The sequence below is a fragment of the Streptomyces sp. ISL-96 genome (genome assembly GCF_018614035.1).
Classification (GTDB): domain Bacteria; phylum Actinomycetota; class Actinomycetes; order Streptomycetales; family Streptomycetaceae; genus Streptomyces.
Genome location: NZ_JAGGPA010000054.1, coordinates 1 through 44,127 on the forward strand (window position 1 = coordinate 1; position 44,127 = coordinate 44,127).

The window sequence follows — 44,127 nt, forward strand, 5'->3', positions numbered from 1 at the left end:
GGGGCTCGGCAAGCCGAGCCGGTTCTCTCCGCTTCGCTCCAAGAACCAGAAAAACGGCCCGCGTTGCGGGCCGACAACGAAGTGCTACCCGAGCCGCGTTGCGGCTCGGGGCTCGGCAAGCCGAGCCGGTTCTCTCCGCTTCGCTCCAAGAACCAGAAAAACGGCCCGCGTTGCGAGCCTGTCTGGCTGGAAAGGGGTCTCGGCTTCGTTCTTGTTGCGGCATGCTACTGCTCATGACTACACCTACCTCGGAGACAATCCGCTTGCGGCTTACAGAATTCGTGGTTGACCCGAACGATCCGGATGTCATGCGACGGGTGCTGGAGGTCCGGGTGGACGTACTGACTTTCACAGACGGGGAGTTGCAGTTGTGGCGCGACGGGACCGAGCTTCACAGCTTCCCCTTGGCCTCGGTGGCAGCAGTGGAGCTTGGCAGTGGCAAAGTTCCTGCCGCGGGCAAGACTTACTCGGTTGAAGAGATTCGGAAACAGCACGGCAATGCCTACCAGCGGTGGACGCCGGAGGATGAGCAACTGCTGTTGGAGCTTCATGTCGGCGGCGAGGGGGTCGAAACCCTTGCGCAACGTTTTGATCGTCAGCCTGGTGCCATCCGTGCTCGGCTGGTGAAGTTGGGCGCTGTCGTTGATGAAGCGCCGGCGAAGCAGGCAGATCGTCCGCCGTTCTGATGGCTTTGAAGGTGCGTCGGCTCCGCTGCTTCCTTCGGGCAAAAGTTTTAGGGAATCCCGATTCGGGACTTCTGCCCGTGCCACAGGCTTGAGTCGATCGCCCTAAGGTCTCCGTGCGGTGCCCGTGCCCAGCTATCAGCTACTCGTGTGCTGTGGGGTGGTTTCGGCACACTCGGTGGCTGCCTGCCGGTCGGCGGGCAGCGGGCCGCGGGCCGTCGATGTTCGCTAGGAGCTGCTCGCGACCGTCGTTGCCTACCTGGCCGAACCGGCCGGCTGGGATCTGGATGTGCTCAGCAGACTGTGCTACGTCGCCGCTTTCTACGAGGAGATCTTCCGCTCCGGTGAGATCCGCCGGCACAGCCTGCTGTCAGCCCAGCAACCCCATGGCGGAGCGTGGAACCGCGCTCAGTCGGCGGGCAGCACCCGCAGGCGGCCATCGGCCGACCGCCTGGTGTCGATGTACAGCCGAGCTTTTACCCCTGTCTCAGCCGGTGCCCGGTGACCGCCGACGCGGGCCTTTCTGCGCCTTTCCTGCTGCCCTCTGTTCGGGCCCGTTCAGGCGAGGACAGCCGGGGTTGGGTTCTCGTCACACCAATCGCCGTCGAACAGGGCGGCGACCAGCCGGTCGTGCCCCTCCCCCAGTTGTCCGGCGCGCTTCTTGGTCCGCGTCTTGGCCAGCCATGCGCCGATGCGGACGGTCTCGCCGTCAACCGTGATCTCTTCGCGTGCGGCCGGTGCTCGCTGCTCGCGGTGGAGGAAGAGTTCGAGGAGCTGGACCATGTCCTCGAAGCTGCGGCGGGTGCGGGTGGGTGCGGTCAGCGGGTTGGTGTCGGGGGTGAGGTGGAGGCGGGCGAGGAGCTGTTGCTGGGTGGGGTGGAGGGTGCTGTAGCGGGTGAGCTGACGCCGTAGCCAGCTGCCGATCTTCACCGCGCCGAGCACCGTGTCGTGGGTGAGTTTGGCGGGGTCGTGGCCGGCGGCGAGGTGGGCGCGTAGGAGGTGGTACTTGCGGTGCCAGTCCGCGCCGTGCGGCAGCTGCCAGTGGGGGTCGATCGCCGTGAGGTCGGCGGCGCGGACGGGGTCGAGCTGGTTCTTCGTGGCGAGGTGGCGTTGTTCGGCGAGCCAGGCGCCGAGGGGGGTGGTGGCGGGGGCTGCGAGGTGGCCGTGGGCCTGGTGGTAATCGGCGGCGGCGGTCAGCCGGGCGCGCCAGGCGGCGTCGTGCTTGTCCCAGATCATGCCGAGGGCGTCGAGTTCGGCGGTGAAGTCGGGGTCGAGGCGGGCGGCGTTGTGGGCGTCGCGCATGGTGGTGATGAAGCGGCCGAGTTCGAATCCGACCGGGTCGGTGTAGTCGGCGGGCACGTCGAGGTGGCCGTATTCGACGTGGAAGGCCTGGGCGGAGGTGAGGCCTTCGCGGCGGGTTCGGGTGAGGGGGCCGCGGGGGTTGAAGGCGATCAGATCCATCGCGCGGGCGATGCGTTCGGGGTGGACGGTGAAGTCGAAGTGCCAGCGCTTCATCACCAGCGCGCTCGTCTCGCGCGGCAGCCGGTTCGCCTTGTTCGGCAACCGCTCCACGATGCGGTGATCGTGGCTGGCCAGGGCGGTGGTGATCGCCCAGACCGGCTCGTACGCGGTGCCGAGGATGTCTTCAGGGTCCGCGCCGGCGGGGACGTAGGCGGGGACGACGAGGCTGGCGGTCTTGCCACTCACGTCGGTCCTCAGGGCGCGGCCGAGGGCCTGGACGCAGCGGACGATGCTGCGGGTGGGGTCGGCGAAGACGATCGCGTCCACGCTCGGGATGTCCACGCCTTCCGAGATGAGCTTGGCGTTGGTCATGATCGCGCACTGGGCGGCGGCGAAGGCGGCGAAGATGCCGGCACGCTGGTCGGGGGTGTGCTCGCCGTGGACGAAGAACAACTCGGGTTCCACGGCGGGCACCAGGTCGGGGGCGGTGCGGCGCAGCAGGCGCAGGGTGTGGCCGAGCTCGCGGGTGAACCTCTTTGCGTCCTCGACGAGGTGGAAGTACACCAGCACCCGCCGCAGGCCGTGCTGGGCCATGGCTTTGAGGACCGCCAGATGCAAGGCCGTGGTGCGCAGCGCGCCATCGGGCGCCGAGTGGTCGGCATCGCCGCTGGTGCTGGCGGTGCTGGTGGGGGCGGTGAGGTTGAGTTGGGTGCGCAGGTCGTCGTCGCTGATGGTGGGGACCACGATGCGGTAGTCCGCGGCGCGGCCGTCGGCGATGGCGGTCGCGAGGGGGTAGTCGTGGACGACGGGGCCGTAGACGGCGTGGTTTGACATCGAGTTGGTGAACGCGTCCGCGTCTGTTTCGGGGGCGCCGCGGCGGCGGCGGGGGCGGATCAGGCTGGCGGACTCCGACAGCTCGGGTGCGGCGAAGCTGCGTGGGGTCGCGGTCATGAACAGGCGGCGATCTGCGCGGATGGCCGCCTGGTCGTTGATGAGCGTCCACTTCTTCTCCGCCCGCCCCGCGATCCGGTGCGCCTCATCCATCACGGCCAGGTCGAACGCCGGCACCGTCCGGCCAGCGTGCTGGGCATCGCGGATCTTGCTGAGGGAGTCGTAGGTGCAGATCACGGTCAGAAACGGGATCTCGCCCGGCCTCTCCCCCACCACCGACAGCAGGGCGGCCAGGGCCTCGGGGCTGCTGGTCGAGCCGACCTGTGCGGCCGCGAGCGCCTGGTGGCCGGCGGTGTCCATCGAGGAAACGATGATCATGTGACGCAGGTAGCCGTCCCGCCGCCACGCCAGAGCGGTCTGCGCGGCCAGGTCCAGGGTCGGCACCACCACCAGCGTCATCCGGGCCTGGAGTGAGTGTGCGATTCGGATCGCGACCAGAGTCTTACCCGTGCCTGTCGCGGAGATGTACTGCGCCCGGGTACCGGGGCGGCGCAGATGACGCACCACCGCATCCCTCCCCCGCACCTGATCAGGAAACAAAGGCCACGCGGGCACATGGGACACAGAGACATCGGCAGCGGCGGTACTCACCGGCCCATCATCACCCACCACCCAGGACCGCTGCGGCCATATGCGGCAGGGCCACCCTCGCCCAGGACACGGGGCGTGTGCCCGGCTCTGCCGGAGGAGCAGTCAGAACGCTCTACGCCCCCGGCACCCTTCTTGCGGGGGCATCAGGCGTGACAGGGTCGAACACGAGGGCGCCGCAACCTGACGGGGAGCGTCGGACTCGTCAACCAGCGCCGCTAACTCCGCCAGACGCATCAAGCCCCCACCGGTGGGGCACATCGACGATGCCCTCACCCGCGCCGAACACGCAACCGCGACCCGCCCGCTGCCCGCCACCACCTACGGCCAGATCAGCGCCCGCTGAAGCGAGCCGAGATAGCCGCCAGCAGGAGCGAACTCGCTCGCCGAGTCGGAGCGCAGATCGGCGTCTCCGGGTGCACCGTGGAGCCTACCGCGAGCAGCAGGAGGCGCTGCGGGAACTGGGCATGCTTTTCGGGTGGGACCTGCGGTTCAGCTTGCCGATGCCACGCGAAGGGCGCGACTGAGCAGGATGGGGTTGCCCAGGTGGCGGCGTAGTTGTCTCTCCAGTCCGGCGACCGGCACCAGGTTCTGCGGGGCCCGGGTGTCTTTGTACTCGATGCTGGCGTACCGCGGCAGGAGTGCCTGGGAGAGGTTGGCCAGCTCGATCGCCGCGGCCGCAGGGATGTCGGCGGCGCATTCCAGCCGCACAATGCCGGCCCATGGGGCACCGGGGGTGCACGGGAGCCGCAGGTACCAGGCGTGGCGGTCCCAGGATGTGCCCATCAAGAACACCGGGCTGCGTTCGCCGGGGACCAGGGTGGCGATCATGGCGTGCAGGTCGGGTGGCAGGTAGGCGGTGCGGTGGGACTTGATGAATCCCAGTGCGCGCGGTAGGTGAGTGCGGCCGCGCAGGGGGCCGTCCACGACCAGGAGGTCCGAGTCTTTGGGGATGCCGTGGCCGGTCAGGGCGGTGCGGGCATGGGTGGCGACGAGGACTTCGAGTTCGGTGAGTTGGCGTTGCAGCGCCGTCGAGAGCAGCACGGCGAGGTTCTGTTCTTGGTCGTCGGGGGTGATGGTGGCCTTGTAGGTTCCGGCGGGGGTGGGCACGTCGGCGGCGTTGGTGGCGGTGGTGAACAGGCCACGCCGGTAGTCGATGGTCAGCAGATGTGCGCCGCGGTCGGGGCAGCAGCACACGGTGCCTGCCGCGTAGGAGGCGCACAGCGCCATCTGGGCGTCCCGGACTGCGTTGCGGGGGCTGGTGGCCGGTTCGGCGGCGGGGGGTTGTTCGATCCAGATGCGGGCCTCGACGCGACGGACGCCGTCGACGAACAGGACCGCACCTGGGGCAGATACCTGGGAGGGTGAGACGGGCTTCCAGTCGGCCGGGGCAAGTTCGATGTGGGGAGTGACCTTGGCGGTGGAGTCAGCGATGCCGTTCTCGGCGTTCTCGACGCTGGAACCGTAGGTGGGGTCCCAGCCGTCGACGTGGAACCGCATGCGGGAAGCCTGTGCTGCGCTGGTCATGTGCCCTGCCGGGTGACGGTGGAGGTGCGGGTATCGCGCTGGACGTGAAACTGGACCGGGATTTGTTCGGCGAGTGCAGTGACGTGGGTGATCACTCCGACCATCCGCTCTCCCAGAGAGAGGTTTTGCAGGGTGTCGGCGACGGTCTGGAGCGACTCGGCGTCGAGAGTGCCGAACCCTTCGTCGAGGAAGATGGACTCCAGTTTCGTAGCGCCGCCCAGGCCGGCCAGCTGGTCGGAGAGGGCCAGTGCGAGAGCCAGGCTGGCCTGGAATGTTTCGCCGCCGGACAGGGTACGCACCGAGCGCGAGGAATCGGCATCGAAGTGATCGATGACGTAGAACTCGCCCTTTTGGTGGCTGAGGTCGAAGCGGTCGCCCGACAGCTGGCGTAGTGACTGGGAGGCGCCGGCGACCAGAGTGTCGAGGGCTGAGTTGGCGAGCCACTGAGGGAACTTGGTAGAACGCATCAGCCGGGCCAGCTCGGCGGCCACCTTTTGCCGGGTGCGGGCGGCGTCGATCTTTTCTCGCATTGAGGCGGCATCGGCGAGGCTGCGTTGGATCAGTTCCACCTGGCCTCGGGCGCGTTCGGCTGCGACCGCCACCACTCGCGGAGCCTGCGCGGCACGCCCCGGACCGTCTCCGAGGTCGTGCGGATCCAGGCCTTTATCGCGCAGGAGAGCCTCCAGGCGGCCCAGGAGCTGGTCAGCTTCGTCGTGGGCGGTCTGGGCGTCGGAATCTGCACGCACGGTGGCGGCCTGCCGGTCGCTGACCCCACGGTTGGCCCAGCCGGTCAGGGTGGCCCAGGCGGCGGCGAGGTCGTCGGTGTCGAGGCTCGGTGGGGTGAGTGCCGCCACCGCGTCCCGGGTGGCTGTCAATGCGGATCGGGCACTCGTGGTGCGCTCTTGCCACTGTTCCTGCTCGGCCGCCGCTGTCTTGGCTTTTTCGCGTGTGCGGCGGGACTCGGTGGTGGCTGTCTTCACGGCCTCTTCGAGGCGGGTGCATTCCTCGAAGAGGGTCGGCAGCTTGTCTTCGGGCGGCGCCTGTCCCAGGAGTGTGTCCAGTTCGTTCAGGCGGTCGGTCAGGGTGGTCTGTTCGAGGTCGGCGGTTGCGGCGTCCCGAACGGCTGCGGTGTGGGCAGCCTGGGCGGCGTCCTGCGCGCGGTCGGCTGCATCCAGGGCATTGGTCGCGTCCGAGTGGGCCTTTTGGGCGTCGGTTGTTTCGGCTGCGGTGGCTGTGAGGTCGCGGTCTGCGGTGGCGGTCTGGTTGCGGGCCCAGGTCTCCAGATCGGTCCAGGCCGCGGTCAGGTCGTCGGTGTCGAGGGCCGGCGGATCGAGAGCGGCCACTGTGCCCAGTGTCGAGTGCAGGGTGCTGCGGGCCCGGTCGAGTTCTCGCTGCAGTGCGGCGGCCGCCGACGCGGCGGACTCGTGCGCGGTTTCGGCCTTCTGTACTGCGTCACGCGCCTGCTGCTCATTGGCAATCAACTGATCGCGAGATGTGGTGAGCTCGTCGAGGTGGGCGCGGTCGGCGTCGCAGTCGCGGTCGGTGCCGGCGGGGCGGTCGGGCAGCAGCGTGCTCAGCCTCTTGTCGTGCAGGGTGCGCTGCGTGGTCAGTCCGTCCATGGCCCGCTGTTTGTCGGCGAACGTGGCCTTGGCGTCCTCGTATCGGGTCAGCAGGTCACGGTGTTCGTCTGCGGCAACGGCACGCGCCGCCTTGGCTGCGTGGAGAGCGGGGTCGGACAGCGGTGGCGGGAGGGTGGTGACGTTCTGCTCGCAGACCAGGCAGGCGTGGCCCACCTGAAGCTGGGGGCGCAGCTGCGCGGCACCGGCAAGGGCTTGGGCTTTCTCGAGCGTGGCTGTGGCCGCGTCCAGGCGCACTTGTGCTGCAGTCACCGACTCTTCAGCTCGGCTGGTCACCTCGGCACAGTCGTCCAGCTCGCGGGTGGCGTCCGTGAGCAAGGCGATGACGTCGAGGAGTTCGTCGAGTGTGTGGTGCGCGTCTGTGAGCCGGCTGCCGTCGCCGGCGGCGGTAAGCGCGCGGGAAGCCTGTTCGTGCCGGTCCCTGGCCTCGGCCAGCTCCCCGGCGGCGGTTTCGGCGTCGCTGGAGCGAGCTGCTGCGCGGCTGGTCAGGTCGGTGACGCCGTCGGGGGTGCGGACGGCGGCCAGCAGTTGTTGGCGACGCTGTAGTTTTTCGTGCGTTTGCCGGATTTGATCGCGGCGCTCACGGGTTTCCTCGGTACTGCGCCGGGCCTTGGAGACGGCGTTCGCCGCTGCCTTGCGCCGGTCTTCGCATTGCACAAGCTCGTCTTGGGCGCGCTGGGCCTCGGTGATCACGCCGTCGCGGCGCGCGGCCAGGTCTGCCTTCTCGGTGTACCGGGCGCGGGTGAAGGTCAGGTCGGTGCGCTGGGGGCCGGACTGAGCCTCTTTGGTGGCGTCGGAGAGGGTCTGAGCGGCTGCGTCGGCGGCGTCACGGGTCTGCCGGGCCTCTATCTGTGCCTGTGTGGCATGGCGTTGCATCTCTTCGATGCCATCGGGGGTGCGGATGGAGGTCAGCAGATCGGTCTCGCTGCGCAGCTTGTCGGCTCGAGCGTCGGCATCGTGGGCGCGGGTGTGTGCCTCGGTGACACGGGGCACGAGTTGGTCGACGGTGGCGGCCAGATGTTCGAGCGTCTCGGCACGCGCCTGTGCGGTGGCCTCGGCTTCTGGAGTGGCGTCGGCGTGGCGGCTCAGCTGGTCGTTGAGGACCTCGATCTCTCTGGCTGCTTGGTCTGCTTGGGCGCCGGCGCGTTTGCCGATGCCTTCGTATTGGGCGGCGCCGAGGAGTTTGAGCAGGATTTGCTGGCGGTCGCGGGCGCTGGCGGACAGGAACCGGGCGAAGTCGCCCTGGGGCAGGACGACGCACTGGCAGAAGTCGTCGAAGGACAGGCCGAGCAACTGCTCGATGGCGGGATTTAGTTCTTTGATCTCCCCGGCCAGTACTTCCGGCTGTGGTCCGTCTGACTCGACGGCGACTGCGGTGGGGTCGGTGAACTGCACCAGGCTGACGGCCTTCTGCTGGATCTGCTGGCCGGTGCGGCGGACCTCGCGGGCGACCTGGTAGCGCTGTGATCCGACGTCGAAGGTGAGTGAGACCGTGCAGCGGTTGCTCGTGGGGGCGAGTGCGTAGGAGATGGCGTTGCTGCGTCCCCACCGGTAGGCGGAGCCGTACAGGGCGAACGTCAGCGCGTCGAGGATGGTGGACTTGCCTGAACCGGTGGGGCCGACGAGGGCGAAGTAGTCGGTGTCGGTGAAGTCGACCACGGTGGGGGCGCGGAAGCCGGCGAAGCCGTTGAGCTCCAGACGAACGGGACGCATTCGAGGATTCCTTTGGGCGGGTGCAGCCTGGGGCTTCAGTATGTGGTCGAGCGAGTGAGGTCGTCGTGCAGCTGGTTGAACAAATCCGTGACTCGGTCGTCGCTGACACCGACGCTGTGGCAGTAGTCGGCAAACAGCTGCGCAGGCGTCTTGACCGGCTGGTCGACGCCGATCCCTGCCGTGGCGCCGGTGCTTGCATGATCGGGGTGGAGGAGGATCTGAAGTGTGTTGGGAAGGGCTTCGTACAGGTCGTCGCGTATGCCAGCGTAGGCGGGCTGGGTGACGACGAGTCTCAGGTAGTCCTCGCCGTAGCCGGCGGGGTCGGCGGTCAGTTGGGCGACGGTTCCCTCGACGGTGCGCAGTCGGCGGCCGGTCGTGATGGGGATGTCGGTGATCTCTGCGGGGGTGCCGGGGGTTGCCTCGACGAGGCAGACGACGTGGGTGTTGTTCTGCTCGCCGAAGTCGATGGCGTAGGGGGAGCCGCTGTAGTGCACCGGGCAGGCGGCGGGGATCTGTTGTCGGCGGTGCAAGTGCCCCAGGGCCACGTAGTGGGCCTCGACGGGGAAGATAGCGGCGGGCACGTGGTATTCCATGATCGACTGGGCGGGTCGCTCACCGCCGCCGAAGGCGCCGCCGGTGCAGGTCAGGTGGGCCATGATGATGTTGACGGCGTCCGGGGTAAACGCCCCGGTCAGATTGGCGAGGACATCGCGGACGAGTTGGTCGTAAGCGCCGACGTTCTGCGACGGGGTGTTGGCGATGATCTCCGCGGCCCGGACGGCGTAGCGCTGGGAGAGGAACGGCAGGACGGCGACGTTGACGGCCTCGTTGGTGGACTTGGCGCGGAAGGTGTGCACGCCGCCCTTGGTGGCCGGTCTGGCCTGTCCGTAGAGGTGGATGCCGGCGACGTCCATCAGCGGCCGGTAGGCCTCGAATGTGGCGCCGTGGTCGTGGTTGCCGGCGATGACGACGACTTCGATGTTCTGCTTGGCCAGGTGCAGCAGGGTCCGCACGATCAGCTTCTGGGCGTCCGCGGTCGGCGCGGCGTTTTCGTAGATATCTCCGGCTATGAGGACGGCGTCGACCTCGTTGTCGATCGCGATCTGGGTGATCTCTCGCAGGACGCGTGTCTGCTCCTCGAGCCGGTTGCGGCCCTTGAGGGTTTTACCGACGTGCCAGTCGGAGGTGTGAAGGAACTTCACGGCGTGGGTCCTTTACGGGTGGCTGAGGCAGAGCAGCGTGGCGCGTTGGCGCGCCGAGGAGGGAGGTGGCGGACGTCAGTAAGGCGGCTCGTCGATGGCGCCGTCGTCGATGGCGTCGGGCCACGAATCGCTCTCGGCCTGGGGCAGCCTGCTGAACGGGTCCGGTCGCACCGTGCTGCCGATGCCCTGGCCGGCTGCGCGGGTGGTGTAGGTGGGGTCGGCGACCTCGGAGAGCCGGGTGGCCCAGGCGGGGAAGGGGAATTCGACGGCCAGCGGTACCGGGATCTCCGGTTGGGAGATGAACATGGTGCCGGGCCTGGCGAGCGTGGCGCGCTGACGCTGAGAGGCGGGCAGGAAGCCGTACTCGGGGCGGCCAGCCTCGGCCGCGTCGAGCCGGCCGACGATTTTGATCGAGGAGTTCGACACGATGCGCCGCTCCACCTCAGAGGCGGTCTGCTGGGCGCCGATGAGGATGATGCCGAGCGAGCGGCCGCGTTCGGCGATGTCCAGCAGTACGTCCTTGATCGGGGAGGATCCCTCGCGGGGCGCGTACTTGTTGAGCTCGTCGACCATCGTGAACAGCAGCCCGCCCGGGCCGGCTTGCTCCTTGCGGTCGGTCTCTGCGGCCAGCACGACACCGACGACGAACCGCTGGGCCCGCTCCGGCAGGTTATGCAGGTCCACCACGGTGACCTGCTGCTGCGAAGTGTCGATGGAGTGCGCAACCGGGCGGTCGGTGACCGTGCTCAGGTCGCCGCGCAGCAAGGGCCCGAGCGGCCTCTGGGACGACCGCAGCCGTCGCACGAACGCATTCACCGTGCCCAGGCCGATGGCCGGGCCCGCCCAGTCCGCGCGGGTGACGTCGTCGGTGACCTTGTCGCAGATGAAGTCGACCAGGTCCGGCCAGGTGCGGAGGGTGTTCCCGTCGATGGTGACCGCGCCGTCGTTCCCGGCGGCCTGGGCCTCGCGGCGCAGCCGGCTGGTGACCTGGTGCACGACGATCGTGTACTGGTTCTTCTCGTCCTCGACGTCCGCGAACACGTAGGGCAGCAGCTCGCGTTCGCAGAACTCATGCAGGGTCCACCAGAAGGCGGTGACGCCGCTGGTCCTGCCGGTGACGTGGGGGCGGCCGGTAGTGTCGCCGGGCAGTGGCGGGGCGTAAAAGCCAGCCGAGGCGAAGGGGCGGGCGGGCAGGCCGAGTTGGGCGTACGCGGCTCGCAGAGTGTCGTCGAGGCGGGCGTTGGGCTGGTCGACGAACAGCAGGTCCTCGCCCTTGACCGAGAAGATCAGGGCCTTGGCGTTGACCGCGCGGGCGCCCAGGGCGCCCGAGGTGAACAGCGAGTGCAGCAAAAACAGCGCGAAGCTGGTCTTGGTTGCCACCCCTGAGATGCCCGAGATCGATACGTGGGCGCCGCGGGTGCCGTCAAGGAATTCGAGGTTGAGATAGATCGGTTCGCCGTCACGGCCGATGCCGGCGGGGACGCGCGCGTCCATCCGGTCGAAGTACAGGGCGGCGTCCCGGGCAGTGCCTGCGGCCCGGATGGCGACTTCGCCGGGGCGTGGCGGGACGTAGCACTCGGGGTCGACACGAGTGGTCGTGACCTCGGCGATCTCCTGCACGTTCGCCGGCAAGATTCCGTCGGCGATGAGGAACACGTCTGAGCCAAACGCGGCACCTTCGTGGCGGGCAACCACCTCGGTGACCACACCGGAGGTGACGATCGTGCCGCGGCCGGGGATTTCTCGCCGGGTGCTGACCACGTCGTCGAGTTGCAGATAGGCATCCGGGGAAAGCGCAACATGGAACTTCAAGGGAGTGGAGTCCTCGGTACCTGCGACCTTCCCCACCTCCTGTTCGTCCTCGCTGCTGGTGAGGAGGCCGCCCGCGGACGGCTGCCGGCCGGTCGCGGGTGCGGAACTGCGGCCGAATACAGCGCTGTCAGCGCCGCGGGGCTCGGAGTCGGTGTCGGTCATCGGCCGTTCCCTGTATCGGTCTTGCGGTGTCGGACGCTGCCCGCTGGCGGTGAACACCGATCGGGGCGCCGAAACATCGGACGGTAACTACGAGTACAGACCGTAACTAACGGGATGCCTGCTGCGAGGGGTTTTGTCGATAGCAGAGAGAAATCAGGGCAGGCCTGAGGGCTGTGCACAGTGCAAGGGCCGGAGACACTCGCGTCGGCGGACGGCTTCCGCTAGCCGCCCCGGGCTGGCACTTTGTCAAAAGGCGATCATTTTCGGTCCATGGTGATCAATCGCCGGGAAGTAGAGTCTTCCCGCCCTAATCTGACCGTCGGTACCTTCCTGGCCCCTGCGGCCCGGAGCCAGAGGGGGGACGGGAATGGAGGAGGGCTACTTCGGGGGCGAAGACGGCTCCGAAGACGAGTCAGACGAGCGGCGCGATCTCTTCAGGTATGTGACGGTCGACAATGTCCATAATGCGGCCGAATACCTCGCCATCATGGACCAGTTCACGCAGACACTGCTGACCGATCTGTCCGCCGCGGAGGTCAGCGAGGCACTGGCGAAACGCGGTATCACCCTGTCCCCGGAGGATGCGGAGGCCCGCTGCGCCAGCCTGGTCCGCTGGAAGAACCTCATGCCCTCCGCACGCGACCCCCGTGTCCCCACAGTCGCCGCGCTGCGCCACACCCGGGCCCGTTTCCAGGTCACCCGGCTCGGCGGCACGGTCCACCGGCAGGTCACCAAAGTCCTGAAGATGCGCGACGGCGCGCGGGAGGTGGCCCGCGAACTGCTCGGCAGCATGGCAGCGTTGCTGTCGAAGATCTTCCGCCAGGCACGCCATCCCCGCACCATCGACGCCGAGGCCCTGGCGGCCGATGTCACGACCGTCTTCACCAACCAGGCGTACTTCGCCGACAGCATCCGCGACTTCTACGCCTACCTGTCGTCCGTGCTGGTCCGCTACGACCTGGCCGGTGAGGAGTACGCGTCGTTCAAGGGCCTGCTGCTGGAGTACGTCCACCTCATCGACACCGACGTCTCCCGGCACTCCCCCGCGGTCCTGAAATGCCTGGATGACCTCCAGCCGGTCCTGGACCACGTCCTGAACGCCCTGGACAGCCTGCCGGGCCTGGCTTCCGCGGACGGCGCCCCCGTCGAGCGGCTGCCTGGACGGCAGCACAACGACTGGGCGGAACTGCAGGCCTGGTACAGCGGCGGCGAGGGCGGCTTGTCCGGCCCGGCTCAGCTGCGGGCCGCAGCCGAGTCCGCTCTGGGGCAGCTGCTCACCAACGCACGGCGCATGCTCACCCCCGGCGGCACCGGAGGAGCCAGGCGCAGCGACCTGATGCACCTGGCCGGCCTGTTCGCGCAGGCCAGTGTCGAAGAGGCCCACCGCGGCTTCTCGGCCGCCTTCGGCGCCTACCCCGCGCGTCATGTGAGTTTCGGGCCCGAGGAGGCCGACCCCCGCGACACCCCTTCGACGTCGTGGTGGGACGCCGGCCCGGTGGATGTCCCGGTCTCCTTGCGGGAGCGCGGCGACCGCACCGCGCGCGGACGCACCGCGCGGGTGCCCGACCCGGGCATGGACATCACCCGTCTGCAGGAAGAGGCCGCGCAGGAACTCGCGGCCCGCCAGACGGCCGGGGCCGAACTCGCCGCTGCCGGTGTGCTGGACGGAGCGCACCTCACTCCGGCGGCCCGTGATCTGCTGCTGGAACTGGTGTCCATGGCGCTGGCCAAGGAACTCAGCCCGTCACAAGCCGTGCGCGTGGAGGACATCGATCTCCATGTCGCCGTGGACGTCGCGGAGTCGGACACCGACACCGTGATCAGATCGGACGACGGCGACACGACCTTCTTGCGTCTGGCTCTCAAAGCCTCGGCCGCCGACGAGGCCCGCCCCGGTGATGCAGCGGGTGAGAGTGCGGCAGACGAACTCACCGTCGGCGCAGGCGAGGACCGGCAGCCGCCCTCGGCGGCAGGAGGCGTCCGGTGAGTGTGGACAACAGGCCGGCCGGCTCCACCGCTCAGCACGAGGCGGCGGAGCGGCGTCTGGCAGCCCGTACCCTGCTGGCCCGCCCGGTGCTGACGTCGCACCGGCAGCCGGACGAGCTGGCCGTGGTCCGCAGGCATTCCGCCGCGCTGCGCTCCGCCTTCGCCAAGCTCCTGGGGTATCACCTCATCGTCGAGACCTCCTTTGCCCGGCTGGTGAAGACGCCTCCGAGCCCGGACGGTCCGCTGCGGCCCGTCCAGCGGGGAGACAGCCCGCCCTTCACCCCGCAGACCTATGCGCTGTTCTCGCTGGCCTGTGCCGCGTTGCTCACGCCCGGTACCGGTGAGTGGCTGCTGATCTCCTCGCTGGTCGAGCAGGTACGGGCCGATGCCGCCTCGGCCGGTGTCGAACTGCGCGACACGCCCTCGGAAAACCGCCGCCTGGTCCAGGCCGTCGGGCTTCTTATCGACTGGGGTGTGCTGACCGAGACCGACGGATCGCTGTCCGCCTGGAGTGAACGGCGCGAGGAGGGGGTGCTGCAGATCCACCGCCCCCTGCTGCCGCACGTGCTGCCCCGCCCGTTGCGCAATGTGGCCTCCCTGGCCGACCTGGCGGATCAGCTGCCGAGCGGAGCGTCCGAGCCCCGGCGCAGTCTGCGGCGCCGTCTGGTAGAGAACCCGCTGGTGAAGCGGGAAGAGCTCCCGGAGGACGAGCGTGATGTCCTCTCCCGGGAACGCTCGGAGCTGACGCGCCTTCTGGAGGAGCACTTCGGGCTGACGCTGGAGGTCAGAGCGGAGGGGGCTTTGGCCTACGACACCGAAGGAACCCTCAGCGATGTGGTCTATCCGGGCCCGGGTACCGTGCGCCAGGCAGCGCTGCTGCTGACCGATGCACTGACCGATCTGGCCCGGCCGGCGGCGGGTCACCACGTCCCGGGGACTGCGGCAGATGTGCCGGGCCTGCTGACGCCGTGGGACACGGTCCGCGGTGAACTGGATGGCCTGGCCTCGCGCTACGCCAAGGCCTGGGCCGGTGCCTACATCGCCGATCCGGCCCGCCTGCAGAAGGAGGTCGTGGCCCTGCTGGAATCCATGTCGCTGGCCCGCAGCCTGCCCGAAGGACTGGTGCTGCATCCGGCAGCGGCCCGCTACCGGCCCGAACCTCAAGCCCAGCCGACGCGCGCCGCCCGGCGGTTGGCCGATACACCGCCCGACGCTGCCGGCGCGCCGCCGTCCGACGTGCTGTTCACCGAGTCCTTCCTCAGGGAGGCATTATGAGTGCCCTCGCCTTTCCCGGCCCGCGCACACCCGACAGCCCCGCGGGCGGGCAAGCGCCTGCCCGCGCGGCCCATCCCTACCGGTGGCGGCTGAACCGGGCGGGAATCGTCAACGTCTGGTTCTACTTCGACCAGCGCTTCGATCTGTCGGGCGGCCGCCTGGTGCTGCGGGGATCGAACGGGTCCGGCAAGTCCCGGGCCCTGGAGATGCTGCTGCCGTTCGTCCTGGACGCCGACCGGCGCCGCATGGATGCCACCGGTTCCGGCAAAGTCCGGCTGGAGGACCTGATGCGGGCTGGCGGCGACGGCCAGGCCAACCGGCTCGGGTACGTGTGGCTGGAGCTCACCCGTGACGTGGAGGACGCCGACGGCGAGCAGCGCACAGAGTTCCTGACCGCAGGCGCCCTGATCCGCTTCTCGCACAGCGCCGCGGAGGCGAAGGCCTGGTACTTCCTCACCCCCCTGCGGGTCGACGAGGACCTGGTCCTGCTCGACACCAGCCGGGTCCCGCAGTCGAAAGAAGGCCTGGCCGCCGTCATCGGAGCGGACCGTCTGACCTCATCTCCCGACGTCCACCGCGACCGGGTACGCACGGCCGTCTTCGGGCTCCACGGCGACCAGGGACGCGAGCGGTATACGGGACTGCTACAGCTGCTGCACACGCTGCGCTCGCCCGACGTGGGCAACCGCATCGACGAAGGCCGCCTGCCCCAGATCCTTTCCGACGCCCTGCCCCCGCTGTCCGACAAAGCCATCGCCACAGCGGGTGAGGAACTCGACGGGCTGGAAGAGACCCGGGCCGCGCTGGCCCGGCTGGAAACCGCCTACGGTCACGTCGCCGACTTCCTCAGGGTCTACACCCGTTACGCCACGGGCGTCTGCATCGCCGCCGGTGACCGCACCCAGTCTGCGGCCGTCCTGGCCCGGGACACCGACACGAGAGCCGCACAGCGGGAGAAGACACACCTCCAGCTCGTCCGCGACCATGCCGACGCCGTAGCCGAGGTCCGCGAACTAGACGGCTATCGCGACGAGTTGGAAGCAACCGTCGCCGGAATCCGGCAGTCCAGCGAGTACCGGGCCGCCCGCGAACTCAGCGAACGTCTCAGCACCCTGCAGGCTTTGGAAGCCGCCGCCCGCAACGCCATGGCCACCGCCGAGGGTGCCCGTGACGAAGAACAGCGCACCGCCGACGCGTGCAACGAAGCGGCCCAGGACGCCAAGAGCGCGGCAGAGGAGGCGGCCCGGATCGTCCAGCAGGTCGGTGAACTCCTGGCGGGGGCAGGTCTCAACACTCCGCTTCCCGCTGCCCCGCACGTCGAGGTGCGGGAGCCGGAGCCCGTGGTGGAGCCGGTGCGCACCACAGCGGATGCCGACCCGGAGCCCGTCAGCCGCCCGGCGGCACTGCGCCTCGTCCCCGCCCTGGACGACATCGCCGCGACCATCGACGCGCTGCTCGGGGCGATCCCCGCGCTGCGCGCGGCTGCGGCCACCCGGGCCCAGCAGGCAGCCGTACGGGCCGGCGAGGCCCGAGAACTGGTTTCCGCTCTCGAGAAAGTACGGCGCGCACAGGACCGGGCCGAAGACGCCACCGAAGACGCCGTCGAGGCTGAAGGCAAAGCAGAGCAGGCGGAAGCCAGACGCGATGAAGCGGCAGTGAAGCTGGCCGTGGACTGGCGGACCTGGACGGCATCTGCGCGCTCGCAGCGCCTGCTGGGCGACGTCGACTGGCACGGCACGGCCGTCGCCGCTCTCCTGGACGATGTCGAAGCCCTCGCTGGTGACGTGCCGGCCGGCCCGGACGCCGACCGTGAACTGGCCCGCCTGGACGCCCTCGCCCATCAGGTGGCCGCGCCTGCCCGGGCCCTGCACGCACAGCAGACGGCCGCATTGGCCGCACAGGCACAGCAGGACAATGCCCAACGTGAGCAGTTGCTGGCCGAAGCCGGGGAACTGCGCCGGGAGCGCGATGTGCCGCCGCCGATGCCGGACTGGCTGGACAGCCCGGCTGTCGGCGCACCGGCGCTGTGGCAGCTGCTGGAGTTCCGTCCCGAGGTCGACGCGGGGGTGCGGACCGGCGTGGAGGGCGCCCTGCTGGCCTCGGGGCTGCTGTACGGCGTTCTCACACAGGATGGCGACGTGGTCGCCGAAAGCGGCCAGCTGCTGCTGGGGGCCGGCGGTCCCCCGGCGCTGCGCTCACTGCGCACGCTGCTGGTCCCGGCCGGGAGCGACAGCAGGGAGGTGGCGCGCGTCAACGCCGTCCTGGATCAGATCGCCCTGAGTCCGGGGCACCCCACCTGGGTGGTGCCCGACGGCTCGTGGGGCAACGGTCCTCTGAGAGGACGTCACCTGCCCGCAAGCGCCCGCTACATCGGCGCCAGGGCGCGGGCGGCCGTCCGCGCGGCCCGTCTCGCCGAGATTGACGTCCTGCTCGAACAGTTGCAGCAGGCGGCACAGGAGCGCAGCGAGCAGCAGGACACCCTGGAGGCCGGGCTGCGGGACCTGGAGAGCCACCTGGTGGAGGCTCCGCGCTCCGTGCAGCTCGCGACGCTGCGCCTGCAGGCCGCCTCAGCCCGCACGGACGCCGTCGCCGCCCGCCGGCAAGCAGGCGCGCTCGCGGAGGAGGCCCAGCGGATGCAGCGGGCCTGGACGGCCCGCCAGCACAGCCACCGCGAGGTCTGTACGGCCCTGGGAATGCCCGACGACGCAGAGGGTCTACGGACCACGCAGGCCTGTGCGGAGCGGTCGCAGACCATGTGCCGGGATGTGGACCGCTCCGGCGAAGCAGTCAAGAAGCATCTCGCCCGCCGGCAGCTTCTGCTGGCACGCCTGCGCACCGTCCGCGACCGGCGCAGTGAGGCGGAGGGGCACGCCGAGTCGGCAGGCTTGGACTGGTCGCGGGAGGCCTCGGGGCTGGCCGCATTGCGCGAGAGCCTCGGCTCCAGCCCGCAGGAGGTGCACGACCGTCTTGAGGCAGCCGAACGGGAGCTGAAGCAGACCAAGGCGGTCCTGCAGCGCACCAACAGCCAGGTACTCGACCTGACCGGCCAGGTGGCCGCGGCCAAGGAGAAGGCGCAGGGCGCCCGGGAGAAAGCGCAAGAGGCACGGGCGGCCCTCGTCCAGCAAGCCAAAGCGCTGCACCGGCGCCTGAGCCATCCGGCTCTGGCCGTGGCTCTGGTGCCGGGCACGGTTGGTCCTGCGGTACTGCTATCGGCGAGCCCCGGTGCGGACGACGTCCTGGCGGCGGTGCGCGAGGTGAGGGCAGCGGTGCAGCGGCCGGACAGCACCGCCGATGCCACCGCGCTGGTACGTGCCCAGTCGGTACTGGAACGCAACACCGCGGGCGCCTACGACGTGACCGTCACGATCGAGGACGACCTGCATGTCGTAGAACTGACAGATGCCGGCGGACGGCGCCACATCGCCGATGCCGCAGCCGAACTGCGGGAACGACGCGACCGCGGACGCAGCGCACTGACCCAGCGTGAGCGCACGGCCTTTCACAACTTCGTCCTGGGCGGGATGGCCGAAGAGCTCCGCAACCGCATCCTCGAGGCCGAAAGCCTGATCAAGGCGATGAACACCTCGCTTCAGCCCATCACCACAAGCCACGGCATCGGCGTCAAGATCCGCTGGCGCCTGGCCGATTCGGCCAACGAGCACATCACCCGGGTCAAAGAGCTGATGAAACGCGACGTCCATGTGCTGCGCGAAGCGGAGTCCGAAGAACTCATCAGCCGGCTCAAGGCACTCGTGGACACCGCCTACAGCGACGACCCCCAGGCCGGATACGCCACCCACCTGCACACGGCTCTCGACTACCGGGCCTGGCACGTCGTAGACGCCTTCATCACCGGTCCCGAACCCGGCCAGGAACGCAAGATCAGCCGCCGGGCCAAGCTCTCGCAGGGCGAGACCCGCTTCGTGTCCTACGTGACCCTGTTCGCCGCCGCCGACGCCTACCTCAGCAGCCTGCCCGACACCGGCCGCGCCCTGCGGCTGATCCTCCTGGACGACGCATTCGCCAAAGTCGACCACCGCACCATCGGCGAACTGATGGCGCTTCTGGTCCGCCTGGACCTCGACTTCGTCATGACCGGCCACGCCCTGTGGGGATTCTTCGCCGAGGTTCCCGCCCTGGACACCTACGAAGTGCGGCGCGCCGAAGGCACCGCGGCCGTGACCACCCACGTCCACTGGGACGGCCGCAACCGCCACCTGCACGCCGCATCATGACCGCTCATCCCCTCCCCCAGCTCCCCGCCCCCGTCCGCAGCTACCTCGACGACCCCAGCCTCACCGCGCTGTGGGCGGCGGCCCGCAAACGACTGGAGCGCAACCGCCTGGCCCCCACCGGCACCGTGCAGGCCCAGCTCGACACCGAAGGCGCCAAGCGGCTCGGAGGACTGCTCGGCACCCGGCTCGAGCCCGGTCTGCGCCGCATCCAACTGGGCGCCCTGGACGTGGCCTTGAGGGCATCGGCCGCCCAATGCGGCCTCGTCAGTGTCGTGGCGGAGCTGACCGGCCGGCCCCTACAGGACCGGATGTCGGCCAAAGAGGCACAGCAGACAGCGTGGACGGCGTTCTGGCAGCAGCTGGACGGCGACATCACCGGTGCAGGCCTGGCCCACGCGGGCTGGATCGCCGACTGGCTCGGGGAGTTGAGGAGCACCGGCATCCTCACCCGGGCCGGCATCGAAGCGGCCGCTACCGCCCTCAGCAGCGCCGTACGCACTATCGCCGCACTCACGAATACACCCCTTTACTCCCCGGTCGGAACCGGAGCAGAGGCTGTGAAGCAGTGGGAGCTGAGCGAGCTCGCCGCGCACACGACCGGCGACGCCCACGGGCTCGACGAGGGCCGCCTCACCAGTATCCTGGTCCTCAAGGCCATTGCCGCAGCCTGCACACTGCCGTCGCCCGACTCGGCCGCAAACCGCCGGCTGCTGTGGGAGCGGGTGGGCGTCAGCACAGACTCCCTGTCCGGGACCGTCATGGTGTGGAAGCTGGACCCGCCCGGAACCCATCCCTGGGCGATGATGATGCGCACGCGCAACGATCTGTCGCTGGTGACGCACCTGACCCTTCAAGAGCTGCGCACTGTCCCCGATGTCGCGCTGACAGTGCCGGGGGCAACCGTGTATGTCTGCGAGAACCCGCAAGTGCTTCAGGCAGCCGCGCGGTATGGCCTGCCCGGCGTCCTGGTGTGCGGCAGCGGCAACCCGTCTGCGGCGGGGTGGGAACTACTGCGGCGGCTCGTCGCCAGCAGAGCAGACGTCGCCTACCACGGCGACTTCGACTGGCCCGGCGTCGCCATCGCTGAACGGGTGATCCGGCTGGGCGCTCGCCCCTGGCGCATGCACAGCACGGACTACCTCGACGCACTGGCAGAACTGCCCGCCGACCGACTTACCCCACTGACGGGGGCCTCTGCGCCCTCGCCCTGGGATCCGCAGCTTGAGACCATGATGGCTCAACGAGGCCTCGCTGTTCACGAAGAAGCACAGCTGGGCCGACTTCTACACGACGTGCGTCACGCTACATCCAGGTGACGCCCACCTGCGGCCGACTTGACGATTCGGGTGGCCGGGTCGTGAGGTGCACAGTGGTGACGGACTGCTGGGTCATGGTGCTTCGCAGCAGGCCGGGAGAGCATGCTCGGCAGTCGCTGGTCGGGGTGTCCCCGTAGCGCGACGTGGCCGCGCGGACGCGGTCGGAGCGGCTATGAGAGTCACTGTGGTTTACCGCCGCGCCAGTGACCCTCACTTCTGTCCCCGCTTGACCGTGGGTCCCCATCAGCCCCTCCAGGAGAGCCGCACGGCTGCAGCAAGCATGACGCGGCGGCCGCACCAGCAGCAATCCGATTCAAGGCAGCCGGGCAGTCCCCTGTCCTCAGACAGCCGATCCGGTACGGCGCCGGGGTCGAACAGATGGGGCAGCGGGGATGTCAGTCCTCAATGCGATGATGCGTACGTGACGGGACGGGCGAGGATTGTGGTGTGGCTGCTGGCGGTGCTGTGCGGCCTGGCGGCGGTAGTGCTGGGCGTCGTCGCGGCCGTGGCCGATATCGACACGGCTGGTCAGGTGGCAAGCGTGGCTGGTTCGGTCGCAGGTCTGGTCGGGGTTGCGCTGAGTTGCTACACGCTTCTGCGGCCGTCTGCGGTCGGCGGCCATGGAGCGGCGGCGACAGCGGCGGGAGCGCGATCCGTCGCGGCTGGCGGCAGCATCGGACGAGTGGTTACCGGTGATCGCGTCGCTCTCACCGCACCCGCTGCGGCACCTCCGGCAGCAGCAGGGATGTCCGGTTCGGCGCAGGCGATGGGTGAGCGAGGCGTCGCGGCGGCCGGCGGGGTCGGCGAGGCCTTCACCGGAGACGACGCGCGCGCATGAATCCGTGGCAGAGGAAGCCCAAACCAGCTCCCGAATCGCACAACTCGCCTGCTGACCGGCAGTCCTTGAGGCCGGATGCCGACGTGGCGGCGTCCGGCCTGCGCTCTGTTGCGGCCGCCGGGAGCATAGGTGCAGTCACCACAGGCGACTACAGCCCTCTGACGGTCAGCGTGTACCCGCCCGCGCCGGCGCCGACCGCGCTGGCCTCCCTTCCCGCTGCACCCTCGATGCTCAGCGGCCGGGACACTGAGGTGGATCAGGTTCTGTCGGTCCTGCGGCCGCACAGCGGGGCACCGCAGCAGGACGTGGATCGCTCAGGGGTTGGGCCGATCGCTGCCTCGGCTGCGGATGATGTCGTACCGCCCGTGCTGGTGACCTCAGTCGCCGGGCTTGCCGGTGTGGGCAAGACGGCACTCGCCCTGGCCTGCGGGCATGCCGCCGCCGAGGCCGGCTGGTTCACCGGCAGCCTCTTCGTCGACCTGCATGGATACGACGAGAGCCCGGTGCAGCCAGGACAGGCTCTGGAGGCGCTCCTGCGGGCCCTCGGCGTCGACCCGACTGGCATTCCTGCAGCGGCTGAGGAACGGGCAACGTTGTACCGGTCCGCGCTGGAAGACCGGGCCGACCAGGGACAACGTCTGCTCATCGTGGCCGACAATGCCGCCAGTGCCGACCAGGTCCGTCTCCTACTCCCCGGCAGCCGCCGGCACCAAGTCCTGATCACTTCCCGGCACACCCTGCCGACACTTAACGCGCGGCTCGTGGATCTTGCCGTGCTCAGCCCCGAGGCGGCGGTGGCACTCCTGCGGCATGCCCTGCAGAGAGCCAACCCTGCCGACCGACGCGTCCTGGGTGCCGCAGACGGTGTCGAGGAACTGGCCGGCCTGTGCGGGTACCTGCCGCTGGCCCTGCACATCAGCGCCGCTCTGCTGATCCTGGAACCCGACCAGGCCATCGCCGAACTCGCGGCCGAGCTGGCCACGGCCCGGTCACGACTGAGCCTCCTGGACGACGGAGAACGGGCTGTCCGTGCCTCCTTCGATCTCTCCTACCGTCGGCTTCCTCCGGATCATGCCGAACTCTTTCGTCTCCTCGCGCTCAATCCCGGTCCCGACATCGGCCTTGAAGCAGTGGCAGTGCTGGCGGCCCGCCCGCTGTCGGCCGTCCGCACCATGCTCCGCGCTCTCGTCCAGGCGCACCTGCTCGATTGTGTGAACAGGCGCTGGTCGATGCACGACCTCGTCCGCGACTACGCCACCGAATTCGTGCACGACACCCAGCAGGCTGCAGCAACTGGTGCCGGAGGAGAAGGCACGCCGGGTGCGGTAGGGGCCCACGCTCAGGCACGCAGCCGACTGCTTGAGCACTACACCACAACTGCCCTCGCGGCGAGCGCACACCTCACCTTGGGGGCACACTCATCTGCGCCAGGCGAATTCGCCGATCAAGACGAGGCGCTGGCCTGGCTGGACAGCGAGCGTGTCAACCTCACCGCGTCCGTGGCCGCCGCAGCCGCCATCGGGCACCAGGACATCGCTCTCCGACTCCCGGTGATCCTTTACGACTACCTCATCTGGCACGGGTACTTCGACGACTTGATCGCCGTGACGACGATCGCGTGCAGCATTGCCCACCAAGCGGGAGCGCTCGCCGCCGAGGCAGGAGCGTGGAACAACCTCGGCATCGCCCTGGCCGAGGCCTCACGCTACGAGGAGGCTGTCCCCGCTCACAGGCGGGCCGCCGACCTCTTCGCCTCAATCGACAACCACAATGAACGCGGCAAGGCACTCAACGGGCTCGGTTCGGCCCTGCGCGATTGGGGGAAACCCGCCGACGCACTGCAGATCCACCAGGAAGCCCTGACGATCCAACGGGCTTGTGAAGACCTGCAGGAACAGGCCGCGGTACTGAACAACCTGTCCCTTGACCACCAGGAGCTGGGGAACGTCGCAGCGGCGTGCGCCGCAGCAGAAGAGGCCGCCTCACTGTTCCAGCAACTCGGCGACACCACCAACGAAGCGAAAGCGCTCTGCACGGCAGCATTCGCACTCCAGGCATCGGGACAGTCTAACGAAGCACAGGCCGTCTGCGAGCGGGCCATCGAAGCCGCCAGCTGCGCCGTGGGCAATCCCCACGACGAAGCGGCAATCCTGATGACCTGCGCCGAGTTGCTGACCGCCCTCACGCCACAGCAGCGGATTGCTTATCTACTGCAGGCCCAAGCAGCGTGCCAACGCGCCAACGCCCACGATCTGTACGCGCACACGCTGGGCGCCATCGGCCGGACATGGATCACCGCGGGCGACAGGAACCAGGCCACCGCTCATCTCACTCGTGCAGCACGCATGTTTGAAGACCTTGGTCTTACCAGCGAAGCGGACGACGTTCGGGAGCTGCTCTCACTGCTCCGCTCTTGACCCGGCCGGACACCACGGCCGCCGGATTCCGTGCCCGCCGCCGCCACATGGTCGGCGAGGTTAGGGTGGCTGCTGCGGTGGCCCGAGGTGGGCACCGCGTGAACAAGGCGCGCTGGAGGTGAGCATGGGGCTGCGCCCAACACACCTCGGCTACGCCTACCAGGACCTACTCACCGCGCTGCGCCTGGTGGACCTTGCGGTGGGACGCGCGGCATCGGTGCTGGTTGATACGAAGCTGTTCACCGGGGACCGGTTCGACGACATCACCTGCGAGTGGGGCAAGGGCAGCCGCGAGCGGCTGCAGATCAAGCACACGGACCACGACCGCGCGTTGTCGCTGGAGAGTTTCACGAAGGACAACCGAGGCCTGCGTCTGGATCTGCTCTTCTCCTCCATGGACCACGACCTCGCCTCGCATCCCGGTACCTCGCACCGCCTCGTGGTGCGCGACACGGAGCCGGAGGATCCCGAGCTGGCCCGGGTGCTGCGCCCAGTCCAGGCGAGTGCCGATCCTGGGCCTGCGCTGCACGGCCTGAGCAGCCAGCGGTTCCGGTTCGACGCCGCTGCGCTGCGAGCGCACGCTCCGTGGAAGGAGATGCTCGCCGGGATCAGGGATGACCTGCTCGGCCGCGCCTGCGCCTCCCTGGTCGTCGACACGAATCTTCCGGCGTGCTCGCTCAACATCCGTGAGCCCGGACCGGCCGAAGCGGCCTTGCTGCACCGCGTCACCGAAGAACTTGGTGCCGGGCGGCCGCCGAACCGGCACCGCACGCCTGAGGAGGTGGCGCTGGCTCTGATCGAGACGGCCAAAACGGCGCGTAGCCGGGCGGGGACGGTGAGGGTCGAGGATCTGCTTCCGCGTCTGAGCCTGGAAGTCGATTTCGGAGCGGTCCATCGACGGCGACGACGGGTGGGTCGATCAGGTCCGGTCCCAGGCCGCCGACTGGTTGTCCCGGCGGGGCTTCTTCACCGACCCCCGCGCCTTCCGGCACCTGCCCGAACTGCTGGCCGCCCTGGGCCGCGACGACGAACTGGCCCTGCTGATCGGGCCCGATTTCCTCTCCCGCGCGATTGCCGGACTGCAGTCCCCGCAGGCCGTCGTCCACACCCTGACCGTTGCCGCACGGCGGGCGGCGGTCCGCAACGACTGGCCCACGCTGGTGCGCTGCATCGAACTGAGCCGGGCGCGGGCGAACTACGAGGACGAAGGCCTGCCGGGTTCCCTGGTGCCGTATGCGGATGTGCTGGTGGAGCTGGTGGAGCTGGTGGGAGCCGACCACTTGGCGGCAAGCCTGATGTATGAGGGTGTGCCCACGATGCCGGCTCGGTGGGGCCTGCAACTGTGTGCGGCGGTCGACCGGGCCGGCCATGGCGCCCCGTGGGAGGCATACCTGACGGTCTGGGACGACGTACGCGACGACGAACGGGTCCACTACGGTTCCGGGAGCGACGAGTCGGTGGCCTTGGCGGAGCTGCGCGGACGGATCCGGTTGCCGGCCCGGGCCAGCGATGACGTCGAGCCCGAGCAGGCCCCGCGCACGCTCGGTCAGCGGGTGGCTCGGTTCCTCGACCAGGAGGCTCTGGCATCGCCCGAACGGGCCCTCGATGTGCTGCTGGACTGTCTCGGGTTCATGCCGCTGTTGGACAGTGCCGAGTACATCGAGCGGCCCGACCGGCGCGCTGCCCTTCTGCTGCATCTTGCCGATGCCCGCGACAGTGCAGACGGCACGCTGCCGTCGGCGCGCATGCTGGCCACGGCGGCGTGGGCCAGCGGGCCGTGCGACCCGCGGCGCCTGCTGCGCCATGGTCTGGCGGTGGCGGACCTGGCCGAGGAAGTCTTCTCCCCGGACATCACCACTGTTCTCACCGAGGCGACGCGCGAGGTGCTGACCGACCGTGCCGGCAGTCTGTCGGGCCCGGTGAGCAAATGGCTGGCGCTGCTGGCCGTGGCCCACGCGGCCGACTCTCAAGCGCCCGCCCGGCTGCTCCCGCAGCTGGGGGGTGAGGGTTTCTACCGTGCCTGGCTGCGCTTCACCATTGCCACCCTCGGCCTGCGCCAGGACGTTAAGGCAGGCAAGCTCCCGGCAGCGACCGCCTCCGCCACCGCCCGCGTGGCGCTCGAGCAACTGGCCCAGCACACGACCCCCTTCACCGGCCGTCCCAACGCCAGTGACCTGGTCGACATTTACCAGCTCGTGCGTCAGGTCCTGCACGACGCCGTCGCCCTGCTGTACAGCGACGACGTCGCGCTGGGCATTGCGGCCCTGCAAGCCGTCAGCGGGGGCACCACTACCTCCCTGATGGGCATGGCCGGAACCGGCCCCCTGATCACCACCGACCTGCTGTCCTTGCTCGCTGCGAGCGTCGGCCAGGCCGGGGCCGACCTAGCGCGCGAACTGATGCGAACCCTGCGCACGGCGCACGCCGGGTACCGTGCGCTGTATCCGGAGAGCGCCGACTTCGAACTCGAGATGGCCCGCGTGAGTCTGGCCTGCGGCGACCCGCAGGAAGCGCAGCAGTGCTGGGACCGCGCCGCCCGCTACATGGGCGCCTACGGCAGCCACAAGGACATCACCATCGAGGAACTGCTGGATCCGCTGCCCCAGCTCATGCAGGCCGATCCCGTCCAGGCGCGGGTGCGGCTGGCACGCGCACAACCGCTGGTGTATCTCGTCGCGCACGGCACCGACGGGCGGGGCACCGGAGGATTTCCCAGCCACTGGTGGCAGTTGCTGGCCCGTCTGGACCCGTGGGCTGCCGCACAGTTGGGCGCCCAGGTGCTGCTGACGGAGCCCGGGCTGCCCGACCACCGGGTGGCTACCGCTCACCAGCAACTGCTGGCGACCCAGGCGAACACGGCAGACCCCGTCATTCTCGCCGCGCTGCGCATCGCGGCAGGAGGCGCCGACCACAACATCAAGGGGGACATCGCCCTGCTCGGCAGGCTCGCCGACCTGCCGGCCGACGACGCGGCCCGCTCAGTGCGCCTGCTTCCGGTGCTCGCCAACGCCATCACTTCCACCTACGACGACCAGACGCTGACCGCCGCACCGCACGCAGCCGGGAACGAGCCCGCCACAGCGCTCACCGCCGCAGCACACCGCTGCGGCGGTGAGGGCGGCCCGCACTGGGCCCCCCGGCCCGTGCCGACCAAGACCTCCCGCGACTGGTCGAGCCGCAGGCGCCCCACCACAGGCGCGTATCTGCATGCCCAGCAGCGCCCCATACTGCCCCCGGGCGCTGCCGGCGTGCTGGCCGCGGTCCGCGACCGCAGCAGCAAGGCATACGACGACCCGCCGGGTCCCCGGTGGTCAAGAGACGCCCTGGCCAACGCGGTCGGATGGCGGCTGCTGGAGATCCTTCACGTCCAGGGAGCCGACGCTGTCACCCAGCTACTGCACCGGATCCCGGAGGAGATGAACCTTTCCAATCCCCTGGAGCTCCTCGCCGATATCGCCACCGGCCTCCGCCTGCGCCATGACACCGACCCCGGCGTCTTCGGCCCGCTCGCCGCAACAGCCGGCATGCTCGCCTACACCAAGACACGAGGCGGCGGCGGATGGCGCGTCTTCGCCGGCAGCGACCGACTGGATCTGTGGCAGCAGGCACACGCAGCCGACACCACCACCGCAGCCCGCGTCCTCGCAGACCAGGTGGCCCAAGCCGTCGCCAACCCGACCCACAACCGCACCACCGGCATCAGCCAGGCCCTGGTCTCGGCCTTTGCGATCCAGTCCCCGGATACCTCCCAGCCCTCCCCCGCCAGCGCGCTGGCCTGCTGGGACGCGGCGTACGACGTCGTCGCCTACCGCCTGCCTGGCGACGCCGGCCTCGGCCACGGCGCCTACCACCCACAGCCGGAGCCGGCCACACAACACGACATCGACACCGCGCTGTGCCGGCTCGCCCTGGCCACCGTCGCCCTGCCTGAACGCGGCGACAAGCGCCGCGCCTTGATCGCAACCACGGCTCTCCTGGCCAGCCGCCCCGCCCAGGCCCAAGCCGCATTCGCGCACGTCCTCGACTTCGACCTGGGCGCCGGCCCGCTGACCTGGCTTCTGACCGTCCTGCACAGCCACCTGCCCGAGGGCCCCCTCGATGCCAGCCTCCGCGAGCAGCTCGAGGCCCTGTGCGGCAGCGGCCTGCTGTCTGTGCGCGCCGAAGCCGCCGCAGTCCTCACCCGCGCCGGATGCCAGCGACCCTCCCCTCCGGCGACCGCCGCCCATCCGACACTCGCACGCGCCATATCCGCCGCGCTCTCCAGCACCGAGGACAGCGCATGAACAATCCTCGGGAGTTCGCGGCCGACCTCGTCGACCAGTATCTGGGCGCCCGCCTCGACGCCGCCGCCAGTCCGGCAGGGCTCCGTGCAACTGTCGTCGACCTTGTTACCGAGGCCTTGACCGCTAAGCACGTCGAGACGTTGATGAGTGCCCAGTTGGACCTGCTAGCCCACCCCAGCCGGACTCAGTACCCCGACGCCTACCTCGCCGCCGAAGACGCCGCCGAAGACGCCCTGCAACAGGCCGCCGCCGGCCTGCGAGTCGCCTTCGCCCAAGCCGGGCACCTCAGCCCCGCCCACACTTTTGAACGCAATGCGGCCGCACGACTGCGCGACGACCCCCGCGCAGCCTTGCGTGCCGAACTCGCCCGTGTTCCCCGCCCCCTCACACGCCCCGATGCGCTGGCATGGTCACTCGATCCCGCACCCTGGTTCAGTAACAGCCGCCAGGAGCAACTTCCCTGGCCGCCTTCCGGCTTGGCATCGGTCGCGGGCCTGCGGGCCCTGCCGGGAGGCGCCACTGTCCTTTCTCACGTTACGGACGGGCCTCACGCAGGCTGGGTACAGATCGGCCTGATCGAGCAGCACCACACCCCCGCGCGCCGCCACCCGGACCAGCCCCCCCGCCAAGTACGCATCGCGCTCGGGCTGGAGGCCGTCAACGACGAGCCGCCACCCGGCACGCTTCCCCTCGCCCAGGCTCCCTGGCAGCTGTGGACGCGCCCGCTCCGGCGCCTAGCACCAGGACTGACCCAGGCCGAGACGGCAGCCGAGCACATCCGAACCAAGAACCAGGCCCTCGTGGCGCTCACCGACGCCGGCACCACCCTCATGGTCGACGCACCCCAACGCGACAGCGGCCTTGGCCTGCCCCTCTACGTACTGGCACCCGCCGCCAGCGTCGTGGCAGCCCTCGGACTCGAACCCACCGACGGTATCTGCGGGTTCAGCCTCAGCGACCCGGCAGGAGAAGCACTAATCTGCCGCCAGTGGCACGGCCACCTCGTCCACGACGGAAACTACGCGCCTCTCCTGCCCGCGATCGCAGGAGCAGATCTCCTCATCCGTCCAGACCTGTTCACACGGCTACGCGACACGATCGGCCCCTCCCGCTGCCGAACCGGCATCAGCGTCCGCCACATGCCAGCAACCCACGACGACGCCCCCGACAGCGGAGACTGAGAACACCTCCCCGAGAGGGCTCAGATCAACCCGGTCAGCCATCGCGAGCCACATCCGGCAGTACCCCGCCCCACTTCTCAAGATCAACTGCATCGCGGTCGCAACTTACGCCCAAGCCAAGAGCTTGTGCGTCTAGTTACGACATCCTCTTCCTACTCACAACATCGCAGCTCACAGGCCCTCCAACTGCCCCTGCGCATCACGCCTTTGATGAAATACAGCAAACCACTGCTGATCAGATGTCATACCAGCCAAGATCACAAAAACTCTCTTCATACTTCAAGCACTGCAGTTCAACGCCATGCCGCTGTCATAACTAGGGCCTATTGCGAAAGTGGATCTTGCACGTGAAATGATCATGCGTTGTGGCACGTGGAGACCTGACGGACGAACAGTGGGCCCGCCTGGAGCCTCTGTTGCCCAGCGGCAAGAAGCCCGGACGCCCGCCGATATGGACCCGGCGGCAGCTGGTCAACGGGATACGGTGGCGGACCCGGACCGGGACGCCGTGGCGCGATGTACCCGAACGGTATGGGCCGTGGGACCGGGTCTACGACCTGTTCCGGCGCTGGCAGCGGGACGGGACCTGGAAGCGCATCTTCACCGAATTGCAGGCCCAGGCGGACGCAAAGGACCTGATCACCTGGGATGTGAGTGTCGACTCCACTGTCTGCCGAGCCCACCAGCACGCCGCCGGAGCGGCGAAAAGGGGGATCTCCAGAAGGAGCCGCCCGGCGGCATCGACACCGAGCCGGCCGACCACGGACTCGGACGCTCGCGCGGCGGGCTGACCACCAAGCTCCACCTCGCGGTCGAGCAGGGACAGAAGCCCATGTCCCTCGTGATCACTGCCGGTCAGCGCGGGGACTCACCCCAGTTCGAACCGGTCCTGGAGAACATCCGGGTGCCTCGCCTCGGCCTGGGGCGCCCACGCAAGCGCCCGGACAGAGTCCGTGCCGACAAGGCGTACGGCTCCCGGAAGTCCCGCGCCTACCTGCGCAGACGCGGGATCCGATGCACGATTCCGGAGAAGAAGGACCAGATCCGCAACCGCAAGAAACTCGGCTCACGCGGCGGTCGTCCACCGGCGTTCGACAAAATCGACTACCGCGAGCGCCACGCAGTGGAATGCGGGATCAATCGCCTCAAGCGCCACCGGGCCGTGGGTGAGGTCGACTCCGGGCGCCCTGCTGGTGTTTCCACCAGTGGGTTTCCCCGAGCCGCCTCCCGAACCCGGCGTGCCCGTCTCCGGGCACCGGGCTCTCCACAAGCCCCGATTGGGATATTCCGATTCTCATGCCGTAGTGGGCCACGGGCTCGGGATCACTGTTCCTCGGTATCGGTATCTGGTCGTGCTTACCTTCGCCGGATTGAACAGTTCTCCGTCCTCCGTGACGGGCCACCAGCCGCCGTCGCAATAGCGTCGGCGAAGCTGCTTCCATGTGATCCCGGGGTGCTTGCGCCGAATCCACCGAATGACCCTCATCCACGCGAAGTGGCTGAGATAGCAGAAAGCGACGTTCGACACCCCCGGACGGAAGTACGCGCACCATCCACGCAGCACCGAATTCAACTGGTGCAGTAGGGACGTCAGCGGCAGGCCAACATTCTGCCTTCCGGTCAGATCCTTCACCTTGGCCGTTGCCGAACGAACAGACTTCCGCGCCGGATAGGTGTAGATGTACTGCCGGTCAATGCCCCGTTTCCGGTGACGCTGGACGCGCCATCCGAGAAAGTCGAAGCCTTCGTCAATGTGGGTGATCCTCGTCTTCTCGACCGAGAGGCGAAGGCCCATCGGTGTCAACGCCTCTGCGACTTCCCTTCGCAGTTCCTCGGCGTGACCACGGTTGCCGGAGACGAGCACGAGGAAGTCGTCCGCGTACCGGACCAGCCGGTAGTTGGGAAGTCCTCGACGCTGCCTCTTGCGCCGTTCCCCGGAGGTACTGCTCGGTCCTCCGGGTGCCTGGGCGATGTGTTCGTCCAGAGCCGAGAGTGCGATGTTGGCCAGCAGGGGCGAGAGAATCCCACCCTGCGGGGTTCCGGTGCGTGTGTCCGTGAGGGCTCCGTCCCGGGACATAATCCCGGATTTGAGGAATGCCTTCACCAGGAGCAAGACCCGCTTGTCCCCGATCCGATTTCGCACCCGGCCCATCAGGGCCGTGTGCGAAATCTCGTCAAAGCACGCCGTGATGTCGCCTTCCACCACCCATTCGTAAGAATGGCTAGCGAAATAGCGCGTCTCGGCGATCGCGTCATGAGCCCGGCGGTTCGGGCGGAATCCGTACGAATACGGAAGGAAATCCGCTTCGAACACCGGCTCCAGCACCAGCTTCAAGGATGCCTGGACCACCCGGTCCGCCACGGTCGGAATCCCGAGACGACGGAGCTTGCCGTTCGCCTTCGGGATCATCCGCTCACGCACCGGGACCGGCTGAAAGCTGCGATCTCTCAGTTGAGTTCGCAGCCCGTCAAGGAAAGCCTCGACTCCTTGCCCGGCCTCGATGGAGCGTGCGGTTTTCCCGTCCACTCCGGCCGTGCGGGCACCCTTGTTTCCCCGGACCCGATCCCACGCCACCAACATAAAGGCGGGGTCGGCCACGAGATTGAACAGATCGTCGAACCTGCGATGAGAATCATCGTTTGCCCAACGGTGCAGCTTGGTCTGAATCTCCAGTACCCGGCGTTCGGCCTTCATCAAGGCCCATTCCAGCTCGTCGGTATTCACCGGCGACGACCTCCTGGCATTCCAGTTTCCTTACTGCTGACTTGCTGGCCCCGCAGGGTAGGCCGCCGGCGAGGTATCCGCGGATGCGGACCCTTTTCCGACGGCCCCCCACCGAACCGGGCATGCGACTTATCACCGCACCCGGCTCTCCAGTGCCACATTCCTCGAAGCCTGCCCCGTTGAGGATCCGTTATGGATTCCTTCGTGGCAGTTACGGCAGACGATCAGGGTCTTGCGACGGCGTGACGCCATCTGCCGTGCCCAATGGGGCTGTTCAGCCCCATCTCGGGAGTTGAGGTCTTTCAGACGTCGAACGTGGTGCGCTTCGACATCTGTCCGCGACTGGCAGAGTTCACAGCGGCCGGACATGAGCCGGTCGATGAGTTCCGCCGGGCGCTTTCTCCAAATCTCCGGGAGATTGTCTTTGAGAACTACCCTCGTGGTCCTGCGGGCAAGCGAAATCCCTCCCCATCGGGCAACCAGTGACTTCTTCCCGTTGCCTCGCCCGACCGTGACTTGCAGACCTCTGCGAGGACCTGCTGGCGTCTGCCAAGTGGCTCGGTAGCGGTTCCAGACCTTGTTGACGCTGATCTTGTTCTTATGGCCCAGCGTCTTGGTCATCGACCGTTCCATGACCCACCTCAGCAGGCCGAGGCGGTGCCGGTTGTAAGCCAGCTGGTAGTACTCCGCGATACCCCGAAACTCCGCCTGATACCGCGTCACAATACGGAAGTCCGAATCATGAGCGCGTGTCAGCATGGCGGCCGGTTTACCGCGTCGCATGTAGGTCTTACGCTTGTCGCGCACGACGTCCATAGGCACCTTCAGTCCGATCTGCCCATTGATCGAGCGATGACCTTTCCGATCGTGCTTGGCGTCGTTGTGGTGGACCACGATTTCGTAGCCGAGGAAGCGGGCGGCCTGTGACCGCCCATGGGTGATCAAGGTTTTCTTTTCGGAGAGCTCCAGCTTCAAACGGTTCCGCAGGAACTTTCCGATCATTCCCTTGATGTACTCGGCTTCCCGTCGCGTTCCAGAGAATCCCAACAGCCAATCGTCCGCGTAGCGGACGTAATGCAGCCGCCGGAAGGCTGGATCATCGGGGTCATGAGAGGGGAGCTTTTGCAACTGACGACGCAACTGCCCTGCTTCCTCCCGCTGCCCCTTCTTTTCCAGCTTCCAACTGGCCTTGTGTATCCGCATATACGGCAGATACGGCTTGCGTCGGGTTCCCCGGTTGAAGACGGGCAAGAGCGTTGTCTCGACGTACTTGTCCAGCCGGTCCAGGTAGATATTTGAGAGCAAGGGGCTCAGAACGCCCCCTTGTGGCGCCCCACTTAGTGTCTCGTGGTAGCGCCATTCCTCCAGGTATCCGGCCTGAAGCAGTCCGTCGATCAACCGCAGGAAGCGGTTGTCGTGAATGTTCTCGGCTAGGGTGGAGTGGAGAACTCCGTGATCCAGCCGGTCGAAACACTGGGAGATGTCTCCCTCGACGAACCATGTCATACTGCGCCACGACTCAGATACTTCCGCAAGAGCGGTATGACAGCCCTTCCCTGGCCTGAAGCCGTGGGAGTGGTCGGAAAACTGCGGCTCGTAATAGGCTTCCAACAGGGAGCGTATTACTTCTTGCAACAGCTTGTCCGACCACGAAGGCAGCCCCAGTGGGCGGCGTTTCCCTGGGGACCCTTTCTTCTCGATATACACACGCCGGACCGGGGTCCACCGATAGCGCTCATGCCGCAGCGCATCGATGATCACCTGAATCTTCTTCAGGCTCATGCCGTCCACGGTCTCCATGGTGGAGCCGGGCGTCATGGCACCGTCGTTGCGGTAGATCTTTCCGTAGGCACGCAGGTACAACTCCGGGTTGAACAGGTGCCGGTACAACCTCTCCAGTGGCAGTCCTCTCTTGCCGCGTTCATGGATGATCTCCATCAGGGCTTCGGCTCTCTGCATTACGCGTACCTTGCCTCTCCGGATATCGTGGAACCTGTGCCACTTGGCCCTGTAAGCGGTTTTCCCGCTCTCCTTGGTGGGGCGTTACTCCCACGACTACTATTGGCACTCCGTCACCGTAGGGCTCGCGCCCCTTAGGTAATCCCGAATTCCTCTTGCATTGGACGTATCGAGCGTGACGTAGGCGGCCCGTCCGTTCCCTTGAGTGAGCTCGTTGCCCACCGCCCACCAGCCGGAAGATTGGGGCGAAGCAAAGGGGATTCGCCTGATGCTGGTGGCTCCGCTCCGGGCGTTGTATGTCGGAGGATGCACATTTCCATCACTGAGAACTGGGCTTCAAACAGTCTGGTCTTCGCCATATCACACGGACCTTGCGCGACAGCACCTTAAACGCCTTCGCAGCGCTTCACGCTTTCCCGCCATGCTGTTGTCCCCTCGCGCTTTCGCGTCCAGGTAAGACGGGTGGTCCAGAGGCTTCTCCTTCCGAACCTCTACTCTCTGAAAGAGTGATCCAACGCCGAGTTAGACGGCGCAACTTCCCCATGTGGCCGGCTCTCCCGGCCTCCGAGTACTACGAAGCCTCCGTCCCTGCCCGACGGCCATCAGCCGGCGATGGGCCTGCCCTCGACCGAACTGGAGGTCCGGTCCTGGGGCGACCGCGGGCAGTTCCCACGTTCACCACGGAATCGATCGACGGGTGAGGTGCCCAGCTCTACCCCGACAGCATCGCCACGCTTACGCCGCAGACTTTCGGCGTGGCCTCCCCACCGATACGTGGAATCAGCTTCGGAGTCGACCACCGGCCAGCGGTGGTCGTGCACTGCATCCGGCCCAGATCCGCCAGGTTCGAGCCGGTGTCGTAATTACGGGGCGTCAAGCACTGATTCCTCGCGTGCACCTTCCCGTCTCGCTAGCCGGACCCGGACTGTCTGGCAGTGCCAGTCCGTCCCGACGTCGTCGGGGCTGCTTACCGCCCGCCTCGGCATCCCCCGAGTCGAACTGCCCCCAGCTTCAGCCAGATTGCTGCGACAACCCGGCGGTGAAGGTCTCTCACCTCACTCGATTCCATGGCGCCTCGTGGCGCACCCACGAGATACGACAAGCTTGCCGTCCGCTATGAAGCAACGGTGCTGGTCGCGGCCATCAACGAGTGGCTGTGACCAGCTACCCGGACCGTGAGCGTGTGAGCTTCAAGAAGACATCGCTGCGCGGTCGGCCTCGCTGCGGAGAACACAGAATTCATTGCCTTCAGGGTCCGCAAGGACGGCCCAGCCGGCACCATCGGGTTCCCGGCGATCGGCGACGAGGGTGGCACCGAGGTTCAGCAGCCGCTCGACCTCCTCCTCGCGCGAGGTCTTGGGGCGCAGGCACAGGTGGATCCGGTTCTTGATCGTCTTCGGTTCTGGCACCTGGTTGAAGTACAGCAGCGGGCCCTCCGGCAGCATCACCTCAGTCTCCAGGTCACCCGGTTTGTCCTCCGGATGCAGCGGACAACCGAGCGCCTCGCTCCAGAACCGAGCCAGCTCATAGGCATCCACACAGTCGACCGCCACGTTCTGCACTACCGAAACCATGCACGAGATCCTGCCTGGAGCTCCGCTCGGTCCGCAAACTGCGGCCAGACCGCACCACCACTTTCGCAACAGGCCCTAGTACTGCAACCGCGTTTGGCATGACGGGCCTTCAGTTCAAGGGCTGTGGCCTCGTCGTTTGTAATGGCTGATGCGTGCTCGGTATTGGGCTTGTCGTCTCCAGTGGGACCAGTGCAGGACCTGGGCGACGGGGGGAAGGAGTCGTGTTGCGAGATGGGCGGCCAGGCGGCGGATCTCAGGCAGACTCAGCGGGACGAGGTGCTGTTCACCGGGTCCGGATCCCCTTTTTTGAGTTCGTCCGCGCGGACCGCTGCCAGGTAGGCGTGGGCCGCCATGGCGAGGGTGATGTGCCGGTACCAGGCGTGGTATTTGCGGACCTGGTAGTGGTCGAGGCCGCATTCGTTCTTCGCGGTCTGGAAGCACTCCTCGATCGTCCACCGGCGGCCGGCCACGGCCAGGAGGGCGCTCAGGGTGGTGCCTTCGGGTGCGAAACACACGTAGTAGGCGATCTCGGTGGGGTCGGTGATGCTGCGGCGGGCCAGGACCCAGTGCTCGACATCTTCCTCACGCCAGGGGCGGATCGGCGCCCGGGCCCAGTCGTAGAGACGCTCGCCGTGGGCGCCCCGCCCGCACGAGCGGCGCTTCCACGCCTGCCGTGGCAGAGCGGCGACCAGCTCGTCCACGGGATGGTCCATACGCGAGGCGGTGACCACGGTGTCAGTGCGGCGGGTCGCCAGCACATGGAACACCCCTCGCTGTTCAAGCCAGTACCGCAAGCCCTTGGCCTGCCCGTACGCCTCGTCGGCGGTCAGCCACGCGAACGGCACCCGGGCGGCGAGTGCCCGCTCGATCATGGCCTTCGCGTGCTCGACCTTCGTGGTGAAGCGAACCTCCTCGGGAACCGCGGCAGCACGGCAGCGTTCACGGTCATCGGTCCAGGAAGTGGGCAGGTACAGCTCCCGGTCGATCAGCGTGTGACCGGCATCGGTGGCATAGGCCAGGAATGTACCGACCTGGCTGTTCTCGACCCGGCCCGCCGTGCCGGTGTACTGGCGCTGGACCCCGGCCGAGCGGACACCCTTCTTCAAGAACCCGGTGTCATCCACGACGAGCACCGCCTTCCGGTCCCCGAGACGCTCGACGACGAACTCCCGCACGTCGTCACGGACTTCGTCCGCATCCCAGTCGCACGTGTTGAGCAGTCGCTGCAAGCGATCCGGCCGCTCGTGCCCGGCCCGCTCGGCGACCGTCCACGCGTTCTTCCGTTCCAGCGACGACACCAGCCCACGCAAGTAGGCCAGCGCGGACTCCCGGGGTTCGGACCGCTGAAAACGGTGCATGAACCGTTCGTGCACCTCTTCCAGACCTGCCACCCACCGCCACACGCCACCAGCTTCGAGATCCCCACCCATGACAGAAATAACGACCATGACGACACACCGTCACGCCAAACGCGGTTGCAGTACTAGGTGTAGTGCGAGATATCGGGCTTACGAGACAGTCGGGTCTTGCGGCGGGTGACGGTGCGGCTGGCGTATCGACGAGCGTTCCGTCGCCCCTCACACGAGCAGCTGGTGAAGCGCGCCCATGGGGCAGAGCTCTACGACTCATCTCCTCGGTGGGCCTGCTCCCATGCGTCGAGAACTGGTGCGGGGATGCGTCCGCGGAGCGGGACCTCATAACCGTTGCTTCGGGCCCATTCCCGGATTTCGTTCGTGTTGACAGGGGCTCGGGCCGGAGCCGGAGGCGGAGTCCAGGCGCTGGGATCAGAAGGCACGAAGCTGGGCGGCCGTTCAAGGAGGCCCTGCGGGAACTGAGGTACGGCCGTTTCCCCGCTCAGCACCGATACGAGGAACTCGGTCACGGTGCCGTCGAAGGTGAACCACTGGGGTCCGCGAGCTTCGTTGACGGCAATCCGCCAAGTGTCGGGGGCGTCTTGTGGGTCAGTGATCCAGAAGAGGTATTCACCGTTGTCGGTGACGCCCATGGTGAACAAGTGCCGGGGGTCATACGGAACGGGGTGTGTGCCCTGGTCGTAGTCCCTCTGCAGCTGGGCACGGATCTTGGTGGGCATGGGGCCGGTAAGGTCGACGTATGGGGTGTAACCGTGCGGATGGTAGATGTGAATGAAGTCGGCGAAGCGCCCCGGACCGAAGGTAGTCGCGAGTTCCTTGTAGTCGGTGGGGAGCTGAATGCCGAGTTGGGCCTCTACAGATCGCCATTCGACGGGGCGAGGCGCGCTGGCGGGTGGCGAGCAGAGTCGGGTCAGAGATTCGAAGGCAGTCACTAGATTCCTCGGCGGCGTCGGTGCTGTTGTGCGGCGTGGTCAGGGTTCTCGAGTGCCTCCTCAAGTTTGAATCCTTTGTTGCCGTCGGCTTCCATCTGAATCCACTTGGGCACGGAGTCTTTATTATCGTCGGTGTACTCGAGGTAGACGCTGTACTGGACGATCTCGCCGTCATCGGGGGACACGGCGTTATAGATGGACTGCTCGAGGTCCCGCATGTCAGGGCTGTTCGTGGGGTTCTGCGTGAGTGTGGCCAGGTTATCGAGTGTGTCGCCGGACCCGCCGAGCATCCGGGCCAGCAGGTGTCCGCGGGCCTGGTTGTGATCTGTTCCGTGGACGAAACCGGGCGGCCGCAGTCTGTTGTCGGCGTGGGTCCCTTCGTCGAGCATGTCGCGGGTGACGGTGGCGTGCATTTCGTACGGGCGGCCGTGCTCGTCCCGAACGAAGACAACCCGTCCGCCCCAGGTGGGATCATTCTCGCAACCCGCGAGTCCGAGCGGGTCGGCCAGGGTGAAGGGGTTGGGCACGTAGGTGTAGTGATTGACAGCGGGAGCCAGACCGAGGGGGTCAGGCGAGGTGTAGCGGCCGAGGTCGGGGTCGTAGTAGCGGTTGACGTTGTAGTGGAGGCCGGTTTCCGGGTCGAAGTACTGACCGGGGTATCGCAGCGGTGTGTAGGCAGTGGCGTGTCGGTGTGACTGGGTCGCGCCCCAGGCGGTGCTGCGGCCGCGCCAGGTCGGCGTTCCGTCGGGACCGATGAGTTCGCTGGGGGCACCGGCGAGGTCTGTGACGATGGCGAAGAACCGGCGGTCGGTCTCTTCCTGGGCCTCGTCGGCCTTGGATTCGCGTTGCGCCAGAGGCTGCAGGCCCAGGTAGTCCCACACCAGGGTGACACCGTTGTTCTGCTGTTCGACCAACTGGCCGCCGTCCCAGCAGTACGTGGTGGATTCTTCGATGTGCCCTTCGTGGTCCAGGCGCTGCTTTGCGATACGGCGGCCGAGGGCGTCGTAAAGGTAGCGCCAGTGAGTGTCGCCGGGAGCGCGAACGTGGGTGAGCCGGTCTTCCGCATCCCACGTGAAGGACCAGATGAGTGTCTTGCCGCTGAGCGTGGTGGTGCGGCGTTCGACAAGGCGGCCCTGCGCGTCGTACTGGTAGTGAGTCCGTCCGGCCTTCGTGATGCGGCTACCGGTGTAGTGGCGCTCTCCGGCGGCATCCTGGCCGGGGGCTTGGGCGGGGAGCGTGGCCTGCGTCTGGTCGCCGTCAGGGTTGTAGGCGTAGCGCTCGCTCCACTTGTGTGCGCTGACGGCGGTGATCCGACCGGCTTCGTCGACGGTGTAAGTGCTTCGGCCATAGCGGCTGTCGTCGACGGTGTGCGGTGTGCCGTCGGGATGGTAGGCGACGGAGCGCTCGAGCAGGGTGTCGTGCGGGCTGGTGCAGGACTGGTGGACGAGGCGGCCGACGGGGTCCCAGTCCTGGTGCAAGGTGAGGGCGTCGTCGAGGGTGCGGGTGGTTTCGCGGCCCAGGGCGTCGTGTTCGAAGCGGAAGGTGTGCTCGCCTGCCGTGTAGGCGGTCAGTCCGCGTTCGCCGTAGGTGAGCGTGCTGTCTGCGCCCGAGGGAGTGCGTCGGTGGGTGCGGCGCCCCATGGCATCGTAAGTGCGCGTCACGGCATGGCCGTTGACGCTTTCGGACACGATGCGCCCCGCCCGGTCTCGTTCCAGGTCGATGCGGGCGTGGGCGTTGGCCATATGGTCGACGTGGCCCGTTGCGTCGTAGGCGAATGTGGAGGTGGCGCCGTCGTCGTGGCGCAGGTGCAGGACGCGGCCGAGGACATCGCGCTCGTACGTCAGGGTTTGACCGGCGGCGTTGGTGCGGCGGATCAGGCGTCCGAGTGCGTCGTGTTCGTAGGTCAGGGTGCGCCCGTCGAAGTCCGTCTCGGATATCAGGCGGCCGGCCGCGTCGTAGTGGTAGTGCCATTCCAGGCCTTGGGCGTTGGTGACGGTGGTCAGGCGCAGCTCGGTGTCGTGGGTGAAGCGGTACTCGCCGCCGTCACTGCTGTGAGTGGTGGCACGTCGGTCGAAGTGGGTGGCGGTGTGAGTACTGGTGCGGCCGGTGCGGTCGGTGTGGCTGAGCAGATTGCCCTCGCCATCCCAGGTCCACTCCTCGCGGGTGCCGTCGGGCAGTTCACGCCAGGCAGGCTTGCCCTCGGTGGTCCAGCCTTGGCGGACTGTTGCGCCGAGGGCGTCGGTGGCCATGGTGATGCGACCGAAGGCATCGCGCGAGAAGGTGCTGCGAGCGCCGTCGGGCGCCGTGATCTCTATGGGCAGCCCGGCAGCGTTGTTCCGCATCCGGGTAACCGCGCCAGCCGGGTTGCGGACGGCGGTCACGTGGCCGTACTCGTCGAACTCGTACTGGTTGAGGGCGCCGTCGGGACCGGTGACGGCAGTCAGGTTTCCCCTGGTGTCGTACTTGAAACGGTGCTGCGTGCCGCCGCGCTCTGTGACGACCACGGGCAGATTGAAGTCATTGAACTCGGCGGTGGTGCGGACCCCGTCGACGGCGATCAGTGCAATGAGGTTGCCGTGGTCGTCGCGTTCGAAGCGAGTGACGTTGCTCAGCGCGTCGGTCTGCTCAAGGAGTCGGCCCCGGGTGTCGTACGCGAAGTGAGTGGTCTGCCCCAGGGGGTCCACCTCGGCGATGGTCTGAAGCCGCTGGTCCAGGTAGTACGTGGTGGTGGCGCCGGTGGAGTCGGTGTAGCGGGTGACCTGGCGCTCCGCGTCGTAGGCGAACATCGACGACAGATAGCCATCGGGACCGATGGTCTGAACTGTGCGGCCCGAATTGTCGTACACGTACCGGAAGGTGGAGTCGTTACGGTCGGTCCACGCGACGATGCGGGCCTCAGTGTCATAGCTGAACATCAGGGCCTGCCCGGAGGAGTTGGTCACCCCGTCGAGGTTTCCTACCGTGTCGTAGGAGTACGCCGTCACACGTACCGTGTCCTCGTCGCCTTCCTGAGTGCGCAGTGCAAGCTCTCGAATGCGGCCGAGGTGCCGGTCCCCCGTGATCGTGACGTCGTAGCCACCGCTGTGCGTGACCGAGAGCGGCATGCCGGACGCATCCCGGTGGACGTCGATCTGGTTCTCGTTGCGGTCCTCGATCGTGGTGAGCCACAGCTGCCAGCCCTCAGTGGACGGCCGAGAGAAGTAGCGGGTCAGCCCCGACTGCGGCTCGGTGACCGCCAACTCCATTTCCGGGGCGCCGAGTGGGCTGACACGACGCAGGGGTATTCGAGGTCCCTCGAGGGGCAGCACCTCCGGCTGCTGTGGGGTCGGCAGCTGATCGTAGACGAGCAGCGAACCGTCCTCGCGGGCCCACACGGCCATGTTGCGGACGTCGACCTCAATCCGCTCGTCCAGCGTCGAGGCCCAGGAACGGCCGAACCACATACCGAACGAATAGTCCGAGACATGGGTGCGCTTGAGGACCAGGGGCAGGACTCCAGGAAGGCTGAGATCGGTCTGCGGAAGGACCATCTGGCCAGTGGCCACGTCCACCGGGTCGTTCTTACACTTCCGCATGTTGATCGAAACGCCATGCCGGCGCGGGTCATCGCGCGCCTTGCGCAGCAGATCCGGCTTGGTCCCGGCCGCCCCCTTGCGTCCGCCGGGCGCATCGCCGCCCCTGGATGGTGGGTTGGGGCCGCCCTTCCCGTCCCGATCCTTGAGGATCTTGTCCAGGGCGTCGGCCGTGCCGCGCTCATTGGACTTGTGCCTGCGCGAGCTGTCCCGCACGTTCTTGGGCATCGTCTCGCCGGTGTGCTTGATGACCGCCCGGACGGCCTTCTTCATGCCCTTCGTGGCGCCGTCCAGCACGCCATCGATGGGCGCGGTGAAGGGGTCCTTGCCGCGGGTGCGGCCGTGCGCGCCGTGGGCGCGGTCCAAGGGGCCCGACAGCTTGGCGAGGGAGTCCTTGCTGACCCGGTCCAGGTGGCCAGCGCCCTTCTCGTACTCGTCGTGGTCGATGCGCAGGTTCCCGGTCTTGCCCGGCCCGATACCACCGCCTCCCGAGCCGCCCGCCGAGTTGAGGTTCATGTCGGAGGAGCCCGGCGAACTGCCGCCTTCGCCCCCAGATGCCAGGGCGTCCGTGGCCAGCTCCAGGACAGCGTCCGAGACCATCTCCTCCAGCTTGGCAGCGACCGGCTCGGTTACCATGGCCAGCACCTGGTCCACGATCTGGTCGCCGGCCTCCTTGATGATCCGGCGCACCACCTCTCGCATCGCCGTGATCTGCGCCGCCCCGATCAGCGCTGACAGACCGCCGGTGACAAACGCCAGGCCAACCGAAATGCCCACCGAGGCCGCCATCACACCCAGCTCGATCTCGGCCTTGACCTTCATGGCGTAGATGACGTCCGCAACCACATCCATGGCATCCGCGAACAACCTGGCCACCTCAGGCAGTTGCTCGAGATGCGAGGACTTGACCTTGCCCCAGTGCTCCGCCAGGGCGTCCACCGCCATGCCCTCGCTGGAAGACAGCAGGCGGCCCACCGCCGCGTTCACCTCGCCCGCATGGTCCTCGAAGTCATCCGCAAGCTCCCGCATGGCATCAGCCATCTCGCGGTAGTCATCCTCATCCACATTCGGCCAACTGATGCCGATAAATTCGAGAATCTCATCCAGCCAGCCGGGCAGAACGTAGCCCATCCCCCGTCAACCTCCCCCGTAAGACGCCAGCGCGCGCACACCCCACCGATCGCTGTTGATCATCACATACGCGAATCTGCACCGTAACTGATCGACCAACAGCCCACACGGCCTCCGTTCTTTCAGAGCGTCAAGAACCAGATTCGACGGCGTCCAAACCCCGGGGGACGGACCTTCGGCATGGAGCGGTCGTCGGGCCGCCTAAAGGCTAAGAAGCGAGCCCCGCAGGAACGGAGGAAGCCGTCCGGCCGCGGCAGTTCCTTCCGGCCCCTGGCCGGTCTCGTCCATGGCGGCTGCGCGTACGGGCAGGTGCCGAACCGGCACCGTGCCCCCAAAATGAGCGCCCGGCCACTGCTCCGCAGCGGGTGCTCCAAGGGCATGAGAACGCGCCCTGTCGCCGACAAGGCCGGGCAAGGGCTGTTGGTGTTTCGTTATGGGGCGGGTCGAAGTGGACGTCGGTGGTCGGGCACCGCTCGGCGAGGTTGAGGTGTTCGGCTTGTTCCTGCGGGTCGACGGTCAGGTCCCAGCGGAGCTTGGTCCCGGTCCATTCCTCGGCGTACTGGCAGGGGACGTCGCCGCTGGGCGGCATCCGAGCGCGGCGGCCGTAGCGGCGCGCAGCAGGTTCTTGATCACGAACATATGGATAGCGCTGTATGGGCCGCCGGTTGCCCAAGACGCCGGGCTGCTCACCCGCGCCAGTGGTGTGGTTCACCGAGGAAACGATGGCCCCTGCTCCGTGATCAGGCGCTGGTCTGTGGCGTACGTGGGTGGCCGTTTGGGTGGCGGTCGATCCAGGAGAGACCGCCGAGGTCGAGGCAGTCGCGGGTGCGGGTGACCGCGACGTAGGCCAGGCGTGCTTCAGCGTCGTCGATCGGGCCGGGAATGGGGGCACCGTTCGCGTCTTGTTCGCTGGTGTCCTTGGGAGGGGTGAAGTCGTCAGCGATCCTGACGTTCGACCACTCACGGCCCTTGGCCCGGTGAGCGGTGGAGATGGTGACCTGTGCCTGCGCTTCGGGAGCCAGCTGGTCCACCGCGGCCAGGACAGCTTGCGTTCCGTGCCGGTCGATGAGATCGACGAACGGTCGCAGGTCACGGCCGGCGGGGTCGTGTTCGGCGTAGTCCTGCAGCTCACCCCAGGAGGAGAAGAGGAGCAGTTCGGGGTGCCAGGTACGGCGTCCTTCCTTGAGGTCCCGGGCTGCGGTGGCAAGTGCCCGCAGGGAGCCCCCTCCCCCCCGTCAGCGCCACCCGTCGACCTGCGGCAAGGTGCTTCATGACTTCGGTCATGGCGCCAACGTTGGTGCGGCACAGCACGGCGTCGGGGTGTTCGACCGGGCCGAGTTCGGTGGGGATGGTGGTGGTGCCGGCCAGGCGGATGGGGGCGTCGGCGATCGACAGCCAGCGGTTGGCTTCGGTGGCGAGGCGGGGGCCGAAGCGGAAGGACTGTGACAGGGACAGGGCTCGGCCGTCGAATCCGGTCATGACGTCGCGGGCGCCGCGCCACCCGTAGATGGCCTGGGCAGAGTCGCCGACCATGACCAGCTGGGCGTGGGCGCGTTGGGCGGTGAAGACCTGTTCTAGGGCCTGTTGCGAAAGT

23 protein-coding genes and 2 pseudogenes are annotated in these 44,127 nt (G+C 67.8%); 12 read left to right on the top strand and 13 right to left on the bottom strand.

All coding sequences use genetic code 11. From position 1 onward, the window contains the following. Positions 1–237: hypothetical protein (locus tag J7E96_RS28620; protein WP_215135353.1), on the top strand; the 237-nt coding region annotated here is incomplete at its 5' end. Then, on the top strand, positions 234–686 hold the full coding sequence (locus J7E96_RS28625; RefSeq protein WP_215135355.1) for a hypothetical protein: 453 nt from the start codon (positions 234–236) through the stop codon (positions 684–686). The genes J7E96_RS28620 and J7E96_RS28625, both read left to right, overlap by 4 nt. Before the next feature lie 555 nt (positions 687–1,241). Here the strand turns inward: J7E96_RS28625 and J7E96_RS28630 are convergent. The 5 genes from J7E96_RS28630 to J7E96_RS28650 form a co-directional block, all read right to left on the bottom strand. After that, positions 1,242–3,707, bottom strand: coding sequence for a Helicase associated domain protein (locus J7E96_RS28630; protein ID WP_374196725.1), 2,466 nt, complete (start codon positions 3,705–3,707; stop codon positions 1,242–1,244). Between the two features lie 468 nt (positions 3,708–4,175). Continuing rightward, positions 4,176–5,210, bottom strand: coding sequence for a hypothetical protein (locus tag J7E96_RS28635; RefSeq protein WP_251070575.1), 1,035 nt, complete (start codon positions 5,208–5,210; stop codon positions 4,176–4,178). Beyond that, a complete protein-coding gene (locus J7E96_RS28640; RefSeq protein WP_215135358.1) occupies positions 5,207–8,560 on the bottom strand; it encodes an AAA family ATPase in 3,354 nt (1,117 codons plus the stop codon). Before J7E96_RS28640 ends, J7E96_RS28635 begins: the two co-directional genes overlap by 4 nt. A 35-nt stretch (positions 8,561–8,595) precedes the next feature. Further along, positions 8,596–9,762, bottom strand: coding sequence for an exonuclease SbcCD subunit D (locus tag J7E96_RS28645; protein ID WP_215135361.1), 1,167 nt, complete (start codon positions 9,760–9,762; stop codon positions 8,596–8,598). A 75-nt stretch (positions 9,763–9,837) separates the two neighbouring features. Next, positions 9,838–11,736, bottom strand: coding sequence for an ATP-binding protein (locus tag J7E96_RS28650; protein WP_251070576.1), 1,899 nt, complete (start codon positions 11,734–11,736; stop codon positions 9,838–9,840). A gap of 367 nt (positions 11,737–12,103) precedes the next feature. Between J7E96_RS28650 and J7E96_RS28655 the strand changes: the two genes are divergently transcribed. The 6 genes from J7E96_RS28655 to J7E96_RS38565 all read left to right on the top strand — a co-directional run bounded on the left by J7E96_RS28655 (position 12,104) and on the right by J7E96_RS38565 (position 23,803). Next, positions 12,104–13,723 (top strand): DUF2397 domain-containing protein, encoded by a 1,620-nt coding sequence (locus J7E96_RS28655; protein WP_215135363.1) that lies wholly within the window; start codon positions 12,104–12,106, stop codon positions 13,721–13,723. Beyond that, positions 13,720–14,997 carry a TIGR02678 family protein gene (locus J7E96_RS28660; RefSeq protein WP_215135365.1) on the top strand — a complete coding sequence of 426 codons (1,278 nt, stop codon included), beginning with the start codon at positions 13,720–13,722 and terminating at the stop codon, positions 14,995–14,997. Before J7E96_RS28655 ends, J7E96_RS28660 begins: the two co-directional genes overlap by 4 nt. After that, entirely contained in the window at positions 14,994–19,232 is a 4,239-nt protein-coding gene (locus tag J7E96_RS28665) for a TIGR02680 family protein (protein WP_215135367.1), read from the top strand. The genes J7E96_RS28660 and J7E96_RS28665 overlap by 4 nt, the downstream gene beginning before the upstream one ends. Then, the gene (locus J7E96_RS28670; protein WP_215135370.1) at positions 19,229–20,548 is read left to right on the top strand and encodes a TIGR02679 family protein; all 1,320 of its coding nucleotides are present in this window, start codon (positions 19,229–19,231) and stop codon (positions 20,546–20,548) included. Before J7E96_RS28665 ends, J7E96_RS28670 begins: the two co-directional genes overlap by 4 nt. A 421-nt stretch (positions 20,549–20,969) precedes the next feature. Continuing rightward, positions 20,970–21,386, top strand: coding sequence for a hypothetical protein (locus tag J7E96_RS28675; RefSeq protein ID WP_308296181.1), 417 nt, complete (start codon positions 20,970–20,972; stop codon positions 21,384–21,386). Between the two features lie 251 nt (positions 21,387–21,637). Continuing rightward, a complete protein-coding gene (locus J7E96_RS38565; RefSeq protein WP_215135372.1) occupies positions 21,638–23,803 on the top strand; it encodes a tetratricopeptide repeat protein in 2,166 nt (721 codons plus the stop codon). Positions 23,804–23,969: 166 nt separating this feature from the next. On the opposite strand, the gene J7E96_RS28685 is transcribed toward J7E96_RS38565, so the two are convergent. After that, positions 23,970–24,698, bottom strand: coding sequence for a hypothetical protein (locus J7E96_RS28685; protein ID WP_215135374.1), 729 nt, complete (start codon positions 24,696–24,698; stop codon positions 23,970–23,972). Between the two features lie 52 nt (positions 24,699–24,750). Between J7E96_RS28685 and J7E96_RS28690 the strand changes: the two genes are divergently transcribed. From J7E96_RS28690 to J7E96_RS37795, 4 genes and pseudogenes are all read left to right on the top strand, one after another. Continuing rightward, positions 24,751–28,086 carry a hypothetical protein gene (locus J7E96_RS28690; protein WP_215135377.1) on the top strand — a complete coding sequence of 1,112 codons (3,336 nt, stop codon included), beginning with the start codon at positions 24,751–24,753 and terminating at the stop codon, positions 28,084–28,086. Continuing rightward, positions 28,083–29,267 (top strand): hypothetical protein, encoded by a 1,185-nt coding sequence (locus J7E96_RS28695; RefSeq protein ID WP_215135381.1) that lies wholly within the window; start codon positions 28,083–28,085, stop codon positions 29,265–29,267. Before J7E96_RS28690 ends, J7E96_RS28695 begins: the two co-directional genes overlap by 4 nt. Before the next feature lie 365 nt (positions 29,268–29,632). Further along, on the top strand, positions 29,633–30,058 hold the full coding sequence (locus J7E96_RS37790; RefSeq protein WP_308296182.1) for an IS5 family transposase: 426 nt from the start codon (positions 29,633–29,635) through the stop codon (positions 30,056–30,058). Beyond that, positions 30,055–30,366: pseudogene (locus J7E96_RS37795) on the top strand (transposase); the annotation flags it as partial. The gene J7E96_RS37790 and the pseudogene J7E96_RS37795, both read left to right, overlap by 4 nt. Positions 30,367–30,561: 195 nt before the next feature. On the opposite strand, the gene ltrA reads toward J7E96_RS37795, so the two are convergent. The 7 genes and pseudogenes from ltrA to J7E96_RS28735 all read right to left on the bottom strand — a co-directional run. Then, the gene (ltrA, locus tag J7E96_RS28705; protein ID WP_215135384.1) at positions 30,562–31,992 is read right to left on the bottom strand and encodes a group II intron reverse transcriptase/maturase; all 1,431 of its coding nucleotides are present in this window, start codon (positions 31,990–31,992) and stop codon (positions 30,562–30,564) included. A gap of 132 nt (positions 31,993–32,124) precedes the next feature. Then, on the bottom strand, positions 32,125–33,951 hold the full coding sequence (locus tag J7E96_RS28710; protein ID WP_215135386.1) for a reverse transcriptase/maturase family protein: 1,827 nt from the start codon (positions 33,949–33,951) through the stop codon (positions 32,125–32,127). A gap of 1,190 nt (positions 33,952–35,141) precedes the next feature. Continuing rightward, the gene (locus tag J7E96_RS28715; RefSeq protein WP_215135389.1) at positions 35,142–35,525 is read right to left on the bottom strand and encodes a VOC family protein; all 384 of its coding nucleotides are present in this window, start codon (positions 35,523–35,525) and stop codon (positions 35,142–35,144) included. 263 nt (positions 35,526–35,788) lie between these two features. Next, the gene (locus J7E96_RS28720; RefSeq protein WP_251070583.1) at positions 35,789–36,955 is read right to left on the bottom strand and encodes an IS701 family transposase; all 1,167 of its coding nucleotides are present in this window, start codon (positions 36,953–36,955) and stop codon (positions 35,789–35,791) included. A gap of 188 nt (positions 36,956–37,143) precedes the next feature. After that, complete coding sequence (locus tag J7E96_RS28725; protein ID WP_215135392.1) at positions 37,144–37,830, bottom strand: histone-like nucleoid-structuring protein Lsr2; 687 nt, start codon at positions 37,828–37,830, stop codon at positions 37,144–37,146. Next, positions 37,830–42,533, bottom strand: a complete 4,704-nt coding sequence (locus J7E96_RS28730) for an RHS repeat-associated core domain-containing protein (protein ID WP_215135394.1) — start codon at positions 42,531–42,533, stop codon at positions 37,830–37,832. Before J7E96_RS28730 ends, J7E96_RS28725 begins: the two co-directional genes overlap by 1 nt. Positions 42,534–43,273: 740 nt before the next feature. Next, positions 43,274–44,127 (bottom strand): annotated as a pseudogene (locus tag J7E96_RS28735) (3'-5' exonuclease); the annotation flags it as partial.

Excerpts from the sequence above, each read along its gene's own strand:
- J7E96_RS28640 (WP_215135358.1), bottom strand. The coding sequence starts at position 8,560 with ATGCGTCCCGTTCGTCTGGAGCTCAACGGCTTCGCCGGCTTCCGCGCC.
- J7E96_RS28655 (WP_215135363.1), top strand. The coding sequence starts at position 12,104 with ATGGAGGAGGGCTACTTCGGGGGCGAAGACGGCTCCGAAGACGAGTCA.
- J7E96_RS28730 (WP_215135394.1), bottom strand. The coding sequence starts at position 42,533 with ATGGGCTACGTTCTGCCCGGCTGGCTGGATGAGATTCTCGAATTTATC.
- J7E96_RS28695 (WP_215135381.1), top strand. The coding sequence starts at position 28,083 with ATGAACAATCCTCGGGAGTTCGCGGCCGACCTCGTCGACCAGTATCTG.
- J7E96_RS28685 (WP_215135374.1), bottom strand. The coding sequence starts at position 24,698 with ATGGACCGCTCCGAAATCGACTTCCAGGCTCAGACGCGGAAGCAGATC.
- J7E96_RS28715 (WP_215135389.1), bottom strand. The coding sequence starts at position 35,525 with ATGGTTTCGGTAGTGCAGAACGTGGCGGTCGACTGTGTGGATGCCTAT.
- J7E96_RS28625 (WP_215135355.1), top strand. The coding sequence starts at position 234 with ATGACTACACCTACCTCGGAGACAATCCGCTTGCGGCTTACAGAATTC.
- J7E96_RS28650 (WP_251070576.1), bottom strand. The coding sequence starts at position 11,736 with ATGACCGACACCGACTCCGAGCCCCGCGGCGCTGACAGCGCTGTATTC.
- J7E96_RS28710 (WP_215135386.1), bottom strand. The coding sequence starts at position 33,951 with ATGCAGAGAGCCGAAGCCCTGATGGAGATCATCCATGAACGCGGCAAG.
- J7E96_RS28665 (WP_215135367.1), top strand. The coding sequence starts at position 14,994 with ATGAGTGCCCTCGCCTTTCCCGGCCCGCGCACACCCGACAGCCCCGCG.
- J7E96_RS28720 (WP_251070583.1), bottom strand. The coding sequence starts at position 36,955 with ATGGGTGGGGATCTCGAAGCTGGTGGCGTGTGGCGGTGGGTGGCAGGT.
- J7E96_RS28635 (WP_251070575.1), bottom strand. The coding sequence starts at position 5,210 with ATGACCAGCGCAGCACAGGCTTCCCGCATGCGGTTCCACGTCGACGGC.
- J7E96_RS28670 (WP_215135370.1), top strand. The coding sequence starts at position 19,229 with ATGACCGCTCATCCCCTCCCCCAGCTCCCCGCCCCCGTCCGCAGCTAC.